Origin of the sequence: Mesorhizobium sp. WSM3224 (assembly GCF_000427725.1) — a bacterium.
In the GTDB taxonomy this organism is placed as follows: Bacteria; Pseudomonadota; Alphaproteobacteria; order Rhizobiales; family Rhizobiaceae; genus Mesorhizobium.
In genome coordinates, this window is sequence record NZ_ATYO01000018.1 from 1 (window position 1) to 55,220 (window position 55,220).

The 55,220-nt window shown below is 61.4% G+C and carries 57 protein-coding genes and 2 pseudogenes; 30 read left to right on the forward strand and 29 right to left on the reverse strand.

Annotation, left to right across the window (positions count from 1 at the left end):
* The first annotated feature begins 228 nt into the window (after window positions 1–228).
* Window positions 229–573 carry a hypothetical protein gene (locus YU3_RS0123455; protein WP_036259349.1) on the forward strand — a complete coding sequence of 115 codons (345 nt, stop codon included), beginning with the start codon at window positions 229–231 and terminating at the stop codon, window positions 571–573.
* 20 nt (window positions 574–593) lie between these two features.
* On the opposite strand, the gene YU3_RS0123460 is transcribed toward YU3_RS0123455, so the two are convergent.
* Window positions 594–2,018: an ISNCY family transposase gene (locus YU3_RS0123460; protein WP_027168525.1), complete on the reverse strand. Its 1,425-nt coding sequence runs from the start codon at window positions 2,016–2,018 to the stop codon at window positions 594–596.
* A 253-nt stretch (window positions 2,019–2,271) separates the two neighbouring features.
* Between YU3_RS0123460 and YU3_RS39585 the strand changes: the two genes are divergently transcribed.
* Window positions 2,272–2,496, forward strand: coding sequence for an SOS response-associated peptidase family protein (locus YU3_RS39585; RefSeq protein WP_084508251.1), 225 nt, complete (start codon window positions 2,272–2,274; stop codon window positions 2,494–2,496).
* Here YU3_RS39585 and YU3_RS0123465 read toward each other — a convergent pair.
* The 13 genes from YU3_RS0123465 to YU3_RS0123525 all read right to left on the reverse strand — a co-directional run bounded on the left by YU3_RS0123465 (window position 2,471) and on the right by YU3_RS0123525 (window position 14,817).
* Window positions 2,471–2,758: a hypothetical protein gene (locus YU3_RS0123465; protein WP_027168526.1), complete on the reverse strand. Its 288-nt coding sequence runs from the start codon at window positions 2,756–2,758 to the stop codon at window positions 2,471–2,473. The two genes, YU3_RS39585 and YU3_RS0123465, sit on opposite strands and share 26 nt — an antisense overlap.
* Window positions 2,759–3,032: 274 nt before the next feature.
* Complete coding sequence (locus tag YU3_RS0123470) at window positions 3,033–3,281, reverse strand: cytochrome C oxidase subunit IV family protein (protein WP_027168527.1); 249 nt, start codon at window positions 3,279–3,281, stop codon at window positions 3,033–3,035.
* Window positions 3,278–3,913 (reverse strand): cytochrome c oxidase subunit 3, encoded by a 636-nt coding sequence (locus tag YU3_RS0123475; RefSeq protein ID WP_027168528.1) that lies wholly within the window; start codon window positions 3,911–3,913, stop codon window positions 3,278–3,280. The genes YU3_RS0123470 and YU3_RS0123475 overlap by 4 nt, the downstream gene beginning before the upstream one ends.
* A complete protein-coding gene (ctaD, locus tag YU3_RS0123480; protein WP_027168529.1) occupies window positions 3,910–5,550 on the reverse strand; it encodes a cytochrome c oxidase subunit I in 1,641 nt (546 codons plus the stop codon). Before ctaD ends, YU3_RS0123475 begins: the two co-directional genes overlap by 4 nt.
* The gene (gene coxB, locus YU3_RS0123485; protein ID WP_027168530.1) at window positions 5,547–6,500 is read right to left on the reverse strand and encodes a cytochrome c oxidase subunit II; all 954 of its coding nucleotides are present in this window, start codon (window positions 6,498–6,500) and stop codon (window positions 5,547–5,549) included. The genes ctaD and coxB overlap by 4 nt, the downstream gene beginning before the upstream one ends.
* Window positions 6,497–7,237, reverse strand: a complete 741-nt coding sequence (locus YU3_RS0123490) for an SCO family protein (protein WP_027168531.1) — start codon at window positions 7,235–7,237, stop codon at window positions 6,497–6,499. Before YU3_RS0123490 ends, coxB begins: the two co-directional genes overlap by 4 nt.
* An 8-nt stretch (window positions 7,238–7,245) precedes the next feature.
* Window positions 7,246–7,692 carry a hypothetical protein gene (locus tag YU3_RS37290; RefSeq protein ID WP_036259353.1) on the reverse strand — a complete coding sequence of 149 codons (447 nt, stop codon included), beginning with the start codon at window positions 7,690–7,692 and terminating at the stop codon, window positions 7,246–7,248.
* Window positions 7,685–8,797 (reverse strand): hypothetical protein, encoded by a 1,113-nt coding sequence (locus YU3_RS0123500; RefSeq protein WP_027168532.1) that lies wholly within the window; start codon window positions 8,795–8,797, stop codon window positions 7,685–7,687. Before YU3_RS0123500 ends, YU3_RS37290 begins: the two co-directional genes overlap by 8 nt.
* Window positions 8,794–9,330 carry a cytochrome c gene (locus YU3_RS0123505; protein WP_084508253.1) on the reverse strand — a complete coding sequence of 179 codons (537 nt, stop codon included), beginning with the start codon at window positions 9,328–9,330 and terminating at the stop codon, window positions 8,794–8,796. The genes YU3_RS0123500 and YU3_RS0123505 overlap by 4 nt, the downstream gene beginning before the upstream one ends.
* The gene (locus YU3_RS0123510) at window positions 9,327–9,854 is read right to left on the reverse strand and encodes a DUF3341 domain-containing protein (protein ID WP_027168534.1); all 528 of its coding nucleotides are present in this window, start codon (window positions 9,852–9,854) and stop codon (window positions 9,327–9,329) included. Before YU3_RS0123510 ends, YU3_RS0123505 begins: the two co-directional genes overlap by 4 nt.
* Entirely contained in the window at window positions 9,851–11,209 is a 1,359-nt protein-coding gene (gene nrfD / locus YU3_RS0123515) for an NrfD/PsrC family molybdoenzyme membrane anchor subunit (protein WP_027168535.1), read from the reverse strand. Before nrfD ends, YU3_RS0123510 begins: the two co-directional genes overlap by 4 nt.
* Window positions 11,202–14,177 carry a TAT-variant-translocated molybdopterin oxidoreductase gene (locus YU3_RS0123520; RefSeq protein ID WP_036259356.1) on the reverse strand — a complete coding sequence of 992 codons (2,976 nt, stop codon included), beginning with the start codon at window positions 14,175–14,177 and terminating at the stop codon, window positions 11,202–11,204. Before YU3_RS0123520 ends, nrfD begins: the two co-directional genes overlap by 8 nt.
* On the reverse strand, window positions 14,161–14,817 hold the full coding sequence (locus tag YU3_RS0123525) for a cytochrome c3 family protein (RefSeq protein ID WP_027168537.1): 657 nt from the start codon (window positions 14,815–14,817) through the stop codon (window positions 14,161–14,163). The genes YU3_RS0123520 and YU3_RS0123525 overlap by 17 nt, the downstream gene beginning before the upstream one ends.
* A 197-nt stretch (window positions 14,818–15,014) precedes the next feature.
* On the opposite strand from YU3_RS0123525, the gene YU3_RS0123530 reads away from it, so the two are divergent.
* Both YU3_RS0123530 and YU3_RS0123535 read left to right on the forward strand, forming a co-directional pair.
* Window positions 15,015–17,471 carry a membrane-bound PQQ-dependent dehydrogenase, glucose/quinate/shikimate family gene (locus YU3_RS0123530; RefSeq protein WP_027168538.1) on the forward strand — a complete coding sequence of 819 codons (2,457 nt, stop codon included), beginning with the start codon at window positions 15,015–15,017 and terminating at the stop codon, window positions 17,469–17,471.
* Window positions 17,472–17,775: 304 nt separating this feature from the next.
* Window positions 17,776–18,870: an FAD-dependent monooxygenase gene (locus tag YU3_RS0123535; protein ID WP_027168539.1), complete on the forward strand. Its 1,095-nt coding sequence runs from the start codon at window positions 17,776–17,778 to the stop codon at window positions 18,868–18,870.
* A gap of 30 nt (window positions 18,871–18,900) precedes the next feature.
* On the opposite strand, the gene YU3_RS41345 is transcribed toward YU3_RS0123535, so the two are convergent.
* On the reverse strand, window positions 18,901–19,068 hold the full coding sequence (locus YU3_RS41345; protein ID WP_348631184.1) for a hypothetical protein: 168 nt from the start codon (window positions 19,066–19,068) through the stop codon (window positions 18,901–18,903).
* Window positions 19,069–19,393: 325 nt separating this feature from the next.
* Here YU3_RS41345 and YU3_RS0123545 point away from each other — a divergent pair, with 325 nt between their 5' ends.
* Complete coding sequence (locus YU3_RS0123545) at window positions 19,394–19,834, forward strand: PPC domain-containing DNA-binding protein (protein ID WP_027168540.1); 441 nt, start codon at window positions 19,394–19,396, stop codon at window positions 19,832–19,834.
* Between the two features lie 9 nt (window positions 19,835–19,843).
* On the opposite strand, the gene YU3_RS0123550 is transcribed toward YU3_RS0123545, so the two are convergent.
* On the reverse strand, window positions 19,844–20,452 hold the full coding sequence (locus YU3_RS0123550; protein ID WP_027168541.1) for an isochorismatase family cysteine hydrolase: 609 nt from the start codon (window positions 20,450–20,452) through the stop codon (window positions 19,844–19,846).
* 177 nt (window positions 20,453–20,629) lie between these two features.
* On the opposite strand from YU3_RS0123550, the gene YU3_RS39595 reads away from it, so the two are divergent.
* The 4 genes from YU3_RS39595 to YU3_RS0123565 all read left to right on the forward strand — a co-directional run bounded on the left by YU3_RS39595 (window position 20,630) and on the right by YU3_RS0123565 (window position 24,869).
* Window positions 20,630–21,052 carry a GFA family protein gene (locus YU3_RS39595; protein WP_084508254.1) on the forward strand — a complete coding sequence of 141 codons (423 nt, stop codon included), beginning with the start codon at window positions 20,630–20,632 and terminating at the stop codon, window positions 21,050–21,052.
* Window positions 21,046–22,053 (forward strand): ATP-dependent DNA ligase, encoded by a 1,008-nt coding sequence (locus tag YU3_RS0123555; protein WP_027168542.1) that lies wholly within the window; start codon window positions 21,046–21,048, stop codon window positions 22,051–22,053. The genes YU3_RS39595 and YU3_RS0123555 overlap by 7 nt, the downstream gene beginning before the upstream one ends.
* A 73-nt stretch (window positions 22,054–22,126) precedes the next feature.
* Window positions 22,127–22,405, forward strand: coding sequence for a hypothetical protein (locus YU3_RS0123560; protein ID WP_027168543.1), 279 nt, complete (start codon window positions 22,127–22,129; stop codon window positions 22,403–22,405).
* A 157-nt stretch (window positions 22,406–22,562) separates the two neighbouring features.
* Window positions 22,563–24,869: an FdhF/YdeP family oxidoreductase gene (locus YU3_RS0123565; RefSeq protein WP_027168544.1), complete on the forward strand. Its 2,307-nt coding sequence runs from the start codon at window positions 22,563–22,565 to the stop codon at window positions 24,867–24,869.
* A 411-nt stretch (window positions 24,870–25,280) separates the two neighbouring features.
* Here YU3_RS0123565 and YU3_RS0123570 read toward each other — a convergent pair whose 3' ends face one another.
* Together YU3_RS0123570 and YU3_RS0123575 are read right to left on the reverse strand one after the other, a co-directional pair.
* Window positions 25,281–25,508: a hypothetical protein gene (locus YU3_RS0123570; protein ID WP_027168545.1), complete on the reverse strand. Its 228-nt coding sequence runs from the start codon at window positions 25,506–25,508 to the stop codon at window positions 25,281–25,283.
* 297 nt (window positions 25,509–25,805) lie between these two features.
* Complete coding sequence (locus tag YU3_RS0123575) at window positions 25,806–26,453, reverse strand: hypothetical protein (RefSeq protein WP_027168546.1); 648 nt, start codon at window positions 26,451–26,453, stop codon at window positions 25,806–25,808.
* Window positions 26,454–26,777: 324 nt separating this feature from the next.
* Here YU3_RS0123575 and YU3_RS0123580 point away from each other — a divergent pair, with 324 nt between their 5' ends.
* Together YU3_RS0123580 and YU3_RS0123585 are read left to right on the forward strand one after the other, a co-directional pair.
* On the forward strand, window positions 26,778–27,506 hold the full coding sequence (locus YU3_RS0123580; protein WP_027168547.1) for a DUF4142 domain-containing protein: 729 nt from the start codon (window positions 26,778–26,780) through the stop codon (window positions 27,504–27,506).
* A gap of 21 nt (window positions 27,507–27,527) precedes the next feature.
* Complete coding sequence (locus YU3_RS0123585) at window positions 27,528–28,109, forward strand: hypothetical protein (RefSeq protein ID WP_027168548.1); 582 nt, start codon at window positions 27,528–27,530, stop codon at window positions 28,107–28,109.
* A 393-nt stretch (window positions 28,110–28,502) separates the two neighbouring features.
* On the opposite strand, the gene YU3_RS0123595 is transcribed toward YU3_RS0123585, so the two are convergent.
* Both YU3_RS0123595 and YU3_RS0123600 read right to left on the reverse strand, forming a co-directional pair.
* Window positions 28,503–28,766, reverse strand: coding sequence for a hypothetical protein (locus tag YU3_RS0123595; protein ID WP_027168549.1), 264 nt, complete (start codon window positions 28,764–28,766; stop codon window positions 28,503–28,505).
* 389 nt (window positions 28,767–29,155) lie between these two features.
* Window positions 29,156–30,178 (reverse strand): alpha/beta hydrolase, encoded by a 1,023-nt coding sequence (locus YU3_RS0123600; protein ID WP_245273630.1) that lies wholly within the window; start codon window positions 30,176–30,178, stop codon window positions 29,156–29,158.
* Window positions 30,179–30,194: 16 nt separating this feature from the next.
* Here YU3_RS0123600 and YU3_RS37300 point away from each other — a divergent pair, with 16 nt between their 5' ends.
* Complete coding sequence (locus tag YU3_RS37300; RefSeq protein WP_036259360.1) at window positions 30,195–31,955, forward strand: thiamine pyrophosphate-dependent enzyme; 1,761 nt, start codon at window positions 30,195–30,197, stop codon at window positions 31,953–31,955.
* Between the two features lie 191 nt (window positions 31,956–32,146).
* On the opposite strand, the gene YU3_RS39600 is transcribed toward YU3_RS37300, so the two are convergent.
* Window positions 32,147–32,491: a hypothetical protein gene (locus YU3_RS39600; RefSeq protein ID WP_027168551.1), complete on the reverse strand. Its 345-nt coding sequence runs from the start codon at window positions 32,489–32,491 to the stop codon at window positions 32,147–32,149.
* Window positions 32,492–32,664: 173 nt separating this feature from the next.
* Here YU3_RS39600 and YU3_RS39605 point away from each other — a divergent pair, with 173 nt between their 5' ends.
* Entirely contained in the window at window positions 32,665–32,724 is a 60-nt protein-coding gene (locus YU3_RS39605) for a DUF2934 domain-containing protein (RefSeq protein ID WP_084508276.1), read from the forward strand.
* Between the two features lie 300 nt (window positions 32,725–33,024).
* On the opposite strand, the gene YU3_RS0123615 is transcribed toward YU3_RS39605, so the two are convergent.
* Window positions 33,025–33,627: a hypothetical protein gene (locus YU3_RS0123615; RefSeq protein WP_027168552.1), complete on the reverse strand. Its 603-nt coding sequence runs from the start codon at window positions 33,625–33,627 to the stop codon at window positions 33,025–33,027.
* A 443-nt stretch (window positions 33,628–34,070) separates the two neighbouring features.
* Here YU3_RS0123615 and YU3_RS0123620 point away from each other — a divergent pair, with 443 nt between their 5' ends.
* Complete coding sequence (locus tag YU3_RS0123620) at window positions 34,071–34,616, forward strand: response regulator (protein ID WP_245273631.1); 546 nt, start codon at window positions 34,071–34,073, stop codon at window positions 34,614–34,616.
* Between the two features lie 61 nt (window positions 34,617–34,677).
* Here the strand turns inward: YU3_RS0123620 and YU3_RS0123625 are convergent, their stop codons facing one another.
* Together YU3_RS0123625 and YU3_RS37305 are read right to left on the reverse strand one after the other, a co-directional pair.
* On the reverse strand, window positions 34,678–35,103 hold the full coding sequence (locus YU3_RS0123625) for a hypothetical protein (RefSeq protein ID WP_027168554.1): 426 nt from the start codon (window positions 35,101–35,103) through the stop codon (window positions 34,678–34,680).
* A gap of 226 nt (window positions 35,104–35,329) precedes the next feature.
* Window positions 35,330–35,692, reverse strand: coding sequence for a response regulator (locus YU3_RS37305; RefSeq protein WP_051334058.1), 363 nt, complete (start codon window positions 35,690–35,692; stop codon window positions 35,330–35,332).
* Between the two features lie 623 nt (window positions 35,693–36,315).
* On the opposite strand from YU3_RS37305, the gene YU3_RS0123640 reads away from it, so the two are divergent.
* Window positions 36,316–36,636 (forward strand): hypothetical protein, encoded by a 321-nt coding sequence (locus tag YU3_RS0123640; RefSeq protein ID WP_027168556.1) that lies wholly within the window; start codon window positions 36,316–36,318, stop codon window positions 36,634–36,636.
* A 282-nt stretch (window positions 36,637–36,918) separates the two neighbouring features.
* Here the strand turns inward: YU3_RS0123640 and YU3_RS0123645 are convergent, their stop codons facing one another.
* The 4 genes from YU3_RS0123645 to YU3_RS0123660 form a co-directional block, all read right to left on the reverse strand.
* Window positions 36,919–37,956 carry an AI-2E family transporter gene (locus YU3_RS0123645; protein WP_245273632.1) on the reverse strand — a complete coding sequence of 346 codons (1,038 nt, stop codon included), beginning with the start codon at window positions 37,954–37,956 and terminating at the stop codon, window positions 36,919–36,921.
* Window positions 37,957–38,593: 637 nt separating this feature from the next.
* Window positions 38,594–38,863, reverse strand: a complete 270-nt coding sequence (locus YU3_RS37310) for a DUF3606 domain-containing protein (protein ID WP_036259369.1) — start codon at window positions 38,861–38,863, stop codon at window positions 38,594–38,596.
* A 146-nt stretch (window positions 38,864–39,009) separates the two neighbouring features.
* The gene (locus tag YU3_RS0123655; protein ID WP_027168558.1) at window positions 39,010–39,252 is read right to left on the reverse strand and encodes a hypothetical protein; all 243 of its coding nucleotides are present in this window, start codon (window positions 39,250–39,252) and stop codon (window positions 39,010–39,012) included.
* Between the two features lie 187 nt (window positions 39,253–39,439).
* Complete coding sequence (locus YU3_RS0123660; protein ID WP_027168559.1) at window positions 39,440–39,712, reverse strand: hypothetical protein; 273 nt, start codon at window positions 39,710–39,712, stop codon at window positions 39,440–39,442.
* 186 nt (window positions 39,713–39,898) lie between these two features.
* On the opposite strand from YU3_RS0123660, the gene YU3_RS0123665 reads away from it, so the two are divergent.
* From YU3_RS0123665 to YU3_RS39615, 9 genes and pseudogenes are all read left to right on the forward strand, one after another.
* Window positions 39,899–41,005 carry an NAD-dependent epimerase/dehydratase family protein gene (locus YU3_RS0123665; protein ID WP_027168560.1) on the forward strand — a complete coding sequence of 369 codons (1,107 nt, stop codon included), beginning with the start codon at window positions 39,899–39,901 and terminating at the stop codon, window positions 41,003–41,005.
* A complete protein-coding gene (locus tag YU3_RS37315) occupies window positions 41,002–42,075 on the forward strand; it encodes an NAD-dependent epimerase/dehydratase family protein (RefSeq protein ID WP_036259371.1) in 1,074 nt (357 codons plus the stop codon). The genes YU3_RS0123665 and YU3_RS37315 overlap by 4 nt, the downstream gene beginning before the upstream one ends.
* On the forward strand, window positions 42,072–43,364 hold the full coding sequence (locus YU3_RS0123675; RefSeq protein WP_027168561.1) for a TIGR04295 family B12-binding domain-containing radical SAM protein: 1,293 nt from the start codon (window positions 42,072–42,074) through the stop codon (window positions 43,362–43,364). Before YU3_RS37315 ends, YU3_RS0123675 begins: the two co-directional genes overlap by 4 nt.
* Window positions 43,349–44,449, forward strand: coding sequence for a glycosyltransferase family 4 protein (locus YU3_RS0123680; protein ID WP_027168562.1), 1,101 nt, complete (start codon window positions 43,349–43,351; stop codon window positions 44,447–44,449). The genes YU3_RS0123675 and YU3_RS0123680 overlap by 16 nt, the downstream gene beginning before the upstream one ends.
* Before the next feature lie 2 nt (window positions 44,450–44,451).
* Window positions 44,452–45,582 (forward strand): glycosyltransferase, encoded by a 1,131-nt coding sequence (locus YU3_RS0123685; protein ID WP_027168563.1) that lies wholly within the window; start codon window positions 44,452–44,454, stop codon window positions 45,580–45,582.
* Window positions 45,579–46,673: a glycosyltransferase gene (locus YU3_RS0123690; protein ID WP_027168564.1), complete on the forward strand. Its 1,095-nt coding sequence runs from the start codon at window positions 45,579–45,581 to the stop codon at window positions 46,671–46,673. Before YU3_RS0123685 ends, YU3_RS0123690 begins: the two co-directional genes overlap by 4 nt.
* Complete coding sequence (locus YU3_RS0123695) at window positions 46,670–47,779, forward strand: glycosyltransferase (RefSeq protein ID WP_027168565.1); 1,110 nt, start codon at window positions 46,670–46,672, stop codon at window positions 47,777–47,779. Before YU3_RS0123690 ends, YU3_RS0123695 begins: the two co-directional genes overlap by 4 nt.
* A 26-nt stretch (window positions 47,780–47,805) precedes the next feature.
* A pseudogene (locus YU3_RS39610) lies at window positions 47,806–48,759 on the forward strand (UDP-glucuronic acid decarboxylase family protein); the annotation flags it as partial.
* A 424-nt stretch (window positions 48,760–49,183) separates the two neighbouring features.
* Entirely contained in the window at window positions 49,184–49,342 is a 159-nt protein-coding gene (locus YU3_RS39615; protein ID WP_036259377.1) for a DUF3309 family protein, read from the forward strand.
* A 114-nt stretch (window positions 49,343–49,456) separates the two neighbouring features.
* Here YU3_RS39615 and YU3_RS39620 read toward each other — a convergent pair.
* Window positions 49,457–49,636 (reverse strand): annotated as a pseudogene (locus YU3_RS39620) (cytochrome c oxidase assembly protein); the annotation flags it as partial.
* A 278-nt stretch (window positions 49,637–49,914) separates the two neighbouring features.
* Between YU3_RS39620 and YU3_RS0123720 the strand changes: the two are divergent.
* From YU3_RS0123720 to YU3_RS0123745, 6 genes are read left to right on the forward strand one after another with little or no spacing between them, the layout of a single operon-like run.
* A complete protein-coding gene (locus YU3_RS0123720; protein ID WP_027168567.1) occupies window positions 49,915–51,018 on the forward strand; it encodes an inositol-3-phosphate synthase in 1,104 nt (367 codons plus the stop codon).
* Complete coding sequence (locus tag YU3_RS0123725; RefSeq protein WP_027168568.1) at window positions 51,015–51,611, forward strand: histidine phosphatase family protein; 597 nt, start codon at window positions 51,015–51,017, stop codon at window positions 51,609–51,611. The genes YU3_RS0123720 and YU3_RS0123725 overlap by 4 nt, the downstream gene beginning before the upstream one ends.
* Window positions 51,612–51,624: 13 nt before the next feature.
* Window positions 51,625–52,725 (forward strand): glycosyltransferase, encoded by a 1,101-nt coding sequence (locus YU3_RS0123730; protein ID WP_027168569.1) that lies wholly within the window; start codon window positions 51,625–51,627, stop codon window positions 52,723–52,725.
* Window positions 52,725–53,528 (forward strand): sugar phosphate nucleotidyltransferase, encoded by an 804-nt coding sequence (locus YU3_RS0123735; RefSeq protein ID WP_027168570.1) that lies wholly within the window; start codon window positions 52,725–52,727, stop codon window positions 53,526–53,528. The genes YU3_RS0123730 and YU3_RS0123735 overlap by 1 nt, the downstream gene beginning before the upstream one ends.
* A 2-nt stretch (window positions 53,529–53,530) precedes the next feature.
* Window positions 53,531–54,292 (forward strand): TIGR04290 family methyltransferase, encoded by a 762-nt coding sequence (locus YU3_RS0123740; protein WP_027168571.1) that lies wholly within the window; start codon window positions 53,531–53,533, stop codon window positions 54,290–54,292.
* Complete coding sequence (locus YU3_RS0123745) at window positions 54,285–55,217, forward strand: beta-xylosidase (RefSeq protein ID WP_027168572.1); 933 nt, start codon at window positions 54,285–54,287, stop codon at window positions 55,215–55,217. The genes YU3_RS0123740 and YU3_RS0123745 overlap by 8 nt, the downstream gene beginning before the upstream one ends.
* The last annotated feature ends 3 nt before the right edge of the window (window positions 55,218–55,220 follow it).

Here is a 55,220-nt window from a genome sequence, read left to right on the forward strand (position 1 = left end):
ATGTCAAAGCGATTTAGAGACGCGACATCGCCGGCAAGTTAGAGATGCGACAGTGACGTGCCGCCTGGCACCGACGCAAGCGCCCGATCGGGCGTCAGCTGGTGGGGGTTGCGCAGCCCGATCGGGGGCGGTTAAGCCAAGCTCCCCGGCTTTAGCTTTGAGAGCCTGTCAACGACATGAATGGGGTCCGGCCCCTTGCGGACATTCGGCCTGCCATGGCAGCTTGCGATGGTGACCCAGCCCATTCCGATACACGTTTTCCGTGCTCGTCAATTCGCCAAGAGCGAGACGGTCGTGACCGCTGCGCCAATTGATCTCGTCGTCTCGGTATTTGGCGGTGGCGGAATGAAAGGCGAGCAGGGGCTTGAAGCTGCCTTTGGAGGCTCGGCTTACTACCGCGATGAAGCGACCGAAGAGGCTTATCTCGCCGTTTGGGGAGCCCGGAACGGTTCGCGCTTCCGGAGGAAGCTGCGTGAGAGCGGGGCAACCCTGCAAACCGTCAGCGGCGAACCGCCAGCCCGCCTTGTCTGGTATAACAGCGGCCAGAAAGGACATCGTCCGAAAGTCCGTTAGCCACCCTTCTGGCGCAAATCTCATTCCGCAGCTTCCAGCCTTGCCAGCGCCTGTTCACGCCGTGCGATGACGGCGGGATCGTTCATGAAATCCGTCCTCTTGCCGGGCTTGCGGCCGCGCTTCACATAACCGTTGCCCTGGCTGCCGTCGGGAATGCCGAACATGTGGTTCGCCTGGCCGGTGCGGCGCGGCCCGTGCTGGCTGCGCTGAAGATCGCGGCCAGCCTGCATCTCGGCCACCATTGCAAGCGCTTCGTCTAGGCGCTTGTTCTCGACAATCTCCGATCTGTGAACCGAGCGCAGCTTGTCAAATGTCCTGTAGGGAAGGGACGTGCTGCCATCCATGATCTCAAGCCGGCCGTCGGGATAATCGCAGACCACCACCTTCTTGCCGGCCAGGCTCTTCGCAAAGGCGCTCGGATCGAGGATGAACAGCACCTTGTCATAGCGCAGCGTCAAGGCTTGCGACAGCGTGCGGAACTCCTTGCGACACATGGCGCTGTCCAGATTCTCATGCTCGGCGAGGGGACGGTGCATGTCCTTCGGATTGCGCGGCTGCTTGCCGAAGCGGAGATTGAAGTCGGCGGCGAACTCCGCCGCATAGGCATTGGCCGCCTCGATCGTGCTGATTCCGCGCAGGCGCAGCTCCTTCACAAGCCGGTCTTGCAGCGTCTGGTTGGCGCGCTCGACGCGGCCCTTGGCCTGCGGGCTGTTGGCGCAAATGATGTCGATGTTCAGTTCGTACAGCGCACGGCCGAACTGCGTCAGGCCAGTCGTTCGATCCTTCTCCGAACCATGCGTCGTGCGGAAGACGCCATGTTTGTCGCTGTAGAAGGAGATCGGTTTGCCCCATTCCTGCAAATACGCCTTCGTGGCGATCAGATAGTCGAACGTGTTCTCGGAACCGGCAAAGCGCAGATGCAGCAGCTTGCCGGTCGCGTCATCGATGTAGACGAGCAGGGCGCATTTGGGACCGCGGTTCTCGAACCACCAATGGTGCGAGCCATCGATCTGCACCAACTCGCCGAGGCAGTCGCGCCGGCCCCGTGGCTGGTGAAGCTGCTTCTTGCGCTCCCGGCGCGATGTCCAGATGCCGGCTTCCGTCATCCATTTGCGTAGCGTCTCGGTGCTGACGGCGATCTGGTGCCACTCAAGCAGCTTCTCGCGGGCAAGCGTCGGGCCGAAGTCCCGGTAGCGATCGCGCACCAGATCCAATGCGGTGTTGCGGAAGTTCTCATCATGGCGGCGATTGCTCGGTCGGCCGCGCTTCTTCGAGGCCAGGCCGCCGGCGCCGTCCTGGCCATAGGCCTGCAACAGCCGGTGAACCTGACTGCGGCTGAGATGAAGGAGCTCAGCCGCCTGGACGACGCTCAGCCGTCGGTCGCGGATCTTCTGGATGGCTTCGAGACGATGCAGCTCTTTTTGCGACAAGGTGACCAAAGGCATGACGGCTCCGCAATGGGCCTGGTCTCACGCCAGGCTCTGTGAAGTCGCCAGCCTTCCTTTCCAGCTTCATGTTGACCAGTCTCGGAAGCAGGAAGTGTCGCATCTCTAACTGGGGCAACTGTCGCATTACTAAATGGCTGCTACAGGTGAAAGTCGCGTAATCTATCTTATGGAACTTAGCAATATCGCATAATGTCAAAGTGTTAAGGCGATTCCCACAATATGGCCTCGAACATCTTTTACTTAGGTTCGGATGCATCTTCGTCACTGCGTCACCAGTTGCACGATCATCACCGAACCGTCGGCCGCGCCCGTAAACGAGATCCACAACTGCCAGCCGCTCATTGTTGAGCCCACCTACTATGATGCGTGGCTCGATCCGACAACGCCGGCCAACATTAGCCAGGAAGGCGGATTGCAAGATCCGCCTTCCTGGCTAGTCTGGAGCTTTGTTAGCCGCCCATCTTCTTGGCCATAGCGCAGAAATCGGCATGCGCCTTATTCATCGTTGCGTCACCGCAGTCTTTCAAAACCGCTGTACGTTCGTCAGGTTTCATCGCCATCCATGCGGTTTTGAAGTCACCTTCCGACCTTAACGTTTTCATGCCGGCGTCAGTAAAAAACGGCGACATCTTGGCCGGATCATCAAGCGCGGACGTTCCAGTAGTGGAACCAGCCATGGCAACACCACCCAATATGGAGAACGCTATTGCGCCTATGCTGAGCATCTTCACAATCATCGGAATACCTCCCTTTCGTCACACACTAACCGGAAACAACGTGCACCTGCCGAGCCCGGTTCCGGCGCGCAAAAGAGATTTTAATGATCGCTAATGTACGTGCGGCGGGTGCGAAGTGAAGGCCCATTGGTCCCATGCGTAACGTCTATGCGAAAGTCCTGCAGCGACGCGTGCCGCAGATCCTCTTCGCGCGCATGTGCTTCATGCGGCCAATTAGCCCCGGCTTGACCCATTGCGTCCGCGCGTCTCCTTAGCATCCGCCGTCAGCTGGCTCTTATGAGCCGATGAGCGTCAGCCCGAACAAGATGACGAGCCAAAGTCCGGCAGCCGCAACGGCGAGCCGCGGCAATGTGCCGGTCAGATGCATGAACAGCATCGCGATAAGGATCGCCTTGCCGGCGGCGATCGCCAGGTTGATGGTGACGTTAAAGCCGCCGAGATCGAGGAAGGATGACCCAACCGTCAACGCCAGCAGCGCAAGCAGCCCGACATAGCCGAAGGTGAGTTTGCGAAGTTCGCTCATCGGTTGATCAGATACAGAACGGGGAACATGAACATCCATACGACGTCGACGAAATGCCAATAAAGGCCGACGGCCTCGACCCGGTGCAATCGATTGGCGGGGCTGGCGGTGCGCCAGAGCGCAATCATGCCACCAATGACGGCGATGCCGCCGATCAGATGCAGGGCATGCAGTGAGGTCATCGTGAAATAGAGGCTGAAGAAGAATTCGGCATGCACGGGATCCGGTCCTTCATAGCGGAAAGGCAGGCCGAGGAGCGGCGCCATTCCTTCGGCGATTTCCTTGCCGTATTCCATCGATTTCACCACCAGAAAGCACACGCCCAGCGCCGAGGTCGCGAGCAGCGCCCAAACCGTCGCGCGCCAACGTCTATGAAGCGCAAACATATGCGCCACCGCCATGGTGAAGCTGCTGGTGATCAAAACAGCGGTGTTGAAGGCGCCGAGCGCCACCGAAAGATGTTTCGAGGCTGCGGCGAAAGCGGGGCCGAAATCGAGGTGCGCGACGAGGAAGACCAGAAAGATCGCGCCGAACAGCATCGCTTCCGAACCGATGAACACCCACATCGCGAAAGTGTCGGCTCGCCTTTCGCGCCGCGGGTTGTCGAAGGCGACGCTTTCGGTCCTGCTCATCTGCCGGCCTCCAGATGCGGGCTGAAGCGCTCGTGCTCCAGCCCTTTCATGTCGTAGGCATAGGCCGGCCGCGTCACGATCGGCATGCTCTTGAAGTTATGCGGCGGCGGCGGCGAGCTCGTCTGCCATTCGAGCCCCGTGGCGTTCCACGGACTGTCGGTCGCGCGAGCGCCGCGAAACAGCGACCAGCCGAGATAGAACAACGGCATCAGATAGCCGATCGCCAGTACCACTGCGCCAGCCGAGGACAACACGTTCCAGAACTGGAACTCCGGCGGGTAGGTATGATAGCGCCGCGGCATGCCGTCGAAACCCAGCACATATTGCGGAAAGAAGGTGAGGTTGAAGCCGACGAAGGTGACGGTAGCCGCGATGCGCCCCGCGGTTTCGGAATACATGCGGCCGGTGAGCTTCGGCCACCAGAAATGCAGGCCAGCCATATAGGCCGTCACCATCCCGCCGACCATGATGTAGTGAAAATGCGCGATGACGAAATACGTATCGTGGACATGGACATCGACCGCCAGCGCCGCAAGGAAGAGCCCGGCCAATCCGCCGAAAGTGAACAGCCCCAGGAAAAACAATCCGTAGAGCATCGGTGTCTCGAAGCTGATCTCGCCCTTGCGCAACGTCAGGCTCCAGTTGAAGACCTTGATCGCTGACGGGATCGCAACGCAGAACGACAGGAACGAGAACACCACGCCGGCATAGGCCGATTGCCCACTGACGAACATATGATGGCCCCAGACCAGGAAGCCGAAGACGGCGATCGCCATCGACGACATCGCCACCGCCTTGTAGCCGAACAGTGGCCGGCGGCTGAAGCAGGGCAGCACCTCCGACACCACGCCCATGCCCGGCAGGATCATGATGTAGACGGCGGGGTGCGAGTAGAACCAGAAGAGATGCTGGAAGAGCAGCGGATCACCGCCGAGATCGGGATTGAAGATGCCGATGCCGAAGACACGTTCCAGCACGATCAGGATCAGCGAGGCGGCGAGCACCGGGGTTGCCAGCACCATCACCAGACTGGTGGCGTAGAGCGTCCACACGAAGATCGGCAGGCGAAACCAGGTAAGCCCCGGCGCCCGCAGCGTGTGTACCGTGACGATGAAATTTATGCCGGTCATGATCGTCGAGAAGCCGACGATGAAGACGCCGAACGCTGCGGTCGAGACGAAGCCGTTGGCATAGAGCGTCGACAGCGGCGTGTAGAAGGTCCAGCCGGTATCGACGCCGCCGGCGACCACCGAAAACAGCGCGAACAGGCTGCCGAAGATGAAGACATACCAGCTGGCAAGATTGAGCCGCGGAAATGCAAGATCGCGCGCGCCGATCATCAACGGCAACAGGAAATTGCCTAACGTTGCCGGGATCGACGGAACCAGGAAGAACCAGACCATGATGATGCCGTGCAGCGAAAACAGCCGGTTGTAGACATCGTCGGAGACGAGATCGCCGGCCGGTGTCGCCAGCTCGATCCGCATCAGCACCGCCATTGCGCCGCCGAGAAAGAAGAATGCCGTTAACGAGACCAGGTAGAGCCAGGCGACACGCTTATGGTCGGTGGTGAGCAGCCACGCGCGGGGCCCGGCTCCCTCGCTCAGATAAGTCCCCGTCATTGCCGAACTGGTCATGGCTTTGTTCCCGCGCTTGGTTGCGGCGAAAGCGATTTCAGATAGGCAAGCAGCATCTGCAGCTCGCCTTCGTCGATCAGGCCGTCGAAGCTCGGCATGACCGGCTCGTAGCCTGCGGCGATTTCTTTCTTCGGAATGAGGATCGAGTCGCGCAGATATCGCTCGTCGGCGATCACCGTCTGCTGGTTCTCGAGCGCCACCGGCCGGCCGAAGATGCCTTCGAGGGCCGGTGCCCGCACCTTGCTGCTTGCGCCGTGGCATCCGGAGCAGCCCAGCACGCGAAACAGCTTTTCGCCGCTTGCGGCAAGCGTCTCGCCCTCGCCCTGGCTGTTCAGCCACGCGGCATACTGCTCAGGGGCCATCACCGTCACCCAGCCGCCCATTTCGGAATGCTGCGTGCCGCAATATTGGGCGCAGAACAAGTGATAGTGTCCGGGCTCGGTAGCGATGAACCAAATGTGAGTGGTGCGTCCAGGAACGGCGTCCTGCTTTATTCGGAAAGCCGGCACAAAGAAGGAGTGGATGACGTCCTGCGCGGCAAGCGACACCACGACCGGTTTGCCGACCGGAACATGCAATTCGTTGATCTCGCGCTGGCCGCCGGGTTGTCTGAACTCCCACATCCACTGTTTGCCCAGCCCCGTGATCTCCAGCGCATCCGCCGGCGGATGGTCGCGGCGAACGAAAAGTGTCGCGCCCCAGCCGAAGAAGATGAAGGCGATGATCAGGCTGGCGATGGTCCAGCTCATCTCGAGCCACATGTTGCGGGAACGCTGGCCGGTGCGATCCGCCGGCGAGCCGACGCGGTATTTCACCGCATACCCGACAACGAGACCTGTGAGCGCCAGTCCGAGAACGGCCGAGAAAGCGAGCAGCGTGTAAAACAACGCATCGACCTGGCTGGCTTCCGATGAGGCTTCCTGCGGAAAGAAGGGAATGCCGAAGCTCATCTTCCCCTCCCGCGCGTTTGCCAAAGCACCGTCGCGCCTAGGCCGAGTACCATTGCCAGGCTTGCCACTTTCAACGCCGCCCAGATGGCTGGGGTGTACTGACCTTTGGAGCTGTCGAAGCCTGCGCAGAACAGGAAGACGTGATCGGCGATCGACCCGAGCTTATTGGCCGATGCTTCGACCAGCGCAAGCTGGAGGTCGCGCGGCGTGAAGGTCAGCGCCGGCAGCACTTGCGAAATCCGACCAGCCGGAGTGAGTGCAATGACCGCGATCGGATGGACGAACTGATCTATGCCCTTGCGCCGGTCGAAGGTGATACCGGCCTCGTTGGCCAGCACCGCGCCGGAGCCGTCGCTGCCGGTCAGGAAGCGCCAGGCGGACAATCCCGTCGGGCCGGCGGCGGAGGCGATTTCGGCTTGCGCCTCGGCGGCATCGGCGGACGTCTCATCAGCGTCGATCGAGATGAATAGCGCGCGGTAATCGGCAGGAAGAAGCGACGTCTTCTTAAGGTCAGAGGCGACCGCCTGCTGTGTGACGCCGCAAAGGTTCGGGCATCTGTCATAGCCGAAGATGACCAGCGCAGGACGCCCGCCGAGCGTTTCCCCGAGCGTCAGCTTCCGGCCGCTTGCATCGACCAATTCGCGATCGAGAGCTAGCTGCGCGCCGGGCTTCGGGTCGAAGATCGGTCGTTCGGCGGCAAGCGCCGTACCGGCAACGAACAGACAAAGCGCAGCCAACAAGCTCCTCATCGCCCTGCCCTGCTCTGCTGCTGGCAATCCTGGGCCTGAGGTGCCCGGGGAACCGCAGCCGTGACCAAGGCGCAATTTTCAGTGCTCGCGGCTCCGGCTCCTTGCTGCGACCAGTCCGGCAAACCGTTGCTGACCACCGCCCACATGGCGTCGTCGATAGGAATGCGGGCAATGCCGGCGTTGCGGTCGACCCAGCCAAGCATTTTCAACTGACGATCTTCCTCGGCGCGGAAGCTGATCAGATCCTGCTTTGGCGCGGTCTGCAAATCGGGGTTTTCCAGACTGGTGTTCGCAGTTAGCGGCAGCCAGGTCGGCGTGGTGTCGAAGGCAAGCTTGATGCCGATAGCGGCGAGAGCGATAAGGAGCAGCAGCCCGCCGCCGAACGCAAGCAGTGTGCGTGGCCAGACGTCGCGCGTCTCGGGATGGCGATGCGCCTTAGCCATGCGCCACCTCGCGCTTCCGCCAGGTGATCCGATCCGACCGACGAAGGAGGAAAAGGAAGAGTGCCAGCCACAGCCCGCCCGATCCAATCCAGGCAGCGGCGTCATGCCACAACGCCAGCGGGCCGCCGGCGAAGAGCGCCGGGCGTATTCGCCAGAACACATCAACGAAATGCCCGGCCAAGGTAATTCCAGCGAGCCAGATCAAGCCGGCATGGCTGCGTTTCAGGTCTCGGTTGAGCAGGCCCACGAAGGCAGCCACCTGCAACGCGATCAGCAGGTAGAGCAGATACTGCCATCCGCTTCCGCTGCGGATGACGTACCAATGAACCTCTTCGGGCAGATCGCCACCCCAGACCACCAGCCATTGCATAAAGACGAGATAGATCCAGGTCAGCACGAAACCGAGCAACATGTTGGCGAGGTCCTCGCTTAGAGCGACGCCTTCTTCGCCGCCCGGCAGGACTTCGACCGCACCTCTTGCCGCCAGCACGATGACCGCCGCGGCGAATGCCCCGACCACTTCGGCCGACGCTTCGAAAAGCGCATAGACGGTCGAGGTGAATTCCGGCTCAAGTGACAGCATCCAGTCGATTGAAAAGACGCTTATCGCAAAAGCATGGAGGATGAGACCGAGGGCATATTTCCTGCCATCGCCACTCTTTGCGAGGTGCTCTTCAGTCGAGCTGAGCACCATCCAGGCGAGAGCGAGCCAGATTGCGGCGCAGACGGCGAAACGCAGCAGGAAGAAGGGCACGTTTAGATAGACAAGCTTCTCTCGAAGCTTCTCGGCCAGCATCGCAGAATCTGCGCCGGCCCACGAGAAGATGAGATCGAGCCTTATCAGCACGGGCAAGAGCAAGATCAGCGCAAGCGGTAGTGTCGCCGCCAGGATCCGCAAAGGCTGACGGATCGCGCCGCCCCAACGCCCGCCGGTCAGCCCATGCACCATCAATATTGTCAGTGCGCCGAGCGGCAGGCTAAGCGCGAAACTCGCCGCGGCGAGCCAGGCGCCCAGCATCGCCCTGGCGTCGAGCGACACGCCGGCCGCACAACATGCCAGTCCCGCAATGCCGGCAATCAGGAAAGCTTGCTCGATGCGGCTCATGGCATTTCCTCGAGCCGCGCACTCACGGTTTGCGGAAGCTCGGCTACAGGCGCGTCGCGCGAATATTGCAGCGCGCGGATATAGGCCACGATCGCCCAGCGGTCCCGCGGCGGCACCCGTGCCGCGTAAGAGTACATGGCGCCGTAACCGTTGGTGATGACGTCGTAGAAATGCCGGTCGGAGGCCTTGCGCAGCGCGTCCTGATGGTAGCTCGGCGGCGCCGGAAAACCGCGCTGGACGATCATGCCATGGCCATCGCCGGTGCGACCATGGCAGGGTGAGCAGAAGATGTCGAAACGTTGCTGTCCCCGCTGCAGCAACTCGATCGTGACCGGAGAGGGAATCCTGTCCGGCGTCGGCGAAAGATCGGCATCGCGCGCAACTGTGCCGGTCACGGGCGTTCGCGCCGACGTCCCGTCGGCGAACTGATTGCTGGCCTCGAGCGGATCGTAGCGTGGTTGGTCCTCCATGTCCTGCCGGCAGCCCGCCAGCAGCAAAGCCCCAAAAACCAGTGTGAAGCGCAGGGCGCTCACGCCTCGATCTCCTCGACGATCTCGGCACCGAGCCGCGTCAGTTGGCGCTTGGTGACGCTCTTGCGGTACTTGGGATCGGTCGCTTCGATGAGAAGGTAGAACCTGCCGCCACGCGCATAGGTGAAGCTCTCGGCGTTGAAAACCGGATGGTAGTAGCGGGGCAGCCCGTTGGCCACGAGCACACCCAGAAAGCCGGCGAAGGCGGCGCCGAGGATGCCAGCCTCGAAGGCGATGACGACGAAAGGCGGCCAGGAATGCAGCGGCCGTCCGCCGACATTGATGGGATAGTCGACTTCGACCGAATACCAGATCAGTGCATAGACGAGAGCAGCGCAGGTGATGCCGCCGACGAGCACAGCCCAGGGCAGTCGCGTCTTCGGGATCTCCAATATTCCGTCCAGCTCTTCCAACGGAAATGGCGAGAAGGCATCCATGCGCCGGTAGCCGCGTTCGCGCATGCCGCGCGCAGCGTCTATCAGCGCTTCCGGATCGGCAAATGCCGCCATCAGGCCGTAGAGGCTCATCGGAGCTTGCCCTCCTCCTCGGCCAGTTCCTCGACCTCGAAGATGGTGATTGCGGGCAGGATGCGGATGAACAGGAAGATCAGCGCAAAAAACGTGCCGATCGAGCCGAACAGAATGCCGAAATCGAGCCAGGTCAGCGACTGCTCGCCCCAGGCCGACGGGAGGTAGTCGCGGCTCGGCCCGGTGACGACGATGATGTAACGCTCGATCCACATGCCAATGTTGACGGCAATGGCGATTGCAAACAAAAGCGGCATGTTGCGGCGGATGCGTCGGAACCACAGCAATTGCAGCAGGCCGCAATTCAAGCCGAGCATCGTCCAGAACAGCGGCGCATAGGGGCCTATGGCGCGTTGCACCATCATGGCGCGTTCGTAGGGCTCCCCGGAATACCAGGCGAAGAACGCTTCCGAGACATAGCCATAGGCGACGACCATGCCGGCGGCGATCATCAGCTTGGCGGCATTGTCCATGTGCCTGACGGTGATCAGGTCCTCGACTGAGAAGGCCCAGCGCAACGGAATGGCGATGGTGAGCACCATGGCGAAGCCGGAGAGCAGCGCGCCGGCAACGAAATAGGGCGGGAAGATCGTCGAGTGGTAGCCGGGCGTGATCGCGAAGGTAAAATCGAGCGAAACGATCGAATGTACCGAAACGACCAGCGGCGTGGCCAGGGCCGCAAGCAGGAAATAGACGACCTGGTAGCGCGCCCAATGGAAGGCCGAGCCGCGCCATCCGAGCGCCAGTATGCCGTAGAAGAGCTGCGCCGGTCTCGATCTGGCGCGGTCGCGCAAGACGGCAAGATCGGGCAAAAGTCCCATGTACCAGAACAGCAGCGAAACGGTGGCGTAGGTGCTGATCGCCGCGAAGTCCCAGACCAGTGGGCTGCGCCATTGCGGCCAGTGCATGTGCACATTGGGAAGCGGCAGCAGCCAGTAGAAGAACCACGGCCGGCCGAGATGCAGGATGGGGAACAAGCCGGCCATGGCGACGGCAAACAGCGTCATCGCTTCGGCGAAACGGTTGATCGAAGCGCGCCATGGCTGGCGCAGCAGCAACAGCACCGCCGAGATCAGCGTGCCGGCGTGGCCGATGCCGATCCACCAGACGAAATTGGAGATCATCGTGCCCCAAACGACAGGCATGTTGATACCGAGGCCGCCGACGCCGACCGAAATCAGGTAGGTGATGGAATAGAGGAGCAGCAGCACGAGCAGGAAGCAGAGGAAGAATGCCGTCCAGAAATGGCGCGGCAGGCGGCCGCTGAGCACGATCGAGCCGATGCGTCCGCTGATCTCGGGAAAATCGTGGCGGCCACGCAAGACGGCTGGGCTGCTAGCGCTGGCTTCAGTCATCGATCGCCTCACCCGGCTTGGACAACTCGCCGTTCGGGTTGGAAATCCTGCCGAGATAAGTCGTGCGCGGCCGCGTGTTCAGCTCCTCGAGCAATGGGTAGTTCTGCGGCGCGGTCTTTTCGCGAACGACGTTGGCATCCTTCCTGTTGAGGTCGCCAAAGGTGATCGCCCGCGTCGGGCAGGCCTGCTGGCAGGCGGTGACAACCTCGCCGTCGGCGATGTCGCGATTCTCGATCTGGGCCTGGATGCGCTTGGCGCTGATACGCTGGACGCAATAGGTGCACTTCTCCATGACGCCGCGCGAGCGCACGCTGACATTGGGGTTGTGCACGCCCTGCTCCGAGCCGGCTTCGTCCTTGTCGAAGGATTGATGGTCGAGAAAGTTGAAGCGCCGCACCTTGTAGGGGCAATTCTGGGAGCAATAGCGGGTGCCGATGCAGCGATTGTAGACCTGCGCATTCAACCCATCATGCGTGTGTACCGTTGCGTTGACCGGGCAGACCACCTCGCACGGCGCCTTCTCGCAATGCATGCAGGGCACCGGCTGGAAGAAGGTGTCGGGCGCATCGAGTGGGCCGGCATAATAGCGATCGACCCGAAGCCAATGCATTTCCTGGCCGCGCTCGCATTCGTCCGGGCCGACGGTTGCAATGTTGTTTTCCGCCTGGCAGGCCGAAACGCAGGCCATGCAACCGATGCAGGCCGAGAGGTCGATCGCCATAGCCCAGGCTTCCTGGTTGTACGGCCAATCGGGGTAGAGCGATTCCGTTGGCGACGGCGGCGCATCCTTGCGAACGAAATGCGGATCCTGCCGAAACGTATCGAGCGAAGCGTGGCGAACGATGGCGCGGCCTTCGATCGCCTGGTGATGCTGCGTGGTGATCACTCGCATATCGTTCGTGCTAGGCGTAACGGCAGCGCCGGTCGCAAACCATTCCGTGCCGTCGCGTAAGCGGAAAGCGTCGTAGCCTTCGGACAGCGCGGCTACGGAACCAACCTTGCGCCCGAAGCCGAATGAAAGCGTCACTGTTTCGTCGGGGTGACCGGGCAATATCCAGGCAGGAGCGTCGAGGCTGACCCCGTTCGCTGCAACGTTGATGACGTTGCCGTTCTCAATCTTCAGCCGCTCCGCCATTGCCGGTGAGATGAGCGCGGCGTTACCCCAGACGATCTTGGTCAGCGGTCGCGGCAGTTCCTGCAGCCACGAGGCATTGGCAAAGCGCCCGTCGCGTAGCCAGGGATCGGCGACGAAGCGAATATCGATCCGGCCACCTGCCTGCACGGCGGGCTTCAATCCACCCAAATCCGGCGGCGCCGTCACCGATGCAGGCTTGGCGGCGCTGTTCGCTATGGCGCCGTCGCGGAGAGCCTTCCTCCATGCTTCGTCATTGATCTCCGACCAGTGCTGCCGGATAAGTGAAAGCGCATCGATTTCGAATTGACCGCCAAGCACGGCGAGCAACTGATGCAAGGTCTTGCCGTCGTAGAGCGGCTTGATCAGCGGCTGGACCAGTGACGCCGTGCCGTCATAGGCGCGGATATCGCTCCAGCTCTCGAGCTCATGCGCTGCCGGTACATGCCAGTGCGACAAGAAAGCAGTCTCGTCGCGATAGAGGCCGTGATGCACAAGCAATTGCAGGCTAGAGAATGCCTTATGCGCATTAAGGCCTGCCGGGGCGGTGTGCATCGGATTTGCGCCCACCACCACGGCCGTATCGATCACGCCATCGCTGATTGCCTCACACAGCGTCGTGAGATCGCCATCGACTTGCAATGTGTCCGGTGGCTCGATCAGTTCCACCGTATTGCCAAGCGCGCCAAGCTTCGCATTGGCGGCAAGCGCGATCGCATACACGAAGGCGCTCTGATGCGCTCCCGGGATCACCAGCGCGTTGCGGCCGGCCGCCACCAGATCCTTGGATAGCGCGGTCATCCACGTCGGATCGACTGGCGACCTGGGGGCCTCGGCCTGAGCGCCAAGCTTCGCGCGCAGCGCAGCGGCCACGGCTTCGATGTCGCGTGGCTTCACCGCCAAACGATGATCGGCAGTTGCCCCCGTGATGGTCGGCGACGTCTCCACGACATAGAGCCGGCTCATCCAGTCTGCGGGACTGCGCACACGCCGCCGCGCGGCAAAGTCGCGCGCATAGGCGAGCCGCCCAGGCCCCTCGCCGAGAAAATCGGCGTCGAGGCTGAAGATCACTTCGGCGCGATCGAAGTGGTAGACCGGCGTCAGCGTGGAACCGAACAGGGCACGTGACGCCTGCCCCGCAGTCGGCCTTGCCAGCGGATCGTGGCGATAGACGTTCAGCTTCGGATAGCGCGCCCGCAGTACGTCGACCTGCGCGGCGAGGGTCGGCGATGTCGAGGCATCGAGGAGCAGAGCGCCGCCCTGCCCTTGCGATGCCGTCCACCGCGAGACAAGCGCCGCTATGTCCTTCAGGAAATCGCCATACGACGCCGGTTCGCCGTCCTTGAGCGGCGTGCGCGAGCGATCGGGATCGAACAGCGTCAATACCGCCGCCTGCATCACCGCATCGGTCGCGCCGCGCGATGCGGGGTGGTCGGGATTGCCCTCGACCTTTGTCGGCCGTCCTTCATGGCTTTCGACCATCACGCCGACGCCGAAGCCGTCGCTCGACAGCGTGGTGGCGTAGTAGACGGGCTTGCCGGGGACGAGGACTTCCGGTTGGCGCACATAGGGCACAATACTTTCCGCCCTGCTGCAGGCCGCGAGCCCGGCAAGCGAAAACGAAGCGCCCATCAGCTTGAGTAGCGTCCGCCGGTTCGGCTTTGCCGGCAGATGCTCGGCAATCGCCGGGAACTCGGCCTCGACGAAGCGGCGGAATTCCACCGTGCCGGCGATCTCGTCGAGGCTCCGCCACATGTCGCGACCGTTTGCCAGCCGCCTACGCAGGGCCGCGATGTCGATGCCGGAGCCTGACCCTTTCTCAGCGATGGCAGACATAGCAATCCGTCATCGTCTCGGGGTGGATGTCGAGCATGCCGATCAACCGCCGCCTGATATCGGCGATGTTCTCAGGCGGCTGCCAGTGCATCAGGAACACGTCCTGCGGCGGGCGCAGATTGCGCTCCGGGTTGCGATGGCAGCCGAGGCACCATTCCATGCTCAGCGTATGCGCGCGCCTCGTCAGCGGCATCTCGTCGACCTCGCCATGACATGTCTCGCAGGCGACGCCCTTGTTGACATGGATTGCGTGGTTGAAAAAAACGAAGTCGGGCAGGCCGTTGACACGCTGCCATCTGATAGGCGTGCCCGACGCCAAGCTCGCACGTACCGGCGCCAGCATGTCGGCATTGGTGAAAAGCTGCGAATGGCAGGTCATGCAGACTTCGGTTGCCGGGAGACCGGCCGAAGACGAGGTTTCCACGCCGTTATGGCAATAGCGGCAATCGATGCCGAGCTGGCCGACATGGTGCTTATGGCTGAACGGCACCGGCTGCGCCACTGGCTCACCTACTCCCGTTACCAGATCCGAACGGGGAAGGATGACCCCGATCGCGGCGGCGATCAGCAGAACTGCACAACTTCCCCAGATGACAAAGCGCGCGACGCCATTGGCGTTTTTCGAGAAGATCTGCGGCATCCCCTCGCCGATTCTGCTGGACGCAAACTCAGAGTTGACGACACCAAACGGTACTTTCGCCACGAAGGTTCCGAAGCCGCTCTCGGATCACAGAATGGTGACCGGCACGGAGACAGGTCATCAATTTTAGTCCGCAACCACAGCCGGTCGCATGCGTTCGCCAGATATCACGATCTGTTTCACGTTGGAAAAACGCCATGAGCAACATCGCTGCCGACACCGCTCATCGTCCTGTGCGCCACCGTGGCGTCGCTTTCTGGTGGAGCGTTCTCGTCGGCACCCTACTAATCATCCTCGGCCTCCTGATCGGCGGCGGCGGCGCCTGGCTGATCGCGCTTGGCGGATCATGGTACTACTTCCCCACCGGCATCGCGCTATTGGTGGCAGGCATCCTGATGTTGGCTGGAAACCTCGCCGGCGCGTGGCTTTACCTGCTGACATGGCTCGCGACGATCGCCTGGGCTTATTGGGAAGTCGGTTTCGACGGCTGGGCCCTGCTGCCGCGTGTCTTGGCCCCCACGATCATCCTTATCTTCGTTCTACTGGCTATCCCCGCATTCCGCGGCGTGACAGGGCGAGGCAGCAGGAACGCTGCCTATGCGACGGGCTTGCTACTGCCGGTTATTGCCGCGGCGGCGTTCAGCCTTTTCCACATCAACGCCTTGGCTCAGTCGCAACCTGCTCAACCGCCGGCGACGTCCACCCCACCTGCATCGGTCGGCGCGCCGGCGTCGCAGGGCACAGCAATCCACCAGGCCGGCAATAACTGGCCCGTCTATGGCGGGTCTGAACTTGGCACACGCTATTCGCCACTCAACCAGATCACGACGGCCAATGTCTCCAAGCTCACTCGCGCCTGGTCCTTCCACACCGGCGATATGCCGAACGAGGCGACCAAGGACCTCTACTCGCCCGAAAACACCCCGCTGGAAATCGGCGGCCATGTTTATGCCTGCTCTGCCAAGGACATCGTCATTTCCGCCGATGCGCGCAACGGCACGCAAGAATGGCGTTACGATCCGAAGGTGCCCGACAACGCCATACCCTACGGCGCGAGCTGCCGCGGCGTGGCCTATTTTTCCGTTCCAGGCGCGAAGGCCGATCAGGCCTGCGCCACCAGGATCATCTTCGGAACGCTGGACGCCCGGCTGATCGCCATCGACGCCAAGACGGGGAAACCCTGCTCGGATTTCGGCCAGCAAGGCAGCGTCGACCTCAACCAGGGCATCGGCGAGACGGTGCCCGGCTGGTATTCCGTCACCGCGCCGCCGACCATCGTGCGCGGCATCGCGGTCGTCGGCGCGCAGGTCAAGGACGGCCAGGCCGAGGACGCGCCTTCGGGCGTCGTTCGCGGCTATGACGCCACCACCGGCAAGCTCGCCTGGGCTTGGGACATGGGGCACCCCGATCGCAGCGGCGCGCCGCCTCAGGGCGATACCTACACGCGCGGCACGCCGAATATGTGGACGGTCGCCGCGGCCGATCCGCAGCTCGGCTATGTCTACCTGCCGCTCGGCAACGCCGCCGTCGACTATTACGGCGTCGACCGCAAGGATTTCGAGAACCAGTTCAACTCGTCGATCGTCGCCATCGATGTCACGACCGGCAAGCCCGTCTGGCACTTTCAGACTGTGCATCACGATCTTTGGGACTACGACCTCGGTTCGCAGCCGGCGCTGGTCGATTTCCCGACCGCGACCGGCAAGATCGCGGCCATCATCGTGCCAAGCAAGCAGGGCCAGATCTACGTCCTCGATCGCAAGACCGGCAAGCCGCTCTTCCCGGTCGAGGAGCGCAAGGTTCCCTCGGGCGGCGTCGAGCCTGACAAGCTGTCCAAGACACAGCCCTATTCCGGCTACGCGCATCTCGACCAGCCGGCGCTCACCGAAAAGGATATGTGGGGCATGAGCCCGCTGGATCAGCTCTACTGCCGTATCCAGTTCCATCGCGCCTTCTATCAGGGTGAGTACACGCCGCCGACAGTCGATCGTCCCTTCATCGAATATCCCGGCTACAATGGCGGTTCGGACTGGGGCAGCGTCGCCGTCGACACCGACAGCGGCGTGCTGATCGCCAACTACAACGACATGCCGAACTACGACCAGCTCATTCCGCGCAAGAAGGCGGACGAAATGGGCTTCAGGCCGATCGACAAGGGCGGCAGCCCGAAGAAGGTGAAGGACATCGGCGACCCGCAGGCCGGATCGCCATACGCCATCGCGGTCAATGCCGGCTGGCGCCTTTCGACGGGCCTACTCTGCTCGAAGCCGCCTTATGGCCATATCCGCGCCATCGATCTCAAGACCGGCAGGACGCTGTGGGACGAGCCGCTCGGCAGCGCAAACAACAACGGCCCGTTCGGCATTCCATCGATGCTGCCGCTCACCATTGGAACGCCAAACAATGGCGGCCCGCTGGTTACGGCCGGCGGCCTGATCTTCATCGCAGCGAGCACCGACAATAAGCTACGGGCGATCGACGTCAAGACGGGCAAGACGGTGTGGCAGGCCGATCTTCCGGCCGGCGGCCAGACGACTCCCATGACTTATGAGGTCGATGGCAGGCAATACATCGTCATCGCGCCCGGCGGCCATCACTTCATGGAAACCAAGGTCGGCGACGAAGTCATTGCCTACGCTTTACCTTCAGGATGAGCGCTCTGAGGCCGCAGGCCTTACGAAACGCCTGAAGCCGCTAGCTCGTCCGGCCGCCATGCGGTCCATTCCTTGCTCGATTTCCGTTGCGCCCTCGTGCGCTTCGGCGTCGGGCGAGGACATACATCCAGATCAAAATCAGGATCAGGAGAACGCCGGCGACAACCACCATCCACATGCCGATGTGAAACATGAACGTCTCTCTATCGTAGAATGCGCCTTGCGATCGGACATCGGGTAAGCTCGCGCTTAGACATTCAAACCAGCGTAGGAAAAAACAGTTCCAATTCGAAAGGCGACGATCATGCCTCGAGAAACAGCTTCCATCCTCATCGTTGGCGCAGGCCCGACGGGACTGACAGCCGCCTTGGAGCTTGCGCGGCGCGGCGCCCACCCCCGTATCATAGACAAGAAGGACGGCCCCACGCCGCTCAGCAAGGCCGTCGGCATCAGCGCGCATAGCCTGGATGTTCTCGAAGCCTCCGGGGTGAGCGGGAAACTTCTCGCCGACGGGCTCAAGGTCCGCCATGCGCATTTCCACGCGGAGACGCGCGAGCTCGTCACAATCGACTTCTCGCTGCTGCCGCACCGCTACAATTTCCTCTTATCGCTGCCGCAGCGCGATACAGAAAGGATCATGGCAGACACGCTGGCGACATTCGGCATCACGGTCGAATGGCGCACGCAACTGGTTGGCCTCACCCAGCAAACCGACAAGGTGGAGGCCCGGATCAAGCGAGGCGGTGGAGAGGAAAAGCATAGCTTCGACATCGCCTTCGGCGCCGACGGCGCCGATAGCTCGGTCCGCAAGTACGCGGGCATCGAATTCGAGGGGTACACCCACAGGCGGCAATGGAGCATCACGGATGCGGAGATCGCGTCCTGGCCTTACGAGCCGGGAGCGGCGCAGGCTTTCCTCAAGCGCAGCGGCGATGTAGGCTTCATCATACCGATCGGCGACAACCGTTTTCGCGCGGTCTCCAATACGCCCGATGCGCTGGCGCATGTCCCGGGCAATTATCGCGTATCGCAGGTGCTGCGCACCGATCGTTTCCACATTCCGGCAAAGCAGGCGTCATCTTACCAGATCGCCCGCGTCTTCCTCGGCGGCGATGCCGCGCATGTCCACTCGCCCCTTGGCGCCCGCGGCATGAATCTCGGCATCGAGGATGCCGCATCCTTCGCCCGGCGTTTCGGCGATGGCACACTGGCCGGATATACCAATGAACGCCGGCCGGTAGGGCATCGCTGGATCGAGCTTAGCGAACGCATCCTGTCGACGGCGCAGTCTACCAACGTCTTCGTCCAGATGTTCCGCAACCTCGTCACGCGGACCATCGGTGCGGTTCCCGCCCTGCAGCGACCGCTGCTCGAGCGCGTCGCGGGTCTGAAAGAGTAGCATGGCGCGCGGTCAACCGTCGTCTCATGCTCAAGTGATCAACTGCTCGATCCTGATCGACAGGTCGCGGATACGCTTGTCGGTCGCGTGATAGACCGCGCTTGCAACGGCGGCGGCCGTGCCGACATTGCCCAGGTCGCCAAGCCCCTTCACGCCGGCAGGATTGACCGCGTGGCCAACTTCCGAGACCAGGATCACCTGCAGGTCTCGGCGTTGACCGGCACAAGGCTCGCCATGTTGGAGATCTGGCCGCTCTCGGCCAGCCGCAGGCTACCGGCATGACCCGACAGCGGCGCTTGACTTCGTTGTTGTCGGCGGCCTCGCCGTCGGCACGAGAGCGCCGAGCGGATTCCCCCTTTTCAGCGTGCCAGTATTCCGAGTGGACGCGCAGAACCGCAACGCTTTACCAAAGTGTGAGGCTTCCTGCTTTGAGCCGTAGCGCCACGAAGCTTCGACGGACGTACGGAACATGCGGCGTGGCTATGAGTTTTGCACCAGTCCTTCCCTCCCTTGGCAGGGCATCATGAAGTCGAAACTTGTCGCAGAAACCTCAGGACAAAGAACCTTCGTGATCGTGCTCGATCCGGGCGAGGAAGCCTTCGCGTCCCTTACCGCTTTCGCGGGTCAGGAGGGAATCGCCGACGCCTCGCTGATGGCCATCGGCGCCTTTGAGAAGGCGACGGTCGGCTGGTTCGACTTTCAGTCGAAATCCTACCGCAAGATTCCTGGAGCAATGCGAGGTGCTGAGCTGATTGGGGACATTGCCGTCGACGAGGAGGACAAGCCGAGCGTTCACATTCACGTCATGCCGGACCTCGGTGACGGATCCACGCGAGGCGGTCACTTGTTGGAGGGCTTTGTGCGGCCGACGCTGGAAGTTACCGTGCCGGAATCGCCCGGCCACTTGCGCCGCAGGAAGCGTTCCGAGCTTTGCATTGCACTGATCGACCTCGAGGCTTCATAACAGCCTTCGTCAATCCCAAGCCGAGAGCACGACCTCCATTTCGACCGTCTCGACCTGCTGGGCAAAGCGCTGATGGTATACGGTCATCAACGCGTCATGGGTGGCGTCAGAAGAACTGCAAAGTGCATCCGTAACCAAGATGACGCGGTAGCCGATGTCGATCGCCCCCAGAACGGTGGCGAGCACGCAGACATCCGTTTCACCGCCGGTGATCACCAACGTATCGATCCCGCGATTGGCAAGTTCGGTCTGCAACCTACCCTCAGGCCAAGGCGAATAGACATGTTTGTCGATCACCTTCGCCGGCGGACAGAATGCAGGCAGCGGCGGAAGCAATTCGACCATCTCCGGACCGATGGCCTCCATCGTCATCGAGGCCCAGCGCTCGTAATAGCGCTTCCAGGTACCGGCGCCCTGCCCTGCCCTTGCAGCCGGGATAAAGCGGGTAAAGATCGTTCGGTCGGCCTTTCTTTCGACCAGACTCACTATTCTCGGTAGCACCCTGGTGATCCAGGGCGTCGCCCATTCAGAGGGTTCGGCGAATAGTCGTTGCATGTCTACGCAAAGATGCGCGCAGTGCTTGCCAAGCGGCCCGTAGCTCAAGCCTTGAGCCGCCATCACAATCCCCGGCAGATTCGACCCGGCCGCGGCGAGGCCAAGTGGGGAAGCGCATATTTCGACGAGCCCGAGCGGCGCCTGAGATTCAAGATCTGATCCTCTGAACGTTTGGACAAACGCGTTGCCTTGAGGCCTGTTCCGTCGGAAACCACATCTCGCGCCGAGCGTTCAAATCGGATGAATACCGCAGAGATTGCCATCCGGGCCGCTGCCGTCGAACGAACGGGCGGATGCCTATGCGGCAAAATCAGTTATCGGGTTATGGGCGATCCACGCGTGCACTACTGCCATTGCGACATGTGCAGGCGTGCGACTGACAGCGCATTCGCGGTGCTGCCTTCTGCCGGCGTGTCTTGGCCGGGCAAGGAACCTTACTTTCGGCGGTCATCACCTCTCGCCAAACGCGGCTTCTGCGGGGAATACGGCTCTCCGCTTACTCTAGCCTGCGACGCCGTCGTCAACGAGATCGCACTGCATGTCGGAACCTTCGATAATCCGGCAGAACTTGAGCCGCAATACAACTACGGATCATCGCAGCATCTCAGCTGGGTTCGCTGCGGCACCGACCTGCCTCATCTCGATACGGCAGAGCGATGGTAGCGGCTTCCGGCGTCGAGTTTCCCTTGCCCTTGAGCACGCAGCCGATGGAGGCGCGTACGGCGGAGGCATTGCCGTGGGACAATGGCCCCTGGCAGTACGAACCGAAATGGGATGGCTTCCGCTGCCTAGCCTTCAAAGATGCCAAGACCGTCGACCTCAGGGCAAAATCCGGCAAACCGCTTGGCCGCTATTTTCCTGAATTGATCGCGGCTCTGAGCGCGCTCACAGCGACCGAATTCGTGGTCGACGGCGAAATCGTGATCGAGGGGCATGCCTCTTTCGACGCGCTGCAGATGCGGCTTCATCCGGCGGAGAGTCGTATCCGCAAGCTCAGTCGGGAAACACCCGCGCAACTGGTGCTCTTCGACATGCTCGCCGGCCCGGGCGGACAGTCGCTGATCGAGCTGCCCTTGCAGGATCGGCGCGATGCAGCTGCAGATTTCGTCGCCAAGGCCCAGTCCAAGGCCTTGCGCCTCTCGCCTGCAACCACCAGCCTTGCGACAGCCGACAGATGGCTGAAGGACGCCGGCAGCGGTTCCGGGGACGGTGTCGTCGCCAAGCGGCTCAACGATCCCTACAGGCCGGGCGAACGCGCGATGGTGAAGGTAAAACGCCTGCGCACGGCCGACTGCGTGGTCGGCGGCTTCCGCCATCTGAACGGCACGAGGCAAGTCGGGTCGCTGCTGCTTGGCCTCTACAATGACAGTGGTCTGCTCGATCATGTCGGCTTCACATCGACCATCGCCAATGACGAGCGTGCAGTGCTGACGCAAAAGCTCGAAAAGCTACGTGGCGGGCTGGGCTTCACCGGCAAGGCGCCGGGCGGACCGAGCCGCTGGAGCACGGACCGCAGCGGAGAATGGGAACCGGTCCGGCCGGAACTGGTCGTCGAGGTCCGCTTCGACCATGTCACCGGCAACCGCTTCCGGCATGGTACCAGGCTGCTGCGCTGGCGCCCCGACAAGGCGCCGCGCCAATGCACCTTCGAGCAGATCGCGTAGCAGTGACTTGCCGGAACAATCTGTCGCCGGTGCGGTTCCTGAAAGGAGCAGTCATTGGATGTTGGAGAACGACATGGCCCCCCGCAACAGGCAGCGATCCCAAAAGCAGGAAGAAACCGAAGCGCCGACCATCGAACAGCAGGATTGGGATTCCTTCGAAGGCAACAAGGTGCTTCCCGACAGCGTGGTCACCGAGAACGGCCCGGATCTGCGGGAGACCGAGGGGGCCCTGCCCGAGGAGGACGACGACAACCCCGATCAGGAGAGCGACGAGGCCCTGCCCGACGACGAGGAGGAACGCGTGCTGTCGCGCGATCCGTCCAAGGAAGGCAGCCGCTTCGACGAGGTATAGCTGATGGCGCCCGCCCAGCCGTGACTATCCAGGCATCTTGGCGCCTGTTGGCAGGTCATCGCGCGCGACCTGAATGCGGCTGATGGGTTCGCCGGCACCGGAACATGTTGGACCCGGACGGGTTGAAGATCAAAGTAATAGCAAGCAGAGCTCCACCATGAGCCCTTCCACCACCGACCATGTTGAAATCTACAAGTACAACCATCCGACCGGCGGATGGGGATCTCTGAAGTCGCTGATCCGCAAGGCGCGCGGTGAAGGTCTGCTGATGTCAGGCATCTGGAGCACGCTGCTCAAGCAGAACAAAGCCGATGGCTACATGTGTGTCTCTTGTTCCTGGGCGAAGCCCGCCGAGCCGCGGCCGTTCGAATTTTGCGAGAACGGCGCCAAGGCCACGATGTGGGACCAGACGAAACGGTGCTGCGGCCCGGCCTTCTTCGCCGCGCATCCTATCAACGAACTGCTCGACTGGCCTGATCACGATCTCGAAAAACAGGGCCGGCTGCTTGAGCCGATGCGTTACAACGAGGTCACCGACAAATATGAGCCAATAGCGTGGGAGACGGCGTTCCGCGACATCGGCGCGGAACTCAACAGGCTCGATCCTAAATCCGTCGTCTTCTACACCTCGGGCCGCGCCTCGCTCGAAGCCTCGTTCATGTACCAGCTATTCGCGCGCATCTATGGCTCGGGCAATCTGCCGGACTCGTCCAACATGTGTCACGAGTCGACCTCGGTTGGATTGCCCGAGTCGATCGGCTCACCGGTCGGCACGGTCCAGTTGGAGGACTTCAGCCGTTGCGACCTGATGTTCTTCTTCGGCCACAACACCGGCGTCAGCGCGCCGCGACTGCTTCATCCGATCGAGGAAGCGCGCCAGCGCGGGATCCCTGTCATCACCTTCAACCCGCTGCCGGAACGGGGCCTGAAGCGCTTCAAAAATCCGCAGAATCCCGTCGAGATGCTTTCGCCCGGTCCGGGCACCAGGATGTCCAGCGACTTCTACCAGATTCGCGGTGGCGGCGACATTGCGGCGATGACCGGCATTGCGAAAGCAGTGCTGGCTCTTGATGACGCCGCGAAACAGACCGGTGCCCCGCGCGTCCTCGATATCGCCTTCATCGAAGAACACACGCATGGCTTCGAGGAGTTCGAGGCCTATCTGCGCCGCACACCGTGGCAAAGGATCGAAGCCCGGTCCGGCATTGCGCGCGCGGATCTCGAACATGTAGCCGACATCTACAGCAAGGCCTCGGCGGTCATCGGCAACTACGGCATGGGGCTAACGCAGCACCGGCACGGGACCGAGAACGTCCATATGCTCTGCAACCTGCTCCTGATGCGCGGCAATGTCGGCAAGAAAGGCGCCGGCGTGTCGCCGCTTCGCGGTCACTCCAACGTTCAGGGCCAGCGAACCGTCGGCATCTCGGAGAAGCCTGAATTGGTCCCGCTCGACAAGTTCGCCGAATTCTACAACTTCGAGCCGCCGCGCGAGAAAGGGCGCGACACCGTCGAAACATGCGAAGGCGTGATCGACGGGTCGGTGAAGGCCTTCATCGGACTGGGTGGAAACTTCGTGCGCGCCGTTCCCGAAACAGGGCTGGTCGAGGAAGCGTGGCGGCATTTGAGGTTACATGTCCAGATCGCAACGAAACTCAACCGCAGCCACCTGATACCGGGAGCCGTCACCTATTTACTGCCGTGTCTCTCGCGGATCGAAAAGGACGTGCAAAGGAGCGGTGAGCAACACGTCTCCGTGGAGGATTCCACGGCCTGCATCCATGGCTCCTTCGGCTCCCGACCGCCGGTCGGACCCAACCTGCTCTCCGAGCCCCGCATCGTCGCCGAGCTCGCCAAGGCGACGGTGGCGGCAAAGAGCTCGATACCATGGGATGAGTGGGTGGCTGACTATTCGCGTGTGAGGGACGAGATCGAACGTTGCTACCCCGATCACTTCAGGGACTTCAACAAACGCTTCCTGGCGCCGGGCGGATTTCACCGCGACATAAAGGCCTCGAAGCGAGTGTGGCAGACACCCAACAAGAAGGCGAACTTCAAGCCGCCGACAATGCTGGAGACGGATCCGGATATCGACGCGTCGCGATCGGACGTGCTGACGCTGATCACCGTCCGTTCCAACGATCAGTTCAACACGACGATTTACGGCTATCGCGACCGGCTGCGCGGCATCGACGGAACACGCATGGTGCTCATGATGAACGAAGACGATATCCGGCGGATGGGCCTTAGCGACGGACAGGAGATCGATCTGGAATCCGCCGCGGGCGACAATGTTAAGCGCCGTGTGCGCAGACTGCGCGTCACCCCCTATCCAATTCCGCGCGGCGATTGCGCCGGCTATTATCCCGAGCTCAATCCGCTCATTCCGCTATGGCACCGTGCCGAAAAGGCACATGTGCCGGCGGCAAAGTCGGTGCCGGTGCGCGTGGTGATGCCCGAATGACGCTGAGGCACTACACTCCAGGCCCGATCTGCGAGTTTGGTTTTTCTGGCAGAACTCATTTCCGCGAGAGCAGTCTTTGCCATTTGATCTGGGAAATTGCGCGGAAACACTGGCTTGGTGCAATTGCGCGCTAGTCCTTTCGCTCGCGGTACAGGCGCTCGGTCGCTCGGTCGCTCTCGCGCCGTTCAGCCGGGCTTCTGCGGCGGCTCATGAAGGGGTAGATGATCGCAAGGGAGGATCAGCGGACCGCCGGCGACAATGAACAGCCATATCGGTGCCGAACATGGCTTTGGCTTCCCATTAAAGGTCGTTCTCCAGCAACCACGTTGCTGTTGTTGAGCCAACCGAGAGAGGGTAGAAACGTTCCTTTAATAAGAGCAGTGCTGAGAGTCCGCGTGGAACCCCATAGGTCTATTCGGATTCGTCTGGCGCGGTCGGCTGGTGTTTGCCCCGTTTCGTTTTCATGGCATCACCAAGATCGCTCTTTTCGGGGTCCTTCAAATTCTCGCCGGCGGCATCGCGATCTTCGTTCGGGTTGTCCTCCGCCGGGAGATAGCCGGGAGGTCGATTTTCCTGCGGGCCTTCCCAACGTGGCTTCTGGTCGACGGTGCCTGGCGCACCGCTGCGAGAATTAGACATGGCGTTCTCCTTCGCGGTGTTCAAAAACAGTTCCAGATCGGATCCTTGGCCATTATGCCAAGTTGGGCGCGTGGCCCATTTGCAGCACATAGGGTGGGCGATACGCGATCGGCGCAGACCGACTGCTGTATCTCTCCGCTGAGAGCTGTATCTCTGCTAACCCGCAACAGGGGAGACTGTTCCCCCCGAACGGAGCATTGCAGGCCAAAACCTCAGAGTTGCGTCGGCCCACTGTGATCAGGTGAGGCTTTGAATAAACATGATGCGCTGCTGGCGGGACTTGCCATTCGCGCCACGTCACAGTTGCTCCGCAATTTCCTTGGCCAGCTGTTTGCGCTCTCGAGCCGAGACTATTTGGCGTGTCTCTACGGTCGCGGATCGTAAGCATGCCTTGCCGCGGGCGCGGACGATCTCAAACCGGCGGGACGCACCTATCAACGCATCTTCCGAACCGTACATTCCAATGATCGTGATTTCGAACTGGTGAATCTTGCGACCCAAACTCGATTCCTCGAGATTCTTCTCGCCCGTGCTTTTATCCCCCGCCTTTTCATGGAGCGCGTACGCCAGAATGCCTTCGAAGCTTCCCATGTCGACGAGTTTTCCAGGACCGACTGGGCCCTGGCGCGTCATGTGCTTCCAGCCAGACGGCGTCCTGGAGTTCCTAAGATCTTCGGCATCGGAGATGAATACGCGATGGTGGCTGGGCGGCGTTTCCAGATCGACGATGACGCTTTGAATGAAGACTGCTCCTTCGCTCATGTTGGTGACGAAGCATCGCGCGGATAACTCTCGCCCTTCGCCCCAATTGATCAAGAGCTTTGGCGTTCCTCGACGCTGGTGGCTTCGCCAGAAGATGTGCAGATAAACAGACCAAATGACCAGCATGCCTATACTGGCAAAAGCCGACATCAGGGCCGCCTTGTCCGCCAACCATGCGTACATCAGTTTGCTTCGCACATCTGATGTCGAACAGGGCGTCGCCAATTTTGTTCCATGCAGCGACTCGGCGGCCTCGCCGCCGACTTGCTGAATTGGTGCATCGGCAGAATAAGCGGAAGGTCGGCAGACGCCGGGTTACAGCTGGCGTTCGCGGCCAAGGGCCTCGCGGGAGCCAACGAAAAGAATCGTTCAGAGAGAGTCGGGTCGGACGGATCCCTTGAACGAACCCAAAGGGGGCAGTGTCATCCCAACTTCGACGGCCGCGATTGGAACATTGCCGAGAGACATTTGTTCGGCTCTCCTCCATCGAGCAAAGGAGCTTGAGTTATGACAATGCGGACAACTCTTGCGCCATTGGCCATCGCTGCGGCGTCGCTCGCTTTTCCGGCGGTTGCCACCGACAACGCGCAGACCTTTGTCAACAAGGCCGCCATCGGCGGAATGTTCGAGGTGGATTCAAGCAGGATCGCGCAGGACAGAGCCAAGGACCAGCAGGTCAAGAATTTTGCCGAGAAGATGATTGCCGACTACGGCGCGGCGAATGAGAAACTCAAAAAGATCGCCGGTGAGCAGAAGCTGCAAGTGCCCGCTCAGCCCGACACAGCCCATAAGACCGATCTGGAAAGACTGCAGAACACCACGAAGGGATTTGATCAGCCTTACGTCGAGATGCAGCGCGGCGCGCACGCCGATGCGGTGGACCTCTTCCAATCCTATGCAAAGGACGGCGACAATCCCAGTCTGAAGGCATTCGCGGCAGAGACTTTGCCGACACTGAAGATGCATCAGGACATGATCGAGAAGATCGCGGCGGCCAATGCAGGCATGCCGGCAATCAAGTCGGCTTCCACGCCCAAACCGCCCGCGCCCGTTCCCGGCGCCAACAGCTTCACTGAAACGCAGGCAATAACCCGCATTCAGGACGCCGGCTACGCGGATGTCTCTTCACTCGCCAAGGATAGCCAGGGCGTCTGGCGAGGTCAGGCGAAGAAGAACGGAAAGAGCATCTCTGTGGCGCTGGATTATCAGGGCAACGTCTTTGCCGGCCAACAGTGATTATCAACAGGAGTCATCACGATGCAAACCATTGCCGCGTTGTTCGACGATTACGACGATGCCGCCGATGCCGTGGGCGAGTTGGAGGCCATGGGAGTGCCAACATCCGATCTCAGCATCGTCGCCAACAATGCTGACGGCCGGCATTCCTCGCCTGCTGCCGCGGATGCAGCCAGCGGAGCCGGGATAGGTGCCGTGGTGGGTGGCGCGGGGGGCTTGGCGACCGGTCTCGGCGCCATGGCGATACCTGGTGTCGGCCCGGTCGTGGCGGCCGGTTGGCTGGCGGCGACCGCTGCTGGCGCGGCCGCCGGCGCAGTGGTCGGCGGGGCGGCCGGCGGCATCGTCGGAGCCTTGACGGACGGCGGCGTGTCGGAGAACGACGGCGATGTCTATGCCGAAGGCGTTCGCCGGGGCGGTACGCTGGTCACCGCTCGCGTCGATGACGATCTTGCTCCGCAGGTCGCAGGGATTCTCCGCGATTCCAGATCAGTGGACGTCGCCGAGCGGCGGAACGAATACGAAGCAGGCGGTTGGACTGGATTTGATACGGCGGGTTCCCGAGCTGAGGACGTCGATCGCGGTATCGCGCGCCGCGACCGATGATTATTGCGTCCGCTGGGAAAGGCCGGCCGCTAGCGCAGCGAATGAGGAAGCCGGCGTAAGGCGAGTGCTGTTGCCGCTGATGCTGCCTGTGGTGATTCTGTTGGCGTGCTATTGGGCGTTCGTCTACGTCGAAGAAGGCTGGCCGACGGCGCCGGTGAAGCGGACGCCCGAGCAGAACCAGGGCGGAAACGCGCCCCAGGACACATCTCCGCGGCCGGCATAAACAAGAATCCGCAAGACAGCAACAAGATGCCGGGCAATCAGTGATCACGGCCACTCCGAGCTGCCCGCGGGGTACCCAGACCCGTTTCACGGAAACGGCGAACCGCTCTATCTCTTTGTTTTGACGCAATTCCGGAAGGAAAACCGCTTCACACTTTTCCTGGAATTGCCCTAGTCACGCTCGACGAATTTGTTGAAGCGGCTGGTGGCGCCATCCGCCGTCATGTCCTGATGCACGAATGCCAAATTACTGGCGTCCATTATCCTGAAGAACTCTTCCCATTCGACGGGTTGCAGTTCCTCATCCGCTTCGCCGAAATCCACGCGCAAGATGGCGCCCTTGCCTGAGGTGCCCGCAACGGCCGGCCGCCCTTCCCGCGCTTCGATCCATGCCCGGATCACCTCATGGTTTGTGGTTTTCAGTGCGTCGCTCATATCGGCCTCCGTGACTGCCGGCTCGCTCACCATCCTTTGAGAGAGTAACCACACCTGAGCTTTCTTGTTCCTGAGCATGGATTCCCTCGATCAAACGGGAATCGCCAGCTGGCAGCAGCAATCCCGGTGAACGACTGCATCAATCATCCCCACCGCCATTTCGCGAAGTTGGGGTCGGCTGCTCTGTCTTCGTCGGAGGCGTTTGCTCTTGGACCTGCTGTCGCATCTTGACGGAGTTCGCCGACCCTCGACCCTGTGCGGCATCGGGAGTCTTGGCCTCTCTGTGCCGGAACCATGCCGGGACGATTTCGGCGAGCAGGCTTCGGATTGCAGCTTTCATTCTTTTCCTTTCGATACGGACAACGACCATGCCATCTTGGAGATCAGGTCTATGCTGGCGCATTGCCTTGCGCGAAGGCTGCCAGAAATTCCCGTATCGCTTCCAGCACCTGCTCGGGTGCCTCCCGAGTGGGGAAATGACCAATGCCGGCCAAAAGCCGGCGATCGTAGCTGGCGCTGAAATAGCGCCCCTTGGCTTCCGAGGAAGTGGCGAGCACGACACGATCTTCATCGCCGTGGAGCGTCAAAGTCGGCACTGCGATTGTGTTTGCAGAAATCTGTTTGCGAGCCAGTTCGGCATAGCACGGATCGGGTTTCGCCTCGTCCCATCGTACGCGGTAGGAATGCAGCGTCACATCGACCCAGTCGGGATTTTCGAAGGATTTCGCAACGCTGTTGAAACTCTCGTCGTCAAACCATCCCGCAGGGCTCCAGGTATCCCACAGGAAACGGGCAAAGGCCCGACCGTGCTCTCGAACCGCTTCTTCCCCCGGCCTGGTTGCCATGAACCATTGGTACCAGAAAGCCATTGCCTGCTCTAAATGCGGAGTCGCCGGCAGACCGGGTTGCCACCCCAGCGAGAGCGCTGCACAGCACGTTATGCGCTCGGGGAGCACTGAAGCGAGCAGGTACGCAATGCGCGCGCCCCAATCGTGGCCGACGACAGCAAAGCGGCCGAGCCCAAGAGCGTCGGCCAAATCAATTGTGTCCTGCGCCATCGCGGCAATTTCGCCCGAGCGCATTGTTTCGTTCGACCGGAAGATGGTCTTTCCAAAGCCGCGCAGCCAAGGCGTGACGGTGCGGAAACCATCGGCCTGGACGGAAGGCACGATGTCCGCGAAAGTCGTTGCGTCATCTGGCCAGCCATGAAGAAACAGTACCGGCGGGCCATCCTCCGGCCCGCCGCTCAGATAGGCGATCCGCAGAAGCGATGTATCGCAAAAGGAAACCTCCATGGATTCCACTCCGATCTCCACCCCCGCCCAACCTTGCTGACGGCGGCTTTGTTCCCGCAGTTCGGGCTCTCTGCCATTTGAAGGAACCAACCGCAGCGCTGCTGGTTCGGAAGGCATTCAGCGGAGCCTCACCATGTCAAATGCAGCGGAAATTCTCATCGACACTTTGATTGCCTGGAACGTTGAGGTCGTCTTCGGTCTGCCCGGCGATGGCATCAACGGCATTATGGAGGCTTTGCGGAAAAACCAGGACAAAATTTCCTTTGTTCAGGTGCGTCATGAGGAGTCCGCCGCCCTCATGGCCTGCGCCTATGCCAAGTGGACGGGAAGGCTCGGCGTGTGTCTCGCCACATCGGGACCAGGCGGCGCCCACCTTCTCACAGGGCTCTACGATGCCAAGCTCGATCAGGCTCCGGTCCTCGCGATTACCGGGATGCAGTTCCACGATCTGATCGAGACGTTCACCCAGCAGGATGTCGACTTGACCCGCGTCTTCAACGACGTCGCCGTCTACAACGTGCAGGTCTCGGACGCGGCGCATATGGAGAACGTGGCAAGCCTTGCCTGCCGCACCGCGCTGGCCCGCAGGGGCGTTGCCCATCTTTCGATCGCCAGCGATATCCAGGAGCAGCCGTCCGATGCCGCCGAGCGCTCCAAGCGCAACCGTCCCGCGCATACGCCACAGGACATGTTTGTCCCTCACTGCGTTGCCGAGGATGAGGAATTGGACAAGGCGGCCGCCATCCTGAACGGCGCCAAGCGCGTGGCGATCCTGGCGGGGCGCGGTGCACTTGGCGCCGCGGCAGAACTCGAGCAAACCGCGAAGCTGCTGCAGGCTCCGATCATCAAAGCGCTGCTCGGCAAGGCGGTGCTTCCGGACGACCATCCCTACACCACTGGTGGCATCGGTATCTTGGGAACGTTGCCGTCGCAGGAAGCGATGGAGACTTGCGACGCCGTTCTGATCGTCGGCTCGACCTTCCCCTACATCGAATATTATCCAAAGCCGGGGCAGGCTCGTGGCGTTCAGATAGATTGCGACGCGCAACGCATCGGTTTGCGCTTCCCCGTTGAGGCGGGCCTCGTCGGCGAGGCGACGGAGACGCTTCGGGCGCTCAACCGGCGCCTCAAAAGCAAGGCCGACGGCGCATTCCTCGCGGCGGCGCAAACCTCCATGCGGGAATGGCGAGAGATGATGCGCCAGTCGGAAGACGCCCAGGCCCATCCGCTCAAGCCGCAACTCGTTGCCCGGGCGTTTGGCGAACGCTTGGCCGATAATGCGATATTGGCCACCGACTCCGGCCAAAACACCGAAATGGCGGCGCGCCATGTCGATCTTCGCCAGGGCCAGGCGTTCGGCGTTTCTGGCACGCTGGCTTCGATGGCCTGCGGACTGAGCTACGCGATCGCTGCCGGAATTGCGTTTCCCGGCCGGCCGATCGCGGCGATTGTCGGCGATGGCGGGTTTGCCATGCAACTCGGCGAGTTCTCGACGGCCGTGCGTTACGGCATTCCACTGAAGCTGCTGGTCATCAAGAACAACATGCTGAACCAGATCGCCTGGGAGCAGATGATGTTCCTCGGCAATCCGCAATTCGGCTGCGAATTGCAGCCGATAGATTTTGCCAAGGCCGCCGAAGCTATGGGTGGCAAAGGCTTCAGCATCGAGCGGGCCGACGAGGTGGAGCGCGTTCTCGACGAAGCCTTTGCCGCTGATGGGCCGATCGTCATCCAGGCGCTCGTCGATGCCTACGAGCCGATGATGCCGCCGAGAATGCCGCCCGACTACGCTAAGAATTTCCGCAACGCGCTGGCGCGGACTCCAGGGCACGAACGAATCGAGCAGAACGTCGCGCGCGAGCCGGCCAAGACCATGATGGAGGCCGAGGGATGACGCGGCCGCGGGCCCGCGGTTCCGTCTCTCTGGCTGGCTGAAGAGTTGAGGAAGCACACATGCTCGACCTGTCCTGCGCGTCGCCGAATGGTCGCTGTCCATCTCAGCCGGCGCGGCATCGATAGCGATGCGGGAGGTTCCGCGGGAAGCGTCCGTCGACGTGGCTCGTCAGCGCGCCCGATGATGGAGCGCTACGTTTTGCTCGGCCTGCGTTCGGCGTCTCGATCCTTTGCGTAGGCGTCCGGTCCGCGATCTCTCTTTGGCGCTTTCGCTTCCCTGGAGCCCTCGGCAATCGGGTTGCTGGCTCCGGAGTTTTCCTCCGTATCAAAGCTTGGTCGCGTTCGACCCGGCGGATTCTGACCCTCGGACTGGCGCGTCTTGTCTTCCACCTCACCTTGCTTTCGGGCGAGTCCAAATCGACCGTGAGGCTTCTCGTTGTTCGCTGCTGCCTGTGAGAACTGGTCCGAGGGATCCGGGCCGGTGTTGGCCGGGTATTTCCTGGCGCCGGTCTCGCGGCGGTTCTTTTCTTCGCTCATGGCTAGTCTCCGTTGGCCTGTTGGATAACCAGACAGTCGGAAGAGCGTTCCTCAACTCGCGACCAGGCCGGCCGGTTCATGTCTCAATGGAACAAATCATCAGGCTACGGATTGGGCGCGTGTAGGCGTCGGCGCCGCGCGAGGAGGTAACAGCCACGGACAGGGAAGAACGCATCAGACGCCGCGCCCACGAAATTTGGGAACGTGAGGGGCGGCCGGAAGGACGGGAATAAGAGCACTGGGATCAGGCAGTCCAGGAGATCGAATCTATCCGAACAAGGTTCGGTTGCTGATCCGACAGTCGGCGCCGCGCCGGATCCAAACACAAACAAGCCGAGTGGCTACGAGCCTCAGCGGAAGGACTTCCGATGTCGCGAACCTTTGCATGGACTGCAACCGTAGCAATTGTCCTTCTACTGATCGCCGTCTGGGTTTGGGCGGGTCGAGACTCCAGGCGCCCGCCCGGCCAGCAGCCTGCGCCTCACGCGATCGATCAGAACGGCTGACATAGGCCCAAACGCGCTGCGGGTCGCTCATCGCATGGCCGTCTCACCTATTTTGTTTCCCCGGGCCTTAGGAGGAACCATTCGGCCGGAGTTGGCTCGCAGGCCCCTGAAAAACTCCTCTACATAAGGCAGCAATTCAAACAGCAGAATCACGGTCATCACGGTTGCAACATACGCCACGGGCAGTTGCTGCTCCTTCCAGGCGAGGCCAAAGCGCGCGCGCTCAGGCCAAAATCCGAACAGTGCCAGGAACTGGGCCCAGTGCAATGAAACCACGCTGACAAGCCCCATCAGCGGAATCATCTCAAGGAAACTGTGGACGTGCTGTTCGATCGGGCTCACGGTACGCGCGGTCGTCGCATAGCGCACGTCCCATATCGCGGTTGCCTCGTGGATGACAAAAACGATCATCATCGCGGCAATGATCAAGGCGTTGACCTCCAGGAACATCGCCGCGAGCAAAGGCACGCCGATTTCGGCGAACATCAACAGATGGATCAGCGATTCCTTTGCTCCGGTCGTCGATTCAATATGCGTTGCGCGATGGCAGAGCCAGTCGGCAAATCCGGCGATCAGCCAGACAGGCAGGACGAAGTACATCAGAATCAGCACCATCGGATCGTTCAGTATTGCAACGTGCTCCGGCGCTGAACTGATCTGGCTGTTATGGCCTCCATGGGATCCTCACGCGAGCGGCACTTGTACCCAACGCCTGCGGGTCCGAACTGCGCGCCGGGCCAAGGGTTCCGAACGGCACAATCTTAATGTCCAAACGCAACCGGCTTTGGAACGACTCGTTCCTGACCACGTTCTACAAACAATATTCCGACGGCATGGTTCTCTGGGATCCCTGCCCACGGAAAACCCATTGATACAAGATTTGCAGCAGCAGTTTCTCTTTCGGGAATAGGAGCAACGGAACTCCTCTGTGCAAGCCGGCTTTTGCCGGCTGCATTGGGCGCAGCAATGCAAAGGCGCGTGCATCACCAAGACTGCTACGAACTGAACAAAGGGATCACTCTGTGCGAGACTTGACAGGTGTTCGCTTACTGATCGTCGAGGACGAGTGGCTGTTGGCCGATGATCTTGCAAAATTCTTCGGCGACATGGGTGCTGTTATCCTCGGCCCCGTGGCAACAGTAGAGCAAGCCGAACGCCACACGCAGGCTGCCGAAGCCGCCATTCTGGACATAGACCTCAAGGGTCGGCGAGTGTTCCCGATTGCAGACGAACTGATGCGCCGCAACGTACCGTTCGTGTTCTTCAGCGGTTATCGGGACATAGCCATCCCGGAACATCTGAGGCACGCCAGCAGCCTTTCCAAATCAGCGACTAGGACCACTGTATTCGACGCTTTGTTCACTCCCCAGTCTTACCGATCAGGAGCCAGGCCAGAGGAAACCGGTTCAGAAGATATTTTTGCGCTTCTGCCCAAGCTGAGGCTTGCGGCCCGGCTGCTGCTTGGCGACGTGAGTGCTTCGGACCGCTTGGTCGAACGCACGCTGGAGAGAGCCCTCGTCGAGGTAGAAACGAAGCCGACGGGACAGGCAACCGCCGATTGGCTGAGTGGCATTATGGCCGAGATCGCCCGTTCATGCGGATCAAGTCTGCTGCATTGACATCCGTCCGAGCACCACCGGCGACTATCTGCAATAGTCGCTACCCAGAGCCCGCGTTCAGTCAGTGCATGATGCGACTTCTCAGCCAGGCAAAGATACGATTGCCGGTGATAATCCGGCGGACTCGTCCAGCAGCCCAACTGGCCTGCATGGTTGCGCCGGCATGACAGCTGCATACGATTTCATGCAATTCCCAATCGGAGAGTTCAAAGAAGCGCCTGGCCTCTCCATAGGTATCGGACTGCAATCCCGAGGCCCTGAGCAGCGGGTCCTCGAAGGCGACTGTGAGTGGCGATCCTGGCGCCCGCGCCTCTGCCCGCATGCTTGGATAGAGATACTCGGTGCCGGTGAGCGCGGTGAGACAACGCAACGGATTCCGGTCGAGCAGTTCTGCCCACCTCTCTATCTTTTCAGCTTTTGTCTTGAGTGGCACGAGCGGCTTGACATCCGCGATCGCGTGCAATTGATCGAGCGTTTGGTGTTTCATGACTAGCTCCCGTCCATTCTTGTCTGACTGGTTCGTACCGGGTAAAGCGGCAGGCCCGTCCAAGGGACCTAGGCGTAGGCCCATCACGGTTGCCCACCGATCTTTGGGCAGGTGCCAATCGATGGCGCCTGCACAATGTCGAACTGACAGTCGTCTCCAATGTTCCGGAGGAAGATGGAATTCGTGCATCGGGCTGCGCCGCCAGACAGTGGCGGGGTATCGTCTTTTACAGTGCGGCGCGTTTCTCGATGATCTGGTTTGCGAGCTTGACCAAATCCGGGATCGCAGCCGGCTTCGACAGATATGGCGCATCGTGAAAGACAGGCGCCTGGAACGCAGGATCATAACCTGAGTGTACTATGAAGGGCACATTCAGCGCTTTAAGGCGAGCGGCGGCAACACCGCGCTGCCCGTCCAGCAACTGAATGTCGATGATGGCCAAATCCGGCCTGTTGTCGGCCAACCAGGTTTTGGCCGCATGCTCGGAGGCTACACAGGCTACTCGGAACCCATTTTGCTTCAGTCCGTCTGCCACATCCGAAGCGAGCAAATATTCATCTTCCATGATCAATGCCAATGGCGCCTTCATATTCGCCTCTCTGGGTCCACCTGCGGACCTAACAAAACGCCGGCCCGCCGGTTCCATCATGAAGTGAGGCGGAGGACTGCTCCCGACGGGAAGAGCGAGTGGGTCGCGAAGATCGCCTGACGTCCTGTTCAATTCTTCCGACGCCGGAACCTGAGGCTTTGCCGCTCGGGGAAGCGAAGCACTCCCTTTTGCGACGCTTCATCCACATTGCCGGCCGGATGGGGGCCGGCCTGGACGAGGCCGTCACCTTGGGCTTGGCCGAGCACGACCACGCCAGGCGCACCCAAAATAAGATGTGATCTGAGCAGACGGGCAAGCTTGGGGTGCAGCCCGTCGCCTCTGGGTGCCGCCAATGTATCCAGCGGGAGTAAGGGATTCATCACATGCCCTTTCTTTGGCTGTGCAGCCCGCGGCCGCCATCGTGGAACAGTGGAGATTAAAGGCGCGCCTGTTGGAATAGTTCCGGCTGCCCTCACGATCGTCACCCGCAATAGCGGACGGAATAGCCGAAAATGCGTTTCCGAAAGGCAGCGTTGTTCTTCACCTCCAGCAGATCCATTGGAACAGCTGGGCCGTTGGAACAGCAAGGCCCGACAGATGTTTTGTTGCGAAGGAGTTGTCCGATGACCTCATGGAACAAGCGAACACCTGCCGCGGACCGGGGCGAAATCCAGGCAGGCACAACTCAAGACAAGACACCCGGGTTCGATCCAGCCGCCGCGCCCCAGGAGACGGACGCCGAGGCGGGGAGTTCCGCGAATTCGGCCCGCCCCGCCGTCCGGCATGAGCCAAATTTCACCAACCAGGCCAGCTTCGCTAACGCAATGCGGCGTCCGGAGAATGCGCCCGGTCTTCAGCCGGCCAGGACGGGACCTGTGCTGGTGATTGCGGCGTTCGTGTTCCTGGCGGCTGTCGCGTTATTGCTTGCCGCATTGCTGCGGTAATTGCCGGCGCGCCACAAGTTTGTAGCTGAAGGAGGCTATTTCGATGCCAAACTTAAGAAGGCTTCTTCGCCGTCTATGGCCACGGAAGATCCAACCGGCCGCCGATCCATCGCCTGTCGATGCGATCGTGCGGTTGCTGCGTGAGATCAACGATCAGGATTCGCGCGGCCACAAGGGATAGAGTTCATACGTGTAATGTCGCGCCACACCGCTGGCAGGCTGCACGCCCGACGTGCGCCTTGCCTGACCAAGTTGGTGTCGTGCGCTGTATTTCCTTGACCATCATCGTTCCAGGAAATGGCCGACGGCTCTCAGCGACGACAGCCGATCGGAAATGATCTTGAGCATGGCCAGTAGCGGGAACGCCAAAAGCGCTCCCGGCGCTCCCCACATCCAAAACCAGAATATCAGGGACAGGACGACAAGAACCGGATTCAAGGTAAAGCGGCGCGCTAGAAGGAGGGGCGTGACCGTCTCCCCTTCGATGAGATGAATCAGGAAATACAGCCCCGGCGGAAGAAGCGCCCACCACAGACTGTCAAACCCAAGCAAGCCCACCAGCAGAAAAATACCGACCCCGAGGAGAGGACCCAGAAAGGGAACGTAATTAAGCAGAAACGCAGTCGTGCCCCACAGCAATACGTCGCCGATTCCGCACAGATACATGACTGCGGCGGTGGCCAATCCGACCAGCGCGTTCATGAGCGTTATCGTCAGCAGATAAATGGATATGTCGCTTTCGATCCGTTGGAAAATCTCGACGGCCTGTCGTTTGTCGCCGAAATTCGGCAGTACCTCGACAAGGCGCCGAAGGAACGTGTCGCCGGACAACAGGAGAAAGTAGAGAACCAGGACCGTCGTGAGCAGTCCGTCCAGAACGGCCTTGGTGCCGGCGAACAATGTCCCGGCAAAACCGAGATCGCTGCGTACCGCTACCATGGTGCGCCCTTGCGGAGGCGCGTTTGCGACTTCCTCGGCAACTTGCAAGGCGCCCTGCAGCTTGTGCATCGGGCCGCTCAGCACCATCAAATGCGCTTCCAATCTTGGCACGCCTTCGGGTAGTTTTTGAGCCCATGTCGCCGCGGGCTCGGACAGGGCGGCCACCAGGCCAACTAAGATCCCAACCACCAGGGCGATCGGCAAAATCGCTCCCAAAACCCTAGGCACAAAAAAGCGTTCCAGCAAGCTGACAGCGGGCTGCAGGAGCAACTTGAGGACGACGGCAAGCACTAGCGGAAGCACTATGGCGCTCGCTGCAAAGGAGGCCGCAAGGATTGCCAGGAGGAAGAGCCCGCCTGCAAAAAATGTCACCAGACGCAACAACCGGCTTGTGTGCGAGTTCTCACTCGGTTGCCCGATGGGCTCAATCGTGCCTCCAGGAGCCGGCGACGATTGTTCGAGCCCGGAGCGTCCGTTCGGCGTTGAAATCTTTGCCCGCATGTCCGGTGTTGAGGCGTTCCTCCGTGCCGCTGTTGCTGTTCGTGCGTTGCTTTGACTGGCGGTTCACCGACGCCGTCGCGTCTTTCGGTGCGACCGGAACCCAAACTACGCCGGAGCGATCACGATCACACCGCTACAAAACCGGCAAATGGCACCGATGTTCCTGCGGAACCAAGAAACAGTGAGCTTCCGACAAGGGCTTTTGCTGGCGGATGTTCGAATATAGCGGATGCTCTGTACGGAACCGGTGTCGCCGAAAAGCTCGTTCGGAACAACAGGCCGTCGGCCAAGTTGCAGGAACGACCGTGGCCGTCCGGAAGATTCGACAGGCATGAGCGCACAGCGCTTGTGGCGCGCGAACTGCTTGAAACGGAACACTTGGCGCCCCGCGCAAAGACGGCGCGACTGCGCGAACCGCGCCTGCCTACGAGTCCGGCATCAAAGCCATCTGCGGCAAATATCAGCTAGTGATTGGCTCGGTCGACGCTGCCGCGGTGGTCGCACAGGCTGGCGGGGTTCAGCCGGGCCCGGTCGTCTTGCCAATATGCATGGGCGTGGCCTGCCTGTGTGCCTGTCTTGTCACTTTGTCGGCCCCGCTGGCATCCTGATCACCGGTTTGCTTCAGCGCCTTCGTCGCCTGGGTCAACGTAACCCGGTCGCTACCATGTTGCGCGATGAGCCGCTTCACCTGTTCGGTGGTGACCCCATTCTGGCGCGCGAAATGTTCGATCTCGTGGTCTTCGACTACCGCCAGCGTACCTCGATTTTTACCTGCGCTCTTGGTCATCTTGAATCCTCCTCGAAGGGTGTCGACGATGGACGAACGCCATCCAGCGCTATTTGTTGCCCTAGATTTCGTAGGGCCCGCCGAGCGATCCACGGAAGGCGTGGCTATGTCGCGCCGGATCAGGCCTGCCGATACGCCAGCGGGTGTCACCGGTCGTCACACTCCCCGGCTCCCGGATCTCCCTCGGTCTCGTCATAGATGTGCTCGTGGATGATGCCTAGGATTTGCAGCCTCACCTCCTCGCGCGCTTCCGGCTGGATGAATGGCATAAGGAGATCTACCGTCTCATTGACTCTCTGTGGCAGATCGGCTCCCGGGTCGCTCAGGTAGTTGCCATGGGTATAGATGTTCTCGGCTAGTTTTTTGTTCAGATCGGAAAACAGTCCCATGGCGGCCACTCCGCTTTTCCGCCCGGAACGGCTGAATGCTCAAAATAGTTCCATCCCACGGCGGCCGCCTCTGGCCAATATCTCGAAGCTTGAGCGTCCGGACCCATTTCGGGCGACCGACGGCCGGTCGTGAGGTCCCGCAACGTCGATCCGCTTGCAAAGCAATGGCAGCGATCCCGGCGCGAGCTCAACTCTTCCGGCTGCGCTCGACGAACTTGTTGAAGCGGCTGCTTCCTTTGCTGCCGGCCTCGTCCTGATGGAGAAAGGCAAGATCGTTCTCATCGAATATCCGGAAGAACTCCTCCCACTCGATCGGCTCGAGTGTTTCCTCCGGCTCGCCGAAGTCGATGCGCAATATGCCGCCCTCGCCCTTCGTGCGAACTACGGCGGGATGGCCGTTCCTCTCCTCTACCCATTTACGGATTTCGTCGTGATTGGTGGTCGTCTTCGCCTCGGACATGGCTTTCCCTTTCTCACTGCGGAACCGATGCGGTTCTAACAGCACGCAAAGGGCAATGTTCCAAGCATGGCGGCCCAGCATCCAACTCGCCGTATCCGGCACAGCAGGGGGAACTTTGTTGAAGCAGGGAACAAACCTTTGGTCCCGCAGTTCGGAAGCCCAACGTCAAATCCGCAAGGAGTTCTCGTGAAACGTGTACTGGTTACGGGGGGCTGCGGTTTCATCGGCCGGCATGTCGCCCAGGAACTCGTCGAACATGGCTATGAAGTCCGTATCCTGGACGTGCTCCTGGACCAGGTGCACGGCGGCGAAACCGTCAGCATCCCAGCTGACTCCGAGCTGATAAAGGGCGATGTGCGCGATCGAGGCACAATATCCGCAGCGATTTCGGACATCGACGCCGTCATCCACCTCGCTGCCGAGGTTGGCGTCGGCCAATCCATGTACGAAATCGCCCGCTACGTCGGCACGAACGATCTCGGCACGGCGACCCTGCTCGAGGCGTTGATCAAGAAGCCTGTCGAACGGATTGTCGTCGCGTCGTCGATGAGCATTTACGGCGAAGGCCTCTACGAGACACCGGATGGAAGGCGTATGAACGATGCCCGCCGCAGCCCGATCGACGTCAGGGCTGGCCGGTGGGACCTGCTATCGGCCGCGGGCGACATGCTATTGCCTGTACCCACCGACGAGGAGAAACGGCCCGACCTCGCCTCGATCTACGCGCTGACAAAATATGCGCAGGAGCGCGCGGTGCTGATCTTCGGTCAGGCCTACGATGTAGATGCGGTAGCGCTGCGCCTGTTCAACGTCTTCGGCGCAGGACAGGCGCTCGCCAATCCTTACACCGGCGTGCTCGCCAACTTCGCCTCGCGGCTTGCCAACGGCAAACGGCCGATGATCTTCGAGGACGGCAAGCAAAAGCGCGACTTCGTCCATGTGCGCGACGTGGCCCGGGCTTTCCGGCTGGCTTTGGAGCAGCGCCCGGCCGCCGGTCACGCCATCAATATCGGCAGCGGACGATCCTACACGATCAGCGAGGTCGCCCGCCTGCTTGCCGAGGCGATGGGCGTTCCGAGGCTATCGCCCGAAATCCTCGGCAAGTCGCGCGCGGGCGACATCCGCAACTGCTTCGCCGACATCGCCAAGGCGCGCGAGCTGCTCGGCTTCGAACCCAGCCATCTGCTGGAGAATTCGCTCGGCGAATTCGCAGCCTGGGTTCGCAACAGCGTCGCCGTCGACCGTGGTGCCGACATGAAGCGCGAGCTTGAAGAGCGAGGGCTGGTGTCATGAGACAACCTCATCGCGAACTTCGCAATCAACCTGTAGCGATTGTCGGCGGCAGCGGCTTCATTGGCTCCAATCTCGCCGACAGCTTGTTGTCGGATGGCGAGCCCGTGCTGGTAATCGACAATCTCAGCCGTCCCGGCGTCGAACAGAACCTCCAATGGCTGGCGCAAAAACACGGCAGCCGTCTCAGCGTGGAAACTGTCGACATCCGCGACCAGAATAACCTGGTTTCGGCGTTGGCGCCGGCCAAGGCGATCTTCCATCTGGCCGCGCAGACCGCTGTGACAACGAGCCTGCTCGATCCTACGGAAGATCTCGACATCAATGTCAAGGGCACGTTCAATGTGCTCGAAGCGGCACGTCTGGCGAGCGTACCGGTAGTCTTTGCCAGCACCAACAAGGTCTATGGCAGTTTGCCCCAGATCGCGGTGCGGGAAGCGGACGATCGCTACGAGCCCAGCGACGAAGCCATCCGCGCCAACGGGGTGGACGAGACGATCGGTTTAAATTTCTGCACGCCCTACGGCTGCTCGAAGGGCGCGGCGGACCAATATGTCCTTGACTACGCCAAGTCCTACGACCTGCCGACCGCAGTGCTGCGCATGAGCTGCATCTACGGACCGCGCCAGTTCGGCACCGAAGACCAGGGCTGGGTCGCGCATTTCCTGCTGAGCGCGCTCAGCGGTCGTCCCATCACCGTCTACGGCGACGGCAAGCAGGTGCGCGACATCCTGCATGTGTCCGATGCGGTTGCCGCTTATCGCAACGTGATGGTCAGGATCGCAGACGTCAAGGGACAAGCCTTCAACCTCGGCGGCGGACCGCGCAACGCTGTCAGTCTGCGCACGCTGTTGTCGGAGATCGCCGCAATGACCGGCCGTGAGACTGTGGTCCGGCACGATCTCCAACGCACTGGCGACCAGCCCTTCTTCGTCGCCGATACCCGCAAGATAGAGAGAGCTCTCGGCTGGCGAGCCCATGTCGCGTGGCGCGAAGGTGTCTGCGATCTCGCAGGCTGGCTGCTACGGCACCGTCTCCAGCCGTCCCTCGAAGCCGCGAGACACGTCGCATGAAAGTCGCACTGATCAACCCGCACTGGACATACGAGCACAGCATCTACTTCGGCTGCCGACAGCCCCACCTGCCGCTGGAGCTTGGCTATGCGAAAGCCCTGCTGGAGATGGACGGGCACGACCTGCTGATGCTGGATGGGCAACTGCAGGACCTCGACAATGCCGCGCTTGCCGAGCAGGTGGCGGCTTTCGGGCCGCAGATGACGGTGGTGACGACCGCGCCCACTTATCTCTTCTGGCGCTGCGCGCCGCCAGAGCTGCGGGTGCCGGCTGACTTCCTGAAGCATCTCGCCGGGCGCGGGGGTCGCACCGTCGCTGTTGGGCCGCATGGCTCGGCGACGCCAGCCCCTACCCTGCGCAAGCTTGGCGTCGACATCGTCGTGCGCGGCGAGTGCGAGGAAGTCGTGGCGGAGCTTGCCCGTCAAAGCGACTGGAGCGCCGTGTGCCATACGGCTCGGCTTGAAGGCGAGGAATTGATCTCAAACGGTGGAGTGCATGCCAGCCGCTTCGTCGACCACCCGGCGCTCCATTGGCCGTCGGACTGGATCGCTGCCCATGCGCACCATCATCACCGGTTCGACGCGAACCAGATAGGTGCCGGCGCGGAAGTGGAGGCGTCCCGGGGATGCCCCTATAATTGCAGCTTTTGCGCCAAGATCGATTTTCGCGATGCATACAGGCGCAGGAACCATGACGCCGTCGTTGCCGAGATCGACGGGCTGATCGCGCAGGGCGTCGGGTATGTCTATTTTATCGACGAGATATTCCTGCCGCAGAAAGCGCTGCTTGATGCATTGATCGACCGCGATGTCCAATTCGGCATCCAGACGCGTATCGATCTGTGGAAACCCGAACTGCTGGAATTGCTGGGCGAAGCTGGCTGCGTCTCGATCGAAGCCGGCCTCGAAAGCCTGACTGTCGAAGGCCGCGAGATGCTGGCCAAGCGCTGCCGGCTCGGCACCGAGGAGTTGGCCGCGCTGCTCGTCGACGCCCGCCGTCATGTTCCTTTCGTCCAGGCCAATCTGATCGGCGTGGTCGAGGACGATCCGGCGCTAGTGGATTATTGGCGCAAGCACCTCATCGACAACGGCGTCTGGGCCAACGAGCCGGTGCCGCTCTATCCTTATCCAAGTTCGCCCAGCTACCGCGAGCTGTGGGGCGAACCCGACGATTTCGCCTGGGAGCGTGCGCATGAGCACTACCTCGCCTCGTTCCAAGCATTCAGCGACATCCAGGACCAGCGTCCACGCGCGCTGGCCGAGTTGGAGTCCTCATGCTGCAATCATTGACCCATCCCCCGAGACGTATCCTGATGACCACCGATGCCGTCGGTGGGGTCTGGCGCTATTCGCTCGATCTGGCGCGCGCGCTTGCGACCGGCGGCGACAGCATCATGCTCGCCGGCTTAGGACCTCAGCCTTCGGCGGAGCAGGTCAGGGAGGCGCGATCTTTCGCGACCCTCACCTGGCTTGAAAGCCCGCCTGACTGGATGACACGCGACGAGATCGATCTCGAGCAATTTCCTGGCGAGCTGAAGGCGCTTGCGACCGCTTATGGCGCCGATCTCGTCCACCTCAACGCACCGGCGCAAGCGGCGAAGCTCGATCTGCCCTGCCCTATCGTCGCGGTCTCGCATTCATGCGTCGTGACATGGCTGCATGCGGTGCGCGACCAAGTCGTGGCGGGCGACTGGGCTTGGCAGAAGGATCGCAACAGGGCTGGGTTCGATCGGGCCGGGATGGTCGTCGCGCCTAGTCGAAGCCACGCCGATATGCTCGAGACCTGCTACGGGCCGATTGCGCGCTTGAGCGTCGTCCACAATGGCGCCCTGCCCGGCCCGCCTGTGTCGCGCCGCGAGGCGTTCGTCCTCGCAGCCGCCCGCTGGTGGGACGATGGCAAGAACGCGGCGGTGCTGAATGCCGCGGCTGCGATCACCGAATGGCCGGTCTATGCCGCCGGCCCGCTCGAGGGAGCGGCTGGAGAGAAGGCGTGTCTCGATCATTGCGTCTCGCTCGGCTCGATCGACCATGCCGAGGCGCGTCGGCTTATGGCCAGGGCCAGCATTTTCGTCTCAACGTCGATCTATGAGCCTTTCGGTCTCGCTGCTTTAGAGGCCGGACTCTCGGGCACGCCATTAGTGCTTGCCGATATTGCAACCTATCGCGAGATCTGGGACGGCGCGGCCATTTTCTTCGACACACGTGATCCGCACGCACTCGCAGCATGCATCAACGGCCTCGCCCGCGACGCGGATTTGCGGCGCCAACTCGGTCGGTGCGCCGCTCGGCGTGCGCGTAGATATTCGTTGCAGGCGCAGTCGGCCACGATGCGCCAAATCTACGATCGGGCGGCGACGGCCGTTGCGGGGCACTGACCATGCATTTCGTATTCTATACCCATTCCGTCGTTTCCGACTGGAACCATGGCAATGCGCATTTCCAGCGCGGGATCATGCGCGCGCTCGTCGCGCGCGGGCATCACGTGTTCGCGCTCGAGCCCGCTGACGGGTGGAGCCGTTCGAACCTACTGCGCGAGCAAGGTCCCTTCGCCGTCGAACGTTTCCGGAAGGATTTCCCCGAGCTCGTTCCAGTGACCTATGACGCTTCTTTCGATCATGAGGCATGGGTTGCCGACGCGGATGTGGTGATTGTCCATGAATGGACGGATCCAGACCTCGTCGCCCGCGTTGGGCGGGCCAAGCTCAATAGTGGCAATTTCACGCTTCTGTTCCACGACACACACCACCGCGCAGTATCGTCGACGCAGTCGATTTCGGCGCTCCACCTGGAGCATTTCGACGGCGTGTTGGTTTTTGGCGAGGCATTGCGGGAGAGCTATCTTCGGGCCGGTTGGGGCAAAAGGGCCTTCACTTGGCATGAGGCAGCGGACGATCGTTTGTTCAGGCCGCACCCCGAAATCGAGCCTGTATCGGAGCTGGTCTGGATCGGCAATTGGGGCGATGAAGAACGCAGTGCCGAAATCCAGCAGTTCCTGGTCGATCCGGCACGCGAGCTCGGCCTGTCGGGAACCGTTCACGGCGTACGCTATCCAATGGGAGCACTGGCCGCACTCGCCGATGCCGGCTTGCGCTACGAGGGCTGGATCGCCAATGCCGACGTCCCAAAATCGTTCGCGCAGCATCGTGTCACAGTACACATCCCGCGCCGGCCTTACCGAGAACACCTGCCCGGCATTCCCACGATCCGTATGTTCGAGGCATTGGCCTGCGGCATCCCTCTTGTCTCGGCGCCCTGGTCAGACGTTGAAGGACTGTTCCGTCCCGGCAAGGATTTCCTGTTCGCCCGCGACGGCGCCGAGATGCGGCAGCACCTGCGCGATGTGCTGCATGATGCCGAGCTCGCAAAGGCGCTGGCAGCAGCCGGGCTGGAAACCATTCTAGCGCGCCACACATGCCGGCGTCGCGCGGATGAGTTGTTCGAGATACTCATCGCATGCGGCAATCAACGCGCATTCGAGGGCGCATTAACAAAGGAGGTCGCCGCATGAAAATCGCGTTTTATGGATCCAGTCTGCTGTCGTCCTACTGGAATGGCGCCGCCACCTATTATCGGGGCCTGCTGAAGGCCCTTTCCCGACGCGGTTATGATATCGTTTTCTATGAGCCGGACGCCTTCGACCGGCAGAAACACCGTGATATCGAGCCTCCCGACTGGTGCAACGTCGTCGTCTACGAGGCAACGCCGGATGGGCTGATAGAGGTCGCGTCCCGTGCCGCGCAGGCCGACATCGTCGTCAAGGCAAGCGGCGTCGGCTATGAAGACGAAGCGTTGTTGCGCGCGGTGCTCGACCACGCCCGCAGTGACGCGCTGACGGTGTTCTGGGACGTCGACGCGCCCGCGACACTGGGCGAACTACGGAACGATCCCGACCATCCTCTCCACGACGCGCTGAAAAGAATCGGGCTAGTGCTCACCTATGGCGGCGGCGACCCGGTCGTCTGGGACTACAGAGCATTTGGCGCGGCCGAATGCGTGCCGATCTACAACGCGCTCGATCCCGAAACGCACCATCCCGTCGCAGAAAATCCGCGTTTTGGCTGCGATCTCGCTTTTCTCGGCAATCGCTTGCCGGACCGCGAGGCACGGGCCGAGTCGTTCTTCCTCGAGCCCGCACGTGCCTTGGCCGGCCAAACCTTCCTGCTCGGCGGATCCGGCTGGGGTGACAAGCAACTGCCGGCGAATGTCTTCTGGCTTGGCCATGTCGGCACCCGAGATCACAATGCTTTCAACGTCACGCCAAAAGCGGTGCTGAACATCAGCCGCGACAGCATGGCCAGCAACGGATTTTCGCCCGCCACACGGGTCTTTGAGGCGGCTGGCGCTGGTGCGTGCCTCATCACGGACGCATGGGCCGGCATAGAGATGTTCCTGAAGCCCGGGGAAGAAATTCTGGTCGCGCGGGACGGCGCCGACGTCGCCGAGATCACGCGCACGCTCAGGCCACGACGGGCGAAGGCAATCGGCGCGGCAGCGCTTCGGCGCGTTCTTGCCGAACATACCTACACGCTGAGAGCTGAATTGGTTGACGCCATCTTCAAGGCGGATTTTGAGCGCCGGATGGTGGAGGCCGCGGAATGACGAAGCCGCTCGATATCGTTTTTCTTGGTCTTTCGTTGTCCTCTTCCTGGGGCAACGGCCACGCAACCACCTTTCGGGGGCTGTTGCGAGCGCTCAACACGCTCGGCCATCGCGTCACATTCCTCGAGCGCGACGTGCCCTGGTACGCGCGTCACCGCGACCTGCGCGATCCCGATTTCTGCCGCTTGCGCTATTACGGCACGGTCGACGAACTGTGCCGCAAGCACAAGCGAGTGCTTCAGCGGGCCGATGTTGTGGTGGTCGGTTCCTTCGTACCCGAGGGCAGAGCGATCATCGATGCGCTCGCGTCATTGTGCACCGGACAGTTCTGCTTTTATGACATCGACACGCCGGTGACGCTCGCAAGGGTTGCCGAAGACGATTGCGATTATCTGGCCCGCCGGCAGATTCCCTATTTCGACGTCTATTTCTCCTTCACCGGCGGGCCGACTCTCGAACGCCTGAAGTTCGAATTCGGGGCACGCCGGGCGGAGCCGCTCTACTGCTCCGTCGACCCCGAGTGGCACCACCGAAGCGGAAATGCGATCGAATGGGATCTGGGCTATCTCGGCACCTACAGCCCGGACCGCCAGCAGACCCTGGAAGCACTTCTGCTTGAGCCTGCGCGTCGACTCCCGGATCGGCGCTTCGTCGTGGCGGGATCGCAATATCCTCACGATATCGCCTGGCCCGACAATGTCACGCGGATCGAGCACCTGCCGCCTGCCGAGCATGCCGGTTTCTACAGCCGGCAGCGCTATACGCTTAATGTGACACGCACCTCGATGATCGCGGCCGGATGGTCGCCCAGCGTGCGGCTATTTGAGGCCGCAGCGTGCGGCACGCCGATCATCAGCGACCGCTGGCCCGGCCTCGACAGTTTCTTTCCGACTTCGGCGATCCAGACGGCCGGCAGCGCCGATGATGTGACGGAAATCCTTCTGGCAAAGTCCGACAGGGCACGACTCCGTATGGCCAGACAGGCTCATTCACTGGTCCTGGCAAGACACACCGGAACCGCTCGGGCTCGTGAATTCACGTCCGCACTGACGCAGTCAAGACAGATACGTCCGGTGCTCGACCTGGGCGTTGAGAGTGCGGCATGACAGGCAGACTACAGGAGAACACACAGATGCGGCGTTCAAGAAAGGCCCAACGGACACGGACGGTGCTTGTCGCCGGCGGCGCTGGTTTCCTCGGTTCGCACCTATGCGAAGCCCTGTTTCGCAATGACTATCGCGTGATCTGTGTCGACAACTTTCTCACCGGCCGAATAGAAAACGTCACGTCGCTCATCGGCCAATCGCGGTTTCGGCTGATCGAGCAGGATATCTGTAATCCGCTTGAGCTCGGCGAGCCGGTCGATCGTATTTTCAACTTGGCATGCGCGGCATCGCCGCCCCGCTACCAAGCCGATCCCGTCCACACGACGCGCACCTGCGTAATCGGAACGCTCAATCTGCTCGAGCTTGCCGTTCGCGACGGTGCACGATTCCTGCAGGCATCGACGAGCGAAATCTATGGCGATCCCGAACAACATCCACAGCGAGAAGACTATCTCGGCCATGTGAACTGCACCGGCCCGCGTGCCTGCTACGACGAAGGCAAGCGCACCGCAGAGACGCTTTGCTTCGACTATCTGCGAGCCGATATGGCCGATGTCCGGGTCGCGCGCATCTTTAACACTTACGGCCCCAGGATGGATCCCGCCGACGGGCGAATCGTCTCAAACCTGGTCATGCAAGCACTGGAAAAGCGGCCGCTGACGATATTCGGCGATGGCCGACAGACCCGATCCTTCTGCTACGTCACCGATCTGGTCGAAGGACTGTTGCGGCTCATGGACATCGAGCCCAATCCGCGCCAGCCGATCAACCTTGGCAACCCCGGAGAATTCACCATCCTCGATCTGGCAGGCCTGGTGAGGGAACTGACGGGCACCAGATCGCCCGTGAAATTCCTACCTTTGCCGGAAGACGACCCTCGCCGGCGGCGCCCCGACATAGCTCGTGCGCGATCCCTTCTTGGCTGGTCGCCCAAAGTGCCTCTCAGGCAAGGTCTGCTGCAGACGGTCGTTTATTTCTCCGACCTTGGCAACGGCGCAACAGAGCCGGTTGCTGCGACAAACGGGTCAGGTGCAAATGGATTTGCACCTGGCGCCCGCGATAATCCGGATGCAACCCGCGTTCTTTACGCCGAAGGGGAACATCCGACAGAGATTCTGGTTGGGTCCGACAACCCCCGGCACGGAGAACGCAGTCGTGCAGTCGAAGCGATCAGCCAAGGACATCGAGCAGATGGCGGCCGCGCAAACCGCCGACTTCCTGCGACGATCGTCCATCACGTATCTCGAATGTTGCGTCAGCCTGATGATGACGCATCTCCAACGCGAAGAGGTCGCCAGCATCCTCGAGCAGGAAGCTGACATGTTGCGCAGGCTGGACTGAGCCTTGAGCCTCAGATGAGGCAGCCCAATGGCAGGTCCTAGCATCACTTGAAGAGGAACAGATATGAGCCTCGGCACTATCCTGATCGTAATTCTGATCCTGCTGCTAATCGGCGCGATACCGGCCTGGCCATATTCGTCGGGCTGGGGCTATGGGCCATCGGGCATTGTCGGCGTCATTCTTGTCATCCTGATTATCTTGGCGCTCATGGGCCGGGTTTGAGGCCAGACTGGAAGGGATGAGCCATTCCGTCCGCAGACACGGTGAAATGACATCCGGTCGCGCCGATCGTGCAAGCCGGTTCGACAGCAGAGGTCGACAGTCATCCTGCAGGTGTCAATCCCGAACGGAACTCACGCTGCCACCAAGTTTTTTCTTCGCGGAAGATCCGCTCCCGATCCAAAGCGCAGCAAGGATCAACGCGGCCGCCTAATAAAACGTGCTGGCGCCCACCCACATGATCAGGCCGCCGAGTTGCTGGTCTTCAATCGCTGTCAGGCCCCATGGCGGCGCTGCCATGTCGCACCTTGCGCGCAGTTCCTCGTCGCCCAGATCGGAGTCACGGACCTCGCGACGCTCTTCGATCGAAAGACTCATTGCAAGTTCTCAGACACAGAAGATCGAGATATCGGCCATAGCGTGTTGCGATCGGTTCCATGTGCTGGCCGTCTGCGAAGCAATCATGCCGATCCTCCTGTTGGACTTCGCAATTTTTCCGGCTTTCAAGGAACATTCCTGCTCTGTCCCAGTTCGGCGACGTGGACGGTTCCTTCAACAGCAGAGGCGGCAGTTTCGTGACATCGAAAAAGGTTCGCATCGGCATCGTCGGCGTCGGCAATTGCGCGTCCTCCCTCGTGCAAGGCCTAACCTACTATCGCCAGGCAAAAAGCAACGAGCCCATTCCGGGGCTGATGCATGCCGATCTCGGCGGCTATCATGTCGACGACATCGACGTCGTTTGCGCTTTCGACGTCGCCAAGGCCAAGGTGGGGCGCGACGTGGCTGAAGCAATTTACAGCGCTCCGAACAACACCTTTCGATTTGCCGACGTGACCCCGATTGGCGTGCGCGTGGAACGCGGGCCGACGCTCGACGGCATCGGCAAATATCTGCGCGACGAGATCGAGGAAGCGGACGAGCCGGTCGCCGACGTGACCGCAGCCCTACGGGAAAGCGGAGCCCAGGTGCTGGTATCCTATTTGCCGGTCGGCTCCGAAGCGGCCACCCACTTCTATGCCGAACGCGCCCTGGAAGCCGGATGCGCGTTCGTCAATTGCATACCGGTCTTCATTGCGTCGCGGCCAGAATGGCGGCGACGTTTTGAAGAGCGAGGCCTGCCCCTTGTCGGCGACGACATCAAGAGCCAGGTGGGCGCGACCATTGTTCACCGGCTGCTCGCCAATCTTTTCCGGGAACGTGGCGTGCGTATCGACCGCACCTACCAACTCAACTTCGGCGGCAACACGGATTTCCTAAACATGCTGGAGCGGGAGCGGCTGGAATCGAAAAAGATCTCCAAGACGCAATCGGTCACCAGCCAGATTGACGTTCCGCTTGAACCTGGCAACATCCATGTCGGACCAAGCGATCATGTGCCTTGGCTGACCGATCGAAAATGGGCCTATATCCGCGTCGAAGGCACGACTTTTGGCGGCGTGCCACTGAATGCCGAGCTCAAGCTGGAAGTCTGGGACTCGCCCAACTCCGCCGGCGTGGTGATCGACGCCGTGCGCTGCGCCAGGCTCGCCCTCGATCGCGGCATTGCGGGGGCGCTCACTGGGCCTTGCAGTTACTTCATGAAGTCGCCGCCGGAACAGTTCACGGACGCTGAAGCTCGCCTGCGGACGCTCGCTTTCATTGCCGGCAGGGACGAGCCGATGCTCGACGCCGCGGAATGACCACGACCTTTTTCCTCGTCCGGCATGCGGCGCATGACGACGTCGGCCACTGCCTGGCCGGCCGCCTGAAGGACATCGACCTCGGGACCGCGGGCCGCTCACAGGCGCAGCATCTGGCCCAACGCCTGGCGAGGGAGCCGCTTGCCGCGATCTTGAGCAGTCCACGCAAGCGCACGTTGGAGACCGCGAAACCCATCGCCATGTCATGCGGCGTGAAGCATATTTCGATCCGCCAGGAATTGGACGAAATCGATTTCGGTGCATGGTCCGGCAAGACATTCGAAGAGCTGAATGGCGATGCCGCCTGGCGAATGTGGAATGACCAGCGACAGAGCGCCCGCACGCCGGGCGGCGAGACCATGCAGGACACGCAGGAGCGGATTATCGGGCTGATGGATGCGTTGCGCCAACAGAAGCCAAATCGACATGTCGCGCTTATCAGCCACGCGGACGTCATCAAGGCTGCGGTGTGCAAGGTCCTCGGCCTTCAGCTCGGCGAATGTTTCCGTTTCGACATTGAGCCCGCCTCGATCACCACCATCGTTCATGGCGACTGGGGCTCCAAGCTCATTCGCCTGAACGAAGTCGCCTGACGGGAGCTGCCCGATGCGCATGGTCATCTTCGGCCTCACTGTCACTTCCTCCTGGGGAAACGGACATGCCACGCTCTGGCGCGGGCTGATACGAGCGCTGGCGCCACTCGGCTGGCGTATCAGCTTCTTCGAGCGCGACATGCCCTATTACGCCGGTGCAAGGGACCTCGACCATCTCGATGGCGGCGACGTGGTGCTCTATGCCGGTTGGGACGATATCGCCCAGGCCGCAGCGGTCGCCGTCCGGGAAGCTGACGCTGTCATTGTGACCTCCTACTGCCCAGATGCAATTCAAGCCTCACGCCTCGCGCGAGAAAGCTGTGCCGGGCTGAAAGTGTTCTATGATTTGGATACCGCGGTGACGCTGGCACGCATCGAACAGGGCGATCAGCCAGCCTATTTCGGTCCGGAAGGACTTCGCGACTTCGACCTGGTGCTGAGCTATACCGGCGGCCCGGCGCTTGATGCGCTTAAGACCATGCTGGGCGCGCGTCTCGTCATGCCGCTCTACGGCCATGTGGATCCCGGCCACCATCGGCCGTCGCAGCCTCGGGCCGAATTTGCCGGCGATCTGTCCTATCTCGGCACCTATGCCGACGATCGGCAAACCGGCGTCGAGAAATTGCTTGTCGCGCCGGCGGTCCGGATGCCCGAGCGCCGCTTTGTCATCGGCGGCGCACAATACCCGCAGGATTTTCCATGGAGTGACAACATCTTCTTCGTCAGGCATCTGCCGCCCGCCGATCATTCGGCCTTCTTCTGCTCGTCACGCCTGACCTTGAATGTCACCCGCGAGGCGATGGCCCGTAAGGGCTGGTGCCCCTCGGGCCGATTGTTCGAAGCGGCAGCCTGCGGCGCCGCGATCATTTCAGATGACTGGCCAGGCCTGGAAACCTTCTTCGAACCTGGCAAGGAGATCCTACTTGCGCATTCCACGGAAGACGTGGTCGCAGCCCTGGGTTTATCGGACGGCGAGATCGGAGCGCTGGGCCGTACAGCCCGCGAACGCGTGCTCGACGAACACACATCAGCTCGCCGCGCCGCGGAACTGGATCGGATCCTGAACGAGGCGGCCCGGGCGCCAGCCAGCGAACAGATGAAGGAAGCCGTCTGATGTTGGGCATCGTGCCTGCCGCAGGGCGCGGCAGCCGCATTCAACCGCTGGGCTTTTCCAAGGAGTTGCTGCCAGTGGGCAGCCGGATGGATGGGCAAACCGAGCGCCCCTGCGCGGTCAGCGAATATCTGGTGCGCCGAATGGTGCGCAATGGCGTCGACAGGATCTGCTTCATCATCGGGTCGGGCAAGTCGGACATCCTCGAATATTATGCCGCCGGCTATGGCAGCGCCGCCGCCATCTTCGTGGCCCAGCCTTCCCCGGTCGGCCTTTGTGACGCGATCTTCCGCGCCGCGCCTCTCGTCGTGCCGGAAGAAACGGTGCTGATCGGTCTGCCGGATACGATCTGGTTTCCCGAGGACGGCTTCTGCCATCTTCCGGACGACCGTCTGTCATTCCTGCTGTTTCCTGTGGACCGGCCGGAACTTTTCGACGCTGTGGTCGTCGATCAGGATGGCCGCGTCGAGCAGATCCAGGTCAAGCAGCGGGACGCGGCCACGGATTGGGTCTGGGGAGCATTCAAGATGCCAGGCCGCATCTTTCATCGGCTCGCGGGGCTCTGGCGCGAGCGGGATGGCTGCGATGAATATTTCGGCACGCTGGTCAACGCCTACCTGGCCGCCGGAGGTGAAGCCTGGGGTGTCAAGGCGGGCCTGGCCTATGTCGATGTCGGCACGTTCAACGGCTACCGCACGGCACTGCGGCTGCTCGAAAACAACGAAACGTCGGAAGACGAAAGCACGCCGATGTTCATGCGGCCGAGCAGCTCCCAGGTACCATACCTGCCAGGCGAAGGAGGCTGACGATGCTGCATTCCGACGCGGAAATTCGCCGTCGAATAGATGCGCTGGGGCCGTGGTTCCACAACATGGAATTGGCGGGCGTTCAGACTGCTCCCGACCATTTCCTCGGCAACTATCCTTTGGTCAAATGGCAGAAGTTCGCCGACGCGATCCCGGCCGATCTTTCAGGCAAGTCGGTGCTCGACATCGGCTGCAACGCCGGCTTCTATTCCATCGAAATGAAGAAGCGGGGCGCCGATCGCGTGCTCGGCATAGATTTCGACGTAGCTTATCTGACTCAGGCGCGTTTCGCCGCCGAAATCGCCGGCTGCGACATCGAATTTCGCGAGCTGTCGGTCTATGACGTCGGCGCCCTCGGCGAGACTTTCGACATCGTGCTCTTCATGGGCGTGCTCTATCACCTGCGCCACCCGTTGCTGGCGCTCGACCTGATCCGCCAGCACGTCGCACGGGATCTGGTAATCTTCCAGTCGATGCAACGCGGCAGCAGCGAGGTCCCCGCGCTGGAACAGAACTACCATTTCTGGACCCACGATCTGTTCAATCGACCTGAGTTTCCGAAACTGCACTTCATCGAACACCGCTATGCGGACGATCCGACCAACTGGTGGATTCCGAATCGCAGCTGTATCGAAGCCATGCTGCGCAGTTCCGGTTTCGAGATCCTGCTCCACCCGGAAGACGAGGTCTATTTCTGCCGTGCATCCGGTGAGCCAGCTGGCGGAGGTGCGGTCTACCCTGCGAAAGGAAGAAACGATGATTGAAGCTGCGATGATCTGGAACGAGCCCAACAACAAGTCGCATTGGGACCCCGAACTCGATCCGGACTGGAGCCGCTTCGCGAACATGACCATCCTGGCTGCCGAAGCGATCAGTCTCGAAAACCCGGCGATCACCCGGGTGCTCGGTGGCATTTCGCCGATCGACGCCGGCTTCATGTCATTGATGAAGGGATACGGCGTGCTCGATCGTGTCGACGCCGTTGCGGTGCATGGCTTCCCGCTCGACTGGAATCTTTGGCAAATGCATGAATGGCCGCAAAAGCTCGCCGAGATTGCGGAAATCACCGATCTGCCGATCTGGATCAGCGAAGCCGGCGTGTCGAGCTTCGGCGCCGAGGAGGTCCAGGTCTGGGGTCTGCGACGAACGGCGGAGCTGCTGCTTGGCCGGGCACCCCGCGTCCAATGGTACAGCCTCTACGATTTGCCGCACGCCTGGGGAGCGACCACGCGGCATCGCGAGGTGGAAGGCTCCTCCTATTACCGTCATTTCTACATGGGCCTGCTGCGCGAGGATGGCACGCCCAAGCCGGCCTTAGAGGAGTTCCTGCGCCACACTCCGCAGATGGGATTGGTCCAGTGGTTCCATTTCGAGGACCACCGGCTGGACGACGCCGTCGCCTGGATGAAGCGGTTGGGCGTCACAAATCTGCGCACGGGTCTTTCCTGGGCCGACAGTTTCAGACCGAACGCCCTCGATTGGTTCGACCGCCAGATGGAAGCCCTGGCAGATTTCGACGTCACCGTCACTTTTTGCTTCACGCCCGAACACCGAGGCATGCAGCCTCACCATACAAGCCCGCCACAAGTGCCCGAAGAATTCGCTGAATTTTGCGCCAGCATGATGCGCCGCTACGCACCTGGCGTGCGCAGCGACGCGATGCCGATGCGGCGGGTCTCGGCCGCATGAGAT

Excerpts from the sequence above, each read along its gene's own strand:
- YU3_RS0123455 (WP_036259349.1), top strand. The coding sequence starts at position 229 with ATGGTGACCCAGCCCATTCCGATACACGTTTTCCGTGCTCGTCAATTC.
- YU3_RS0123460 (WP_027168525.1), bottom strand. The coding sequence starts at position 2,018 with ATGCCTTTGGTCACCTTGTCGCAAAAAGAGCTGCATCGTCTCGAAGCC.
- YU3_RS39585 (WP_084508251.1), top strand. The coding sequence starts at position 2,272 with ATGCATCTTCGTCACTGCGTCACCAGTTGCACGATCATCACCGAACCG.
- YU3_RS0123465 (WP_027168526.1), bottom strand. The coding sequence starts at position 2,758 with ATGATTGTGAAGATGCTCAGCATAGGCGCAATAGCGTTCTCCATATTG.
- YU3_RS0123470 (WP_027168527.1), bottom strand. The coding sequence starts at position 3,281 with ATGAGCGAACTTCGCAAACTCACCTTCGGCTATGTCGGGCTGCTTGCG.
- YU3_RS0123475 (WP_027168528.1), bottom strand. The coding sequence starts at position 3,913 with ATGAGCAGGACCGAAAGCGTCGCCTTCGACAACCCGCGGCGCGAAAGG.
- ctaD (WP_027168529.1), bottom strand. The coding sequence starts at position 5,550 with ATGACCAGTTCGGCAATGACGGGGACTTATCTGAGCGAGGGAGCCGGG.
- coxB (WP_027168530.1), bottom strand. The coding sequence starts at position 6,500 with ATGAGCTTCGGCATTCCCTTCTTTCCGCAGGAAGCCTCATCGGAAGCC.
- YU3_RS37290 (WP_036259353.1), bottom strand. The coding sequence starts at position 7,692 with ATGGCTAAGGCGCATCGCCATCCCGAGACGCGCGACGTCTGGCCACGC.
- YU3_RS0123500 (WP_027168532.1), bottom strand. The coding sequence starts at position 8,797 with ATGAGCCGCATCGAGCAAGCTTTCCTGATTGCCGGCATTGCGGGACTG.
- YU3_RS0123510 (WP_027168534.1), bottom strand. The coding sequence starts at position 9,854 with ATGAGCCTCTACGGCCTGATGGCGGCATTTGCCGATCCGGAAGCGCTG.
- nrfD (WP_027168535.1), bottom strand. The coding sequence starts at position 11,209 with ATGACTGAAGCCAGCGCTAGCAGCCCAGCCGTCTTGCGTGGCCGCCAC.
- YU3_RS0123520 (WP_036259356.1), bottom strand. The coding sequence starts at position 14,177 with ATGTCTGCCATCGCTGAGAAAGGGTCAGGCTCCGGCATCGACATCGCG.
- YU3_RS0123525 (WP_027168537.1), bottom strand. The coding sequence starts at position 14,817 with ATGCCGCAGATCTTCTCGAAAAACGCCAATGGCGTCGCGCGCTTTGTC.
- YU3_RS0123530 (WP_027168538.1), top strand. The coding sequence starts at position 15,015 with ATGAGCAACATCGCTGCCGACACCGCTCATCGTCCTGTGCGCCACCGT.
- YU3_RS0123535 (WP_027168539.1), top strand. The coding sequence starts at position 17,776 with ATGCCTCGAGAAACAGCTTCCATCCTCATCGTTGGCGCAGGCCCGACG.
- YU3_RS0123545 (WP_027168540.1), top strand. The coding sequence starts at position 19,394 with ATGAAGTCGAAACTTGTCGCAGAAACCTCAGGACAAAGAACCTTCGTG.
- YU3_RS0123550 (WP_027168541.1), bottom strand. The coding sequence starts at position 20,452 with ATGGCGGCTCAAGGCTTGAGCTACGGGCCGCTTGGCAAGCACTGCGCG.
- YU3_RS39595 (WP_084508254.1), top strand. The coding sequence starts at position 20,630 with ATGAATACCGCAGAGATTGCCATCCGGGCCGCTGCCGTCGAACGAACG.
- YU3_RS0123555 (WP_027168542.1), top strand. The coding sequence starts at position 21,046 with ATGGTAGCGGCTTCCGGCGTCGAGTTTCCCTTGCCCTTGAGCACGCAG.
- YU3_RS0123560 (WP_027168543.1), top strand. The coding sequence starts at position 22,127 with ATGGCCCCCCGCAACAGGCAGCGATCCCAAAAGCAGGAAGAAACCGAA.
- YU3_RS0123565 (WP_027168544.1), top strand. The coding sequence starts at position 22,563 with ATGAGCCCTTCCACCACCGACCATGTTGAAATCTACAAGTACAACCAT.
- YU3_RS0123570 (WP_027168545.1), bottom strand. The coding sequence starts at position 25,508 with ATGTCTAATTCTCGCAGCGGTGCGCCAGGCACCGTCGACCAGAAGCCA.
- YU3_RS0123575 (WP_027168546.1), bottom strand. The coding sequence starts at position 26,453 with ATGTACGCATGGTTGGCGGACAAGGCGGCCCTGATGTCGGCTTTTGCC.
- YU3_RS0123580 (WP_027168547.1), top strand. The coding sequence starts at position 26,778 with ATGACAATGCGGACAACTCTTGCGCCATTGGCCATCGCTGCGGCGTCG.
- YU3_RS0123585 (WP_027168548.1), top strand. The coding sequence starts at position 27,528 with ATGCAAACCATTGCCGCGTTGTTCGACGATTACGACGATGCCGCCGAT.
- YU3_RS0123595 (WP_027168549.1), bottom strand. The coding sequence starts at position 28,766 with ATGAGCGACGCACTGAAAACCACAAACCATGAGGTGATCCGGGCATGG.
- YU3_RS0123600 (WP_245273630.1), bottom strand. The coding sequence starts at position 30,178 with ATGCCTTCCGAACCAGCAGCGCTGCGGTTGGTTCCTTCAAATGGCAGA.
- YU3_RS37300 (WP_036259360.1), top strand. The coding sequence starts at position 30,195 with ATGTCAAATGCAGCGGAAATTCTCATCGACACTTTGATTGCCTGGAAC.
- YU3_RS39600 (WP_027168551.1), bottom strand. The coding sequence starts at position 32,491 with ATGAGCGAAGAAAAGAACCGCCGCGAGACCGGCGCCAGGAAATACCCG.
- YU3_RS0123625 (WP_027168554.1), bottom strand. The coding sequence starts at position 35,103 with ATGAAACACCAAACGCTCGATCAATTGCACGCGATCGCGGATGTCAAG.
- YU3_RS37305 (WP_051334058.1), bottom strand. The coding sequence starts at position 35,692 with ATGAAGGCGCCATTGGCATTGATCATGGAAGATGAATATTTGCTCGCT.
- YU3_RS0123640 (WP_027168556.1), top strand. The coding sequence starts at position 36,316 with ATGACCTCATGGAACAAGCGAACACCTGCCGCGGACCGGGGCGAAATC.
- YU3_RS37310 (WP_036259369.1), bottom strand. The coding sequence starts at position 38,863 with ATGACCAAGAGCGCAGGTAAAAATCGAGGTACGCTGGCGGTAGTCGAA.
- YU3_RS0123655 (WP_027168558.1), bottom strand. The coding sequence starts at position 39,252 with ATGGGACTGTTTTCCGATCTGAACAAAAAACTAGCCGAGAACATCTAT.
- YU3_RS0123660 (WP_027168559.1), bottom strand. The coding sequence starts at position 39,712 with ATGTCCGAGGCGAAGACGACCACCAATCACGACGAAATCCGTAAATGG.
- YU3_RS37315 (WP_036259371.1), top strand. The coding sequence starts at position 41,002 with ATGAGACAACCTCATCGCGAACTTCGCAATCAACCTGTAGCGATTGTC.
- YU3_RS0123675 (WP_027168561.1), top strand. The coding sequence starts at position 42,072 with ATGAAAGTCGCACTGATCAACCCGCACTGGACATACGAGCACAGCATC.
- YU3_RS0123680 (WP_027168562.1), top strand. The coding sequence starts at position 43,349 with ATGCTGCAATCATTGACCCATCCCCCGAGACGTATCCTGATGACCACC.
- YU3_RS0123685 (WP_027168563.1), top strand. The coding sequence starts at position 44,452 with ATGCATTTCGTATTCTATACCCATTCCGTCGTTTCCGACTGGAACCAT.
- YU3_RS0123690 (WP_027168564.1), top strand. The coding sequence starts at position 45,579 with ATGAAAATCGCGTTTTATGGATCCAGTCTGCTGTCGTCCTACTGGAAT.
- YU3_RS0123695 (WP_027168565.1), top strand. The coding sequence starts at position 46,670 with ATGACGAAGCCGCTCGATATCGTTTTTCTTGGTCTTTCGTTGTCCTCT.
- YU3_RS39615 (WP_036259377.1), top strand. The coding sequence starts at position 49,184 with ATGAGCCTCGGCACTATCCTGATCGTAATTCTGATCCTGCTGCTAATC.
- YU3_RS0123725 (WP_027168568.1), top strand. The coding sequence starts at position 51,015 with ATGACCACGACCTTTTTCCTCGTCCGGCATGCGGCGCATGACGACGTC.
- YU3_RS0123730 (WP_027168569.1), top strand. The coding sequence starts at position 51,625 with ATGCGCATGGTCATCTTCGGCCTCACTGTCACTTCCTCCTGGGGAAAC.
- YU3_RS0123735 (WP_027168570.1), top strand. The coding sequence starts at position 52,725 with ATGTTGGGCATCGTGCCTGCCGCAGGGCGCGGCAGCCGCATTCAACCG.
- YU3_RS0123740 (WP_027168571.1), top strand. The coding sequence starts at position 53,531 with ATGCTGCATTCCGACGCGGAAATTCGCCGTCGAATAGATGCGCTGGGG.
- YU3_RS0123745 (WP_027168572.1), top strand. The coding sequence starts at position 54,285 with ATGATTGAAGCTGCGATGATCTGGAACGAGCCCAACAACAAGTCGCAT.